This is a genomic window from Heliobacterium chlorum (assembly GCF_014502795.1).
GTDB lineage: Bacteria > Bacillota > Desulfitobacteriia > Heliobacteriales > Heliobacteriaceae > Heliobacterium > Heliobacterium chlorum.
The window spans coordinates 57,672-114,807 of sequence record NZ_JACVHF010000009.1 but is presented as its reverse complement, the minus strand read 5'-3'; the positions used below and the strand labels follow the sequence as shown (position 1 = coordinate 114,807).

Here is a 57,136-nt window from a genome sequence, read left to right as displayed (position 1 = left end):
ATAATAGTAAGGAATTTTAGTCCAATAAATTTTTTCTCCGTCAGGAGTGGTTACGTATCCTTGTTCAAGTCGTAAGTCAACCCGTTTCTTTCCTATCTGAACAGTATACGTCATAGCACCGCCTCCTTTTACTACAATTTATGTATCCTCTCACGAAAAGTTGCCTAAATAGAAGATAGGTTGGCCATTTGATAGCTTATTTGATAGCTCATCTTTAGAAAGCCCATCCACGGAAAGCGTATTATTTCGGAGAAACTAGACGATCCAGTTCTTCGGTGGTTATGCAGTTTGAGTTTGTGGCTTGGGGTAAACCTTCTCTATCTGGGGTGTTCCATTTACTAGAGTTTTCCGATTTGACGCGGATGAGTCCCGAAAAGTCTCTGTTTTTATCTTCCAGGATATTGAGATCAATCGTAAAAAAGCCTTCCGTCTGATTTTTGTTGATGTATTTGCCACCCATTTGCAATAAGTTCAGATAAAAGCTCTTATTCATTTCATTAGATAATTTTTGCAGTGCTTCCGAGACTTTTTCCGGCGACAGATCTTCTTTCTTTTCGATAGCGAAATTTTTGGTCGGGTCTCCGCTCATTGCTTTCACATATTGTTTCACTTTATCGGGGTTTTCTTTCACGATCTCGATCAAGGAAGAAAGGATGGGAATTAGATTCTCTTGTTTGATTTCCAGTCCGATCATCTGGTCGTCAAATTTTTTCACGATGCCGTCGGGCAATGAATCGATGAAGAGACGGTTCAACTCCTTCAACGCTTCGAGCGCTTTTGGGTCAGGTTGGGCATCTTTAAGTGCCTTTCCCATGTCATCCCACATACGGGATACTCCGGCGTCTGTTTTGTCGACTAGAATTACATATTTCTTAGTAGAAGGAATCTTGGAAAATTTATCTTTTACGACGGGGTCAAAGTAGCTGACGATTTTTTTTATCGAATCGAGATCGACAAGTACCTGATCTTTGGTAATAAAGAAATGAAGAGGCAGGTTGTACATATCGTTCTTAAATGCCAAAAGGAATTTGGCGTTGTGGTTCTTAAAATCCATAGATATATCGTAATCCAAAGTGGCTTTGTTTAATGCACTTAAGAAAAGATCGAGTTGAGGGTCACTTTTTTTCGTCTTTAATGCGAAGGTATCGATGTTGATTTTACCCTTTAATGATACGTCGTCTATCGTTGTATAGTCATATTGTTGATTTATATAGTTTTTATATTCCTCCTTCGCCGTGGATGCCCAGGTAGGGGTGACGATGCTGAATAGGAAAAAACAGAGAAAAAGCACAGAGATGATCTTTTTCCTCACGAAGATGGCTCCTTTCATGCATTTAAAATAAGTTTGATGGGACGGTGTGATTAGGGGGACGGAATGTCGATGACCCGCAATACAAATATTTCCAATCTGGTTTTGATAAATAACTCAAACCTATGTCGGAAAACCCTCCTTCCCAAAATGTTGAAGCAGAGTACCTCAGTCCTCGTATTCGCTAGGGACAATAGCATGGAGGTATCCTCTGCAATGATTATTCAACGCAGAGTCTCGATTTCCTCTTAATACAAATAAATACAACTATATGAAATTCATTAGAAATATGCATATATATAAAGCATTGTAACAAACAAATATTTCCTATTTTGTAGTTAATTTATATTAATATTAATGACTATTGTTTTTTTGCATTATCTATGAGATATTAAAAGAAACATTTGTCAAACCTATTCGGAGACCATTTTATTCTATGAAAGTTATGAGGGGTGGTACGGGTATGGTAAAGAAAATGTTCAATAGGAAGAGTTCGATAGTAATTATTCTTACATATATCACAAGCCTCGCATTCTTTCCGTCTATTGCTGTAGCTTATGGATTAAGCATGGATTGGGAGAAAGAAATCGGCGGAAAAATGGTCGAACGAGCGACGGCCGCTCTACCGATAGCTGAGGGCGGTTTTTTACTGGTTGGAGAAAAAGAGACAGAATATATGAAGGGAAACGGTAAAAAAGATGTCTTCGTTGTAAAAACAAATCCTTCCGGCGACAAGATGTGGGAGAAATACTATGGGGGATACGGAGATGACATTGGAACGTGTGTCAGTCCAACTTTAGACGGAGGATTCATTATCGGCGGTACGAGTCGTTCAAATTGGGAGGACCACCGAAATGCTTTTGTTATCAAAATATCATCGGATGGACTCTTGCAATGGAAGAGAGACTATCCCCCAGATGATCAAGAGGATAGCCAGAACTTAACGGACGATGAAATCATTTGTATACATGAAGTGAACGACGGCTACGTTGTTTTAGGCAACAAAAAAACAACCGACCACGATGGCGGAGATATTTTTGTCATTAAAACGAATTCTCAAGGGGGCGTCCTTTGGAGAAAAACGTTGTCCAGTAATGTTGATGAAAAGGCCATTGACTTACTGCTTATGCCTGATGGAGGGTATTTCATCGTAGGTAGCCAGTTCTCATCAGGCAATGGGTATGACGTTGTTCTCTACAAGATGAACCAGCAGGGTACGATGGAATGGTCAAAAAGTTTCGGCGGTATTGGTTGGGACATTCCATCGGCAGTGGTACAAACTAAAGAGGGTCATTACATAATTTCGGGTAAATCATCGTCAAGGAGTGATGGAGTTTTTGGTGGTTATTTGGCGAAGATCGATAGCGCCGGAAATCTATTGTGGCAACGGATTTTCGCACCGGACGAAGTAACCATGATTACCTCTGTCATTCCCAAGAAAGACGGAGGATTTCAAACGGCAGGTTGGATAGAATCAGAAGCTCGTTATGATCTGGTGATTATGGAAACAGATTCAACGGGCGCGATCCAATCGCGTGCTACAATGCATAACGACAAATGGTCGAGTCCCTTCCCCCTTTCGCCGACGGGGGATTCTTCATATGTTATCGCCGGTTATAGTGTCGAAAAGCCCGGTTGGAAGTACTGGATAGATAAAAATGAACAGGCCTATATAGCAAAAATATCTGTAAAGTAGGAAAGAATCGTCTGGAGCGATGAACAAACTAGTGCGACAAATAGGTATATAGATGAGCAAGGAGGTATCATGGACATCGGAATTCTTTTGGTTCTATTCATTCTGGGGACAGTCATTGGAAGTTTTCTGAATGTCGTCATATGTCGACTGCCGCAGAACCTGTCCTTGGTATCACCGCCGTCTCACTGCCCTCAATGTAAGGAAAGACTTCTGTGGCTTGACTTAATACCACTGTTTTCTTACGTGACCATTTCCGGACAGTGCCGGTATTGTAGGAAGCCTATCCCCATCCGATACTTTTGGGTGGAATTAGTCAATGGGATAGCCTATTTGACGATTGGCTATCAGATGAGTCTCACAGTGAGTGCAATAGCGTATATGGTTTTGTTTTCTATACTGCTAGTGGTGATTTTCATCGATCTGGACACCATGCTCATTCCCGATGAACTGATGCTTTTTGGTTTTGTTGCCGGAATTTTGTTAACGGCTGGCCAGTCTTGGACGACTTTTGTCAACGGTATAATGGGGCTGTTGACCGGAGGCGGTATTTTACTGGCGATTGCTATCCTTTCCAAGGGCGGCATGGGCGGAGGCGATATTAAACTAGCAGGGGTGATCGGTCTCTTTTTGGGAAAAACCCAAATACTGCTTGTACTGTTCCTCTCCTTTCTGATTGGCGCCTCCGTGGGGATTTACTTACTGATTACCAAAAGAAAAACCATGAAAGATATGATTCCTTTTGGACCTTCTTTAGCGGTTGCCGGCTATATAGCGATGTTTTGGGGACCTCCTTTGATATCCTGGTATTTAAGAATTTACTCCTAAGGTTTCGTTCACGCATTATCAAAGATACGATACATGTCAAAAAACTTCATTCTAACCGATATGAAATGGTGGATGAAATCATGAGACCTGAACGTACAAGAAACTTACTCGGTCACTGGTTGATTAAAGAAGGCATCATCACACCGGAGCAGTTGGATGAGGCATTAGAGAGTCAAGCCGTCCACAAAGGGGAAAAAGGTCCCCTAGGCAAAGCCTTAGTTAAAAAGGGTTACTGTACAGAGGAAGATATCGCTAAAGTAATTGCTCGTCGAGCAGGCGTACCCTATCTTTCCTTAGAAAAGCATCCGATAAATTTGGCGGCTTTAGCATCAATTCCGCCAGAAGCGATTCGACGCTATCGGGCTTTACCAGTTGATTTCAAAGAGGACAAGCTTCTCGTGGCCATGCAGAGGCCTGGAGACATCATGGCCATCGATGACCTGAGGGCTCTCTCCGGTTTCGATATCGTTCCCATAGTCATTCCTGATACAGAATTGGAAATGGCCTTAGAAAAATACAGTCGTAATGATGACTTCCGTTCTGTGGAGGAAGAGGAGGAAGCCGATTCATCGACGATCATGGTGGGGGAAGAGCAGGACGATGAGCGCCCGGCCGTTCAGCTAGCCAATGCCATAATCAGCCAAGGGATTAATGTTAAAGCGAGTGACATACATATTGAGCCCTATGAGAAACGTCTACGGGTTCGTTTTCGCATGGACGGGGTCTTACACGAAATGATGCAACCGCCCCTGCGCCTTCACGGTGCTCTTGTTTCCCGGATAAAAGTGATGGCGAATATGGACATCGCCGATAAACGGATTCCGCAAGATGGACGCATGTCTTTAAATATCAGTGGCAAATCCGTCGATGTGCGCGTAGCCTCCTTGCCGGGTGCTTACGGTGAGAGGCTGACGTTGCGTCTTTTGGACCGTTCAACTCGGCTCATGTCGTTGCATGAATTAGGGATGGATGCAGACATGCTGGCCCAGTTTGAGTCGTTGATTAAATCTCCCTACGGCTGCGTATTGGTAACGGGTCCCACAGGAAGTGGAAAAAGTACCACACTGTATGGAACCCTGGCGGCTGTCGATCGCCTGGAGAAAAACGTCATCACTATCGAAGATCCTGTGGAGTATGTATTTGATGGAATCAATCAAATCCAGATCAACCCTAAGGCGGGGTTGACCTTTGCATCGGGATTGCGATCGATTTTGCGCAGCGACCCGGACATCATCATGGTTGGAGAAATACGAGATAAAGAAACAGCCCAGACCGTAATTGAGTCGGCGCTGACAGGGCACCTTGTCTTTTCATCGCTGCATACAAATGACGCGGCAGGGGCGATCAGCCGGCTGACTGAGATGGGGATTGAACCATTTTTGACGACATCCTCCGTACTTTGTGTACTGGCACAGCGTTTGGCGCGACTGCTCTGTCCACACTGTAAACAGCCTTATGTCATATTCCGCAGGGAATTGAACATCACAGATTTTCCATGGGAGCCGGGGGAAGAGGAGGCGGTTGTTTACCGTGCCGCCGGATGCATCCGGTGCAATAATACAGGCTATCGCGGACGAGTTGGCATCTACGAGATGCTTATCATGAGTGAGGATATCCAACAGATGACCGTTCAAAGACGTTCAAGCCAAGATATCCGAAGACAGGCAGTCCAAGAAGGCATGCAGACACTGCGCTCTAATGGCTTGAAAAAAGTGAAAGCAGGAATCACTTCATTAGAAGAGATGATGAGGGTGATTGTATGAATCCCATTTTAGACATTCACGAAATTCTACGCCGGACAGTTGAGATGAACGGATCTGATTTGCATCTGACGGCGGGAGCAATACCGACCGTCCGGGTATTCGGCAATCTTATTGATATGGAAGGCATGCCTCGACTGATGCCGCAGGATATTGAAGATTTGATTCTTCCGATCCTGAGTCCGAGTCAACGGGAAAAGCTTGATCAGGATTTGGAATTGGATTTTTCCTATTCCTTGCCTAAGGTGAGCCGTTTTCGCGGCAACATCATGTGGCAGCGAGGATCACTGGCAGCAAATTTCCGAACCGTAGCCATGAACATTCCTCGTTTGTCAGACCTAAACTTACCTCCCGCCGTCGCGGAACTGGGGCGGCTGCCGCGAGGGTTAGTTCTAGTGACAGGGCCTACGGGGAGCGGAAAATCGACCACTTTAGCGGCTCTCATTGCACAGATCAATGAAGAAAACCGCTTGAATATTATCACGATCGAAGATCCCATTGAGTACCTTCACTCCCATAAAAAGTCCATCATCAAACAGCGTGAAGTCGGTGGGGATACGCACTCCTTTGCCAATGCGCTGCGGCACGCCCTGCGGCATGATCCGGACGTAATTCTAGTGGGAGAGATGCGAGATTTAGAGAGTATTCAAATCGCGATTACCGCGGCAGAGACGGGTCACTTGGTTTTTTCTACGCTCCACACCCAAACAGCCGCACTAGCGGTCAACCGGATCATCGACGTGTTTCCCAGCCACATGCGAAACCAGATTTGTCAGCAATTAGCCGGCTCTTTGCAAGGGATTGTAGCCCAACAGTTGATCCCCAAACGGGATGGAAAAGGCCGGGTGGCCGCCATAGAGATTTTATTGAGCACCGCCGCTGTTCGTAATCTCATTCGGGAAGGGAAGGAACATCAACTCTACTCGGTCATGCAGACAGGCCGTGCTGCAGGTATGCAAACGATGGACCAGGCACTGGCTGATTTATTTGCGAAAGGACTGATCACAAGGGAGGCCGCGTTGGAATACTGTGTCGATCAAGCGGAACTGGAGCGGGCGCTGCGGAAGTCATCCTTTGACTTTTAACCGTAACAGAGCGAAGCCTCGGCGGTCAATGGAGGTTCTTATCTGACGAGAAGGGGGTGAGTAACATGCCCTTATTTCAATATGAAGTACTTGACAGCGCAGGCACGATCAACAACGGCAAACTGGAAGCTGAAGATGAATTCGCTGCCGTTTCTCGGTTGCGAAAGATGGGATACACCATCATAGAGCTGGAAGAAAGCCGAAAACCCATCTTTCCAGGACTTCTGCAAATCGGTAAGAAAGTGAAAGTGGGAGAACTACTACTTTTTAGCCGGCAGTTAGCCGCAATGTTGGACGCTGGAATCCCGCTCACACGGTCCCTTTTCACCTTGAGCGCCCAAGCCGAAAACCCGCAATTCTCACAGGTGATCAATGAGGTCGCACGCAATGTGGAAGGCGGGATGAGCTTTTCCGAATCCTTGCGAGCGTATCCGGAAGTGTTTTCACCGATGTACGCAGATATGGTTCGAGCGGGAGAAACGGGCGGGGTTTTAGAGGAGATGCTCGGCCGTTTGGCTGTTCAGTTGGAGAAAGATAAAATTTTGCGTGACAGCCTGAAGTCCGCCATGCTGTATCCATCAGTGATCCTAGTCTTTGCAGTTGTCGTCGTACTTGCTATCTTACTTTTCGTTATTCCTATCTTTAAAGGTTTCTTCCCCAAGGATATCGTGCTTCCGTTGCCCACAAAGGTGATTTTCTCCTTGAGCGACTCCCTCCATGGGTATTGGTATTTATACATATTTACCGTAGCGGCGGTCCTGTTCGGTATCCAAAGTTATACATCCAGCGAAAGTGGAAAACGCTTGTGGGACCGGGTAAAGTTTCGCTTACCTGTCTTCGGCAACTTGCTGATGAAGGCGACGATCGCTCGATTCGCCCGGACATTGTCCACGCTTCTTGCAGGAGGGATTCCGGTTCTGCAAGCATTAGACGCAGCTGGCCCGGCCACAGGCAGCTATCAAGTTGCCAAGGCGGTTAAAGATGCATCTAGCAGCATCCAGGAAGGGAAGAGTATCGCCCGCCCGCTTCGAGAGAGTGGTTTTTTCCCGCCCATGGTGACAGATATGATCGCTGTCGGTGAAGAGACAGGTCAAATTTCTTCGCTATTAAACCGGCTCGCTGAGTTTTACGAAGAAGAAGTCGCCATCATGTCTAAGGGCTTAACGGCCATGTTGGAACCCATCTTAGTCATGGTCATTGGTGTTATCGTTGGCTCTATTATCCTCGCTGTGTATATGCCGATTTTCACCACGATTACTCAAGGAGCAAGATAACAGGGGGACTGACGTTGGATAGTGATAGACAACACAGCGCCCAAACCCTTGAACTTGAAGAAGCATTTAACCGTTATATCCATAAGTCAGATGAACGGAATTTACACCAAATCATGGAGTCAGGGCGGCGTTTAGTGTACCATTTCGCCAAACTATATGCGCACGAGCGAGTCACAGAAGATCTGCTTCAATGTGGTTACGAAGGATTGCTAAAAGCGGTTCACCGTTATGATCCACATAGAGAAGCCACCTTTTGCACTTATGCAAGTCACTGCATCATCGGTGAAATCCGGCATCATATTCGTAAAGAGGCAACATATTGTCGTCCCGTTTGGGCCGTAGAGTTGCAAAAGCAAATTGACAGAGTTATCGAGACCGCAATCACAGAAACAGGGGAGACTCCCACCCTTTCCGAAATTGCAGATAAACTAAACGTTCAGGAGGGGGGGATTCTAGAAGCCCAACGAGCCGGTTGGGTCCCCTTGGATGAATTGAACGTCCATAAAATTCGACATATCCACTATCGAAATTTTGAATTGCCGATAGAAGACAAAATTGCCCTATATCAAGTCTTAGAAATGCTTAGCGATCTCCAGCGAAAAGTGATTTATCTGCTCTTTTTTCGAGATATGACGCAAACAGAGGCTGCTGATCAATTGGGGATTAGTCAGAGGAAGGTATCACGAATTTTACAGAAAAGCCTCGCTGAAATAGCCAAACGTATGTCTGTGGGATGACCATTCTCCTGCTTGCTGGGAGCAAGTTGAAAGGGACGATGAACGATGCCGTTTTGGAAGACATCCGGTGCAGTCGGTGTAGATATGGATATGAGTGCTATTCGTGTAATCGCTCTCAAAGGGAAGTCTTCTAAGCCGGAACTCTTACATGTGGGACGCATCCCTATTCCCGAGGATGCAGTGCGCGAAGGTGTCGTTCAAGATGTTTCCATGGTGGCAGAAGTGCTTCACGACTATTGGGACGAGAATAAACTCCCTCGGGACAATGTTGTACTGGGGCTGGCGAACAATAGTTTACGGATTCGCATAGCTTCGTTTCCAAAGGTTCCTTTAGATAAGCTGGCAAAAATGATACGGTATCAGGCAGAAGACTTTTTCCCCATTCCTCTACAACAACTTGTTCTTGATTTCAGTGTTGTTGGCGAAACCACAGGTGAACGAGGCACTATGGTGAATGTCCTCTTGGTGGCCGCACGGCAAGAAGAATTAAATAAATCGATTCAGACGATGACCAATGCTGGACTGACTCCAGACATTGTGGATCCTTCACTATTTGCCTTGACACGATTGATTCCCCCGGAAGCGGGCTCTTATGTTTTAGTCGATATCGCTTATGGTGTGGCCGGTATTTTACTGGTGGACAACCATATTCCAAGAATTTGCCGTGTCATCCCCTATGGAATCATCACCTATGCCGAAGGCTTGGGGCGACCGTTGGAACAAGTCTTTGTAGCAACCAGTTCGTCGTCAAAAGCGGAACATACAGATAGGGGTAATGCAACGGCAGTCGACGATGAGTGGGCGCTGATATTAGCTAATGAACTACGCACCACAATTGGATATTACTCAAATCAGCCTGGCAGTGGTTCGATCAATAAGATCTATCTAAGCGGACCGGGCACACGAATCAGGGGCGTCAAGGAAGTCATCGCGGAAGATCTGGAACTACCCGTTGATGTACTATCACCTTTTCAGCAAATGAACCTGGATTCGACGATGTGGCTGACAGACCCTTCGGAGGAACGTGAATTTGCGGCTGCCTTCGGACTCGCCCTCCGGGGATTGGAGGGTTAAGCGGTGAAAAATATACGTATCAACCTACTACCGCCGGAAGTTGTGGAGCTGCAGAAGAAAAAACAAGAAAGAACCAAACTTCTTATCGTTGTAGGGGCTCTTTGCCTTCTGGTTATTACGGCTTTCGGAACCCTATTTGCGCTGACAAAGATAAATCAGTCAGAAACAAATCGTCTTCGCGTAGAACGAAAGGACTGGGAACAGCGCGTAAAATTATATGAACCCTACGCGAAAGCTCTTGAAGACATAAAGGCAAACCAACGCATAGCCAATCAAGCGGTCGGAACTCCCGCGGATTGGGCTGAAATGTTAAAGAGTATAGGTGTCAATATTCCAGAAGATGTCTGGCTTACCGATTTGACTGCTACCTTTAAGCCTAGTTCCCCGGTGAATAATTCAGGTGATAAGGGACAGAACAACGGCAACATCATTAACAATGCAGTAAACGGTGTGATGAATGCCACAAACGGCACAAATTCAAGTAATGAATCTAGTGAAAACCAAATGATCATTCATGGCGTTGCCTTTAGCTATTATGCTGTTGCCGATTGGCTTGAAGCGATTCGACAGGTAAAAGGATTGAGCGACGTACGAAGCCAATACGCCGCCGATGAAAACGCCCAGCAACCAAGTCAAGTCCGCTTTGAAATCCGAGCGACGATCATTCCGAAAACCCTACCTGAACCACCAAAACCGAAGGTGGTGAATTGAACAATGGCTAAAAAGAGCATTTTTTATGCGAATCGAAAGCTTGTCATTACACTTGGGCCTCTCGCAGTGATGGCCATGGTATATTTGCTCGTTTATCAATACGGCTCTTGGCAGAGTTCGATAGAAGAGAAAAGACAAGAGCAAGAAGCACTGACGTTATCGAAGCAAAGTGTCGCTGAATTAATCCAGAGCAAGGAACAGATGGAGCAACACAAGGCTGATCAAATTCGGTATGTACGGATGATACCCAAAGAGCCCAAGGAAGACGATCTGGTTCGTGACATTCAAGATGTAGTGTTCAATTCCGGCATGGTTTTAAAAGAGGTACGCTTTGGAAGTCGAATAAAAAAAGAAGGTTACTCGGAAATACCGCTCCACATCGTTTGCGAAGGCAAATATCTAGGAACCGTTGAGCTTATAGCTAAGCTAACGTCTATGCAACGAGCCTTTCGGATTGACACTGTAAATATCAATAAGGCGTCCCCCGACGATTCTTTGCTTAAGGTAGAATTGACGACAGCGGCATTTTTTATATCCAAATAATAATTAGATGGAGATTTGAAAAGAGGGCGGCAAGATGGCGCTGGAAAAACCAGATTGGCTAAAAAATCTTCCGAAGAACCTACCTGAAATCCGCCAATACATTAATGACCCCAAGAACCGTACGGTTGTCTTGGGAGCTTGCGGTGTAATTATCCTACTGATGGCAGTGTTGTTTTACAGAACCCATTCCATGAAAAGCGGGAAGGAAACACCAGAGGGTTTGACGGAACAGGAACGGCAAAATGCGAAGACCCTGGACTTTTTGCCGGAAAAAGAACGAACGATAGATGCTTCTTCTGAGAACGGTGACGATGAAAAACGCCCTCGTGATCCTTTTGCCAGTGCGATGGTCCTCAAAGGAGTGATCGTCGGCGGGGGTGGAAGCAACCAGGCGATCATTGAAATAAATAAAACTGTTTTTGTGGTTTCGCCTGGGACTAAGATCGGAGACACATGGACGGTAGAAGATATATGGCAAGACGGTGTCCTGTTACAAAGCGCAAATAAAGAGTTGAAACTGAACTTTACCGGTCGTCAGATTTCCGCAGTTGAGCATAAGGAGAGCTCTTCCGCGAATGATGGAAAAAGTCAAACAGATAAAAATTCAACAGCGGGGAAGTCAGATAAGAGCGCTTCTGGCAATGAAAAGACTCAAGGAGGGGACCGCTGATGAAGCAAAAGAAATGGGCTACCCTCACATCGCTGTTGCTAGCGGGTAGCATTGTCTGCGCTGCAAGCCTTCCTTCTCCGGCACGAAGTTCCGAGATTCCGCTCAGCTCTTTTGATTCGACGGCCATCATCACGATGGATATTCGAGGAGCAGACCTACGGGATGTGCTTTCCGCCTTGGCCCTAAAGATGGGTGTAAACATCGTACTGGTGGACAGCACGCCGACAGTTGTAAATATTAATTTAAAGAATGTACCAGTGAAAAAGGCTTTTGAACAGATTATGCAATCCTACGGCCTTAACTACATTCAGAACGAGGATACAATGGTCGTAGGAAAACCAGAAACCTTGCAAACGGGTTTCTTTACCGAAATGATATTAACGCGGATCGATACATATTTCGTCACCAGTGATAAAATCGTAGCGCTGATTGGTCAACTTGGAATCCCCGTAAAGGCTTTCTCAGTCGATTCACAGCCAAAAAAGATTTGGCTGCAGGGTACAGTGCAGGGGCTCAAAAAAGCAAAAGAGCTAATCGACAGTATCGATATTGAAGGGCAAACATCATTTAATTTAGAATATCGTACGTTGACCCTCAACCAAATTCCGCCACAGCGGGCTGTTGATTTGTTGGACAAGATAGGGATTTCGCTGAAACACTATGTCATCTTGGACAATCGAATCTTAGTCTTTGACAGCAATTTCTTCGGTCAATGGGAACAGATTGAAAGTGTACTCAAGCAATTTGATGTGCAAAGCGGAAAAGAGTATAAGACCTTTGTTTATCAATTGCGAAATATCGTAGCTAGAGATGCGAAAAAACGGTTAGAACAGGTTGGAATCAAAGATGTCAAGGCAGTGGTCCCCAATAGTGAACAGTTTGCCCGGGACATCATCATCGTCTGCCCGCCATATGCCGAAACAGAGGTTCGCAGTCTTCTTTCAGGAATGGATGTTTCCTTAACCAAAGTAAAGGCTCCAGTAGCCTATTCCAACTCTTCCCAGACCCTCAATGAAGCGCGGGACTTGGCTAGTGAGATGTCGGGAGTGCCTATCGGCAGTTTCCATATTTCCGATAACATCAAGCCTCAGTCGGATGCGGAGAACAGCAAATATATTTTATGGGTGGAGGAGACACCTGATCGGATTCAGTTAATTAAGGACTTGATTGAAGATGTGGTGGATAAGAAAGACAGTGGAGAAGAAAAAAAATAAGGCAAGGTGTCTATATTTAGCGAACGATGGTATAACTTTAAAGAACAGATATAGATAAAGAAGGTTACTATTTCTTTTGGAAGGAGGTGGATATATGTTTAACGTAGTTAATAAAGCGTTAAAGAACAGAAAAGGTTTCACTCTGGTAGAATTGATGGTAGTTGTGGCGATAATCGGAATTTTGGTAGCGGTTGCGGTTCCAATGTTCAATAGCACAACTACCGGAGCATCTCAACAGGCTCATGATGCGAACTTACGTACCTTAGACGGTGCAATAGATCAGTACAGAGCAGCTGTAGGAGCATGGCCCTCACAACTATCGGATCTAAATACCTATGTAAAAGGGGCCTCGACTTTGGTAATTCCAAGTGGGATTAGCGTTACCGGGGCAGGATCAGCAAACTATACTTTTACAGCTGGCACTAACGGAGCTAGACCTACAATAGGTCCAGCCGGTGGTTGGACTGGACACTATGTTCCACAATCTTAGGAATCTCTTTTGTTACTTAACGACAGATGAAATAATAGCCGGTTCATCGGACAATAAACCCGTTGGACCGGCTATTTCATTAAAATTGATCTCGGTGTATTATAATTTAATAACAACTGATTAATCGGGTCCATTCTATACGTTGGTTTTTTACAAAATTTCACGAAATTAGACTTTGATTAATTGTAATGTAATGCATTATTAAAACAAATTCTTGGTTAACGTACGAAGGAAGCTTAATTATATAGAAAAGTTTGAGTATGTAAAGAAAATAACAAAATTAATGTAACAAACATATTGCTGCTTATATTAATAATAGATTTACAAGGGATTCTTTTTACGATAAGGGGGTAATTAAAGTGCCCATTAACGACCAAAAAGGAGCAGTAATACCACTTGCATTAATGGTCGCCCTCCTAATATCCCTTTTAGGAACAGCTTTATGGACATATGGTACAACGGATCTTAAAGAAGTGGTCGCAGATGATAACATTAAACAGGCTTATTACATTGCACGCTCCGGTGCAGATGCTGTAGCTGATTATATTCTTAAAAATCCAGATAATCTAACGGAACAAGCATTAAAAGATTACATAAATTCACTGAAGAATATTAGTTCGGAAAAAACATATATGGGAAACGGATTTTTTACGGTTAAAGTTAATCGAGATGTATCTACAGGTGTTATTCAAGTCGAATCTATTGGCACTGTAGATACAACTAGTCAAACTGTAACATTAACCCTTGAAGAAAAGACGACAGCTCCGGTCACAGTTACAGTTTCTTCGGGGACATCACCATTTGACAAAGCTACCTTCTCAAAAGGGTCGATATATCTTTCTGGAGGAGCCGTCATCCAAGGGGATGTCGGTTCAGATTCCACAGTGGTTAAAAGCATCAGTTTAGATGGCGGCGCTAAAATTATAGGAACGTTAGTCACACCCGGTGGAAATCAAAATGTGGTTAGCTATCCAAGCTGGGGTTATCCACTAACATACTTTGTGAGTGGCGGAGTCACCGATTTGGGAACTACCCGTACCTACACATTGCCCAGTTATCCTACATTTCCGGTTCTTCCAGCGCCAACGGATGATATTCCTGTAGTGAATAACGGAAGCTTAACTCTTCCTCAGAGTAAAACTAAAAACACTCCTTATATTAGTAACTATACAATATCACAAGATGGTCAGTATTCTAGCATCACTATTGATAATGATTCAACTCTAACAGTAGATGTCGGAAATACTATTAGAAAGATTCGTACAAGCTCACTCATCATTCCGTATGGACATATTAATCTAATAGGTACCGGGAAATTGGAGCTATATGTAGATAATGTATTTGTTTTTGGTGGTGGAAGTATCAATAATGGAGGGGATCCGTCCAAACTAACATTATTTTATGGGGGAACTAACTCGTTAACATTAGCTGGCGATACCTCATTATATGGTTCTTTGTATGCTAACACGGCTAACATTACGCTAACCGCAGGTAACTCTATTAAGGGTAACATAATCACAGGTGGTTCTTCTGTGCAGTTAAGCGGCGGCACTATGACATATACTCAGGCATTATTTGCACCTAATGCAACGGTTAATTTCACTCAAGGCGCAGTTTTTAAGGGTGCCATTGTATGCACAAAACTAACTGCTGATGGAGGCACAACTATAATTTATGATAATTCGTTCAGCTATTTCCCAATCGATACTTCTTATATTGTAAGTGGCGGTGGAACCGATTCTATCACTTCTACTTCTAGTCCAATGACCTATTACCGAAAGTTGTTGTGGAAATAAGTGTAGTGCCTATAAACCGGAGGTGGAGTTATTGAAAAAAAACGTCCTTTCAAACGATGGTTTTACCTTAATTGAGGTTTTAGTGGGCATTACACTTTTGGTAATTGTAGTAGCGGCGATGGTCCCTCTTTTTGGAACTGGTACGAATAGCATTATCCAGGCAGGGATGATGGGCAATAATCAATCTCAATACCAGCAAAGTATCGAGAATAATCTTGCGGCAACCCCTGTAGGTATGACGGACAGTTTAACCATTCGGTTTGCAAATATTACACGAAATATAACCGTACATGGGACAACTCAACAACCCGTAGGAAGCTCATGGAAAGTATTTATTCCGAATGAGTTTGGAATACTGCTGCCGGACAATGGAATACCAAGTGCTTCAAAGGGGCAGGCTTACAACTTTACATTCCAAGTAAAAGGAGGAACAACTCCCTACCATTTTGAGATTACTGCAGGATCCTTACCGAATGGTCTTAGTCTGAACACGACCACAGGTGCTATAACTGGCACACCTATGAGCAGTGTTATCTCGACGTTCACCCTGAAGGTTACTGATAGTACGAGTACTCCGCTGGTACGTACAAGGCAGTTTCAAATCCCTGTTCGCTAATACACTTTATTTGGTGGGGAGGAGTGATTGGATTATAAAACGTCTTTTTCTAAACCGTCGAGGGTTTACGATTACTGAGCTTCTCATTGTTTTAGCTCTTTTATCGGTTGTTCTTACTTTTGGTTATAACGCTTTCGGATTTATGAACACCTCTTTTGTTTACGGGGAAAGTCGATCTAACGTTCAACGAGAAATTCAAACGGCTTCTAACAAAATCACAAGCGAATTGAGAAATGCAGTTCGTGTTAGCAATACTGCTTTTGGTGATGAAAACCAATATTATCATATCTGGACGGATTCGTCGAAAAGCTTACGATTGGAAACGCTTACCAGAACGGGTGCGATAACAGCTAGTACTAATTTATGCAATCAAGACGTAACTGCTTTTAGTTGTGCTATATCAAAAGACCAGGCATACAAGCTTACCTTTACATTACAAGGGAAAGACGACAACATGGCTAACGTATACAGCCTTTCTTCTTGTGTAATGTTAAACAATGTCACTCAAGGGACAACGCTAAGCAACGAGATTTTTTACACAAAGCCATAGTAAACCTGCTAAAAGAAAAACAGGGAAGGCACTGATTTTCATTGGGATACGGCCCTATCGAAGATGAGATATACAAGTGGAAAAAATCACCTCCGTAGAAGCATGGTATCTGACGCTGCAAAAAACAAATCTGACGGCTAGTGATGGGGAAGATCCCGATTCCGTACAGGTAGACTCTATTCCCAGAGCGTTCTTGAAGGATCTAGTTCAGGAAGTGAGTCGGTCCATAGACTTCTATAAACTGCAATCACGGGATAGTCACTTTACTCGACTCATCTTGGCAGGCAGTTTCGCCGGGATTCAGGGGATAACCGATTATCTATTGGAAGAGTTTTCCATGGTCGTCGCCGATGGAGACCTGCTTCATTCGATAGGAGATAGAGTCGAGAAAGCGGCTCTTCCTCTCGTCGGTCCTGATACGGAAGTGGCAATTGGCTTAGCCTTGCGAGACCTCTCGAATTAAATCGTGCCCGCTAATCCGATCCCAAGGGGAACTGCTTTCGGTTATACTTAATAATGCACACCCTTTCTGGGGTACCGCAATTTTTCTTCACGGAATCGACGAAAGGAACAGCATGACCAGTATTATCAAAGCAAAGAACCTGTACAAACGCTATGGCGATTTCACTGCCGTCAACGGCATCGACTTCTGCATTGACGAAGGCGAATGTTTCGGCTTTCTCGGTCCCAATGGCGCGGGAAAGAGTACAACCATGCGCATGCTCTATGGATTATCTCGGGTCGACGCAGGAGAACTGACGATCTTAGGAGAAAAAATCAGCCTCACTCCCCCGGCCATCAAAGCGCAACTCGGCATCGTCCCCCAAGAAGACAACCTAGATCCGGATTTAACCGTGATGGAAAATCTTCTGGCTCATGCTCGTTTTTACGGCATCCCCTCTAGCGAGGCAGAGGCGAAATCCAAAGAACTGCTTGAATTTATGGGTCTGGATGTCAAATCAGATGATGATGTAGAAAGCTTGTCAGGCGGTCTCAAACGACGATTGGTGATCGCCCGTGCACTCATCAACGAGCCTAAAATCGTCATCCTTGACGAACCGACGACAGGCCTTGACCCGGCAGCCCGTCACCTAGTTTGGCAAAAGCTTCGTCAGCTTAAAGAGCGGGGTATCAGCCTTCTGCTCACGACCCACTACATGGAGGAAGCTAGTCAACTCTGTGACCGCCTTGTCATCATCAACCAGGGAAAGATCCTGGCCGAAGGCTCCCCAGACTGGCTGGTTCAGACCTTGATTCCGCCGGAAGTCATCCAGGTGAACCTGCCTTCCACCAGCCTACCGACTGGGTTAGTAGAGCGAGTGAAAGAATTAAAGGCTCACCCCGTTATCCTCCCGGAAATGACCTTTCTATTCACGCCCGCCGGAGACCAACTGTGGGAACAACTTTCCTCATTGGGACTTAACCCGCGCTCTTGTATCCACCGGCCCAGCAACCTGGAAGATGTCTATCTCACTCTGACAGGAGGGAATCTGGGCCAATGACCATAAACGTTTGGCGCGTCTTTCGGCGTCACCTAAATGTGCTCAAAAAAACCTGGTTAAACAACCTAATGTTCAATTTTATTGAACCTTTCTTGTACCTGCTCGCTATGGGCTTTGGTCTCGGGAACTTGGTTCAGGAAGTGGACGGCATCAGCTACCTTCAGTTCATCGGCCTCGGCATGATCGCTTCGTCTGCCATGTGGGCAGCCACTTTTGAAGCTACCTATGGTAGCTTCGTCCGACTTCACTATCAGAAGACCTATCATGCCATGCTGGCTACACCGGCCACAGTGGCAGACATCGTCTTGGGCGACTTGCTCTTCGCCGCGTTGAAAAGCTTGATTTTCGGAACGGTTATTCTTTTTGTCGTAACGGCCATAGGGCTTGTTCACTCCGTCTGGGCTTTGCTCATCTTTCCTTTTATGCTGATCCATGGCTTCTTTTTTGCCACCGTGGCCCTCACCTTTACCAGTTGGTGCAAGCACATCGACTATTTCAACTATTACATCACCCTTTTTTCCACCCCCCTGTTCCTTTTCTCAGGGATTTTCTTTCCGCTGAATACCCTTCCGGCTTGGGCCCAATGGTTGGCTTGGCTCAATCCGCTCTTTCATAGCGTCGAAGTGGTCCGTAGCCTGGGCTTAGGGCGACTCGAACCGTTCCTCTTGGTTCATGTGATCATACTGATCGCTTTGTCCATCCTCTTGGCGTGGTTACCAATCCGGATGATGGAAAAACGGCTTATTCAATAATGACTTCAATTATAATCCTGAAGTCATAAGATCCAGATGAACTAAAAAAGATGGATAACCAAAAAATTCATAGAGAATCTTGACCAGAAAGCGATCTTTCAGTATCATTTATTTTGACAAAGGTTTTACACCATATCCCTGGTAAAGAAATCTCAAGGGTGAGATCAAACCAACCTTTTGGTTGACTGCTCGCCATTGAGATTTTTTGTTTATGCCAAATTGCGTTCGTAGTGTCAGTGAAACAGTGCTAGAGAGGAAGTGAGTCCGGAATGAACATTCAAACCCGCATGCAAGTATCGATCATGCTGGTGGTGTTGCTCGTTTTTTCGATGGTCATCGGTCTTAGCGTGTTCAAAACGCGGGAGATTGTGATGGCGGACGCCCAGGAAAATGCAGCGCTCCTGGCCAAGGAGCAAGGGAGTATGGTCAAGTCCCAGTTGGAGAAACCACTCCTGATCACCCGGACATTGGCCGACTCGCTGGCTGGAATGAAAAAAACAGGTTTTTCTGACCGGGAACGGGCGAACGCGATGCTTCGGGAAGTCCTCATAAACACCCCGGGCATTGTGGCTGTATGGACCTGTTGGGAACCGAATGCCTTTGACGACCAAGATGCGAAGTTTATCAACCAACCCGGCCATGACCAGTCGGGACGTTATGTACCCTATTTTTCCCGGCTTAATGGAAAGATTAACTTAGAGCCCTTGGTGGAATATGAGACCCCAGGGCCGGGTGATTACTATCTCTTGGCCAAAAAAAGCGGTAAAGAACAAATCATCGAGCCGTACGACTATCCGGTCGATGGAAAAACCGTCTTCATCACCTCTCTAGTCAGTCCCATCATCATCGACGGAAAATTCGCCGGGGTTACGGGAATTGATATGGCATTAGGGAACATCCAGGAAGATATCTCTCAAATTAAGCTTTATCAGTCTGGCGGGTTAGAACTCCTTTCCAACGGCGGAATTTTTGTCACCCATAAAGACCCTGCGAACATAGGAAAACGGATTCAAGAGAGCAGCGAACCGGACGGTGCCGGTGTATATCAGTTCATCAAGAGTGGGCAGATGTATTCCAAAAGCGCTTTTTCATCGCTTAGGAACGAAGAAATCTATCGGGTCAGCGTGCCCGTCCAGGTGGGGACTACGGAAACCCCTTGGTCGTTGAGCACTCTGGTTCCTGTAGATGAGATCTTTGCCCAATCAAAACAGTTGATGATGTTGCAGGTCATGGCCGGTATCGGAGGAATGGTACTGCTGGCTGCCGTCATATGGGTCATCGCTCGGCAGATCAGTAAGCCCATCAGAATCGCCGCCGCCCGCCTTGTTCGAGCCGCTGAAAACGACTTTTCGACGGATGTACGGCCTGAGTTCCTCAACCGCAAAGATGAAATCGGTCAAATGGCACGGGCGATGGACCAGATGAACCAGAACATGCGCCAGACGATCGGGCAAATTACAGAAGAGGCCCATAGGATCCTCACATCGGGGCAAGAATTGTCAGCGGCTTCCCAGTCCGTTTCTGCGAACATGCAAGAAGTGACTGCTTCGACGGAGGAGATAACCGCCGGCATCGAAAACGTTTCGGCTACTTCGGAAGAGGTGACCGCAGCGGCGGAAGAGATGGCCAGTTCCCTGGCTCAATTGAACCGAGAAGCAGAAAAATCTTTTCAAAAGGCCAGGGAAGTTGGGGACAGAGCGCTTGAACTTCTCGAAAACGCCGACCAAGCCCAAAAATCGGCCCGGGAACTGTCCAGCAGCATTAACAACCACATGAAAGAGGCCATCGCAGAAGCTCAAGTGGTAGAAAAGATCGCTACACTGGCCGATTCTATTGCCGGAATCGCTTCCCAAACGAATTTGCTGGCATTAAACGCTGCGATCGAGGCAGCCCGTGCCGGCGATCAGGGGAGAGGCTTCGCCGTCGTCGCTGAAGAGGTGCGTAAATTGGCTGCCGACTCAGCCGAGACGGTAGGAAACATTCAAGCGGTCATCGCTCAGGTGCGACATGCCATTGACTCACTGGTGACCAACGCAAATGCGATGCTTCGGTTCATCAATGAGAAGGTGGGTCAAGACTATGACCTATTCGCCCGTGTGGGTCATCACTATAAAGATGATGCAGATTTATTCTTAGCTGTCGCTCGAGAGACGGGCGAACTGAGCCGCCATGTTCTCCATATGGTCGATGAAGTCACCAAAGCTTTCGATACGGTCTCCAGTATGGTCTCCCAATCGACCATCGGTGCCACTGGGATCGCGAAAGAGATCGACTTGGCTGGCCGATCCCTGACCAAAATTGCTGAATCGGCCTCCGCTCAGTTGGCTTTGGCCGAACGAATGAACGGTATGGTCAGCAAGTTTAAACTGGAGTAATGGCGTAAAAACCTGCGAAACAAACCGAAAACCAGATTTTATGACGTAGTTATTCGATACCTAGTTATTGAATTTGAAGCAAGTACTTGTGAGAGAGTAAAAAAGAGAGTGCACGTCCAAGGCAAATTTGGGCGTCCACTCTCTTCTTATTTTGAAAAAAATTACTTCCCCATGCAACAAGTGCAGTGACAAGCACACTTGAAATCTTTGACGAATATAATGCCAGCGCATCCGGTGATTAAAAGGGGTGAGAAAATGGCCGTCATCAGAGCGCCGGAGAATGAGGTTAGATTATTGGCTCAGCTGATGCGTGCCGAAGCTGAAGGCGAAGGTGACTTGGGCATGCTCATGGTCGGCAATGTGGGCGTAAACCGGGTATTGTCGAATTGCTTGGACTTTCGAGATATTCGGAACCTCACCCAGATGATATACCAGTCGCCGGGCGGCTTCGAAGCCGTGGAAAAGCCCTATTTCTATCAACGTGCTCGGGAACAGGACATACGATTAGCCCGACGTGTGATCGGCGGAGAGAGGACATGGCCGGCCAGCAACGCGTTATGGTTTTTTCGTCCCGAGGGGGAGTGTCCCGGCGAGTGGTTTAACCAAAGAAATACGGGGCGCTATAAAGCCCATTGTTTCTTTTCGCCGACAGGGGAAGATTGCCCGCGAGTCTACTGATATGATGAGAAAGGGAGTGGCCTAATGGTAGATAAAGAACGCCCCAACGATGAACTGGTTCAAGAGGTAAGCACCGCCTGCAATTCACAGGTGTCCGCCAGCAACAGTCCTTGCGGTTGTGGACCCGATCGCAGACAACCGATGGAAACTCAGCGACCCTATACGCCACCAATGGCCTATGAATCGCCGGTCCAATACGAATCACCGACAGAGTGCAGTCCGCGAAGACCTCTCGTGTCTCCCATAGCCCGTATGCCCGAAATGCCTTATGAATGCCCCATGGCAGGAATGCCTCATATGCCATATGAATCCCCCATGTCCTATGGTCCCTGTGGGCATCCAGAGAGCTATATGTCGGAGATGCATTCCTACGACTTCTCCTACCCCTATACAGCTCATCAAGTATGCCCGCAGCAGCCGATGGAACAGGTGCCGATGATGCCTATGCCGTCGATGCCAGGACCGATGGATATGACGCCGGTAGTCCCCGGACAGCCGATGACACCAGCACCTGCTCCGGTACCATCCCCTATCACAGGACCGGAAACACAAGTACCTACCGTTCCGGCCCCGCCTAGTGGTGGTAGAATTCCCGGTATGACCCAACCGGGGATGGGCGAAATGCCGGGTATGCTCCCTGCCGAACAATCCTACATCGAAAACATCCTGCGCTTGAACAGAGGTCGTGTAGCCACCGTCTATATGACCTTTGAGAATAACGAGCAATGGAACGCAAAAATCTTCCGTGGAGTGATCGAAGCGGCCGGTCGGGATCACCTCATCCTCAGCGATCCCCGAACAGGCCGGCGGTACCTGCTAAAGATGATCAATGTCGATTATGTCACTTTTGACGAGCCTATCGCTTACTCTTACCCCTTTAACGGTCGTGTACCCTTGGACACAACGTCTCCACGGTAGATCTAGATAAAGTGAGTCTGCTGGACTGTATAATCCGGTGGGCTCTTTTTCTTTTTCAAGGAAGAAAAAAGGAAAAAGGCTCGTCAAGGGCGAAGAAAAACGGGTAGAATATGACAGCACATATCATCCACAGATCACCCGGAAGGGGGAAAAATCGTGCAAGCAAAAGAAAGACTCATCGTTGCTTTGGACGTGGACACCCGAGAAGAAGCGATAGAAATCGTCCGGGCCGTAGGCGATTCCTGCGGTCTGTTTAAAGTAGGGATGCAACTGCACAACAACGCCGGATTTTCCGTGACCGAGGAAATCATGGCGATGGGCTATCCGGTCTTTCTCGACCTAAAATTTCATGACATTCCCAACACCGTCGGTAAGGCAGCCTCAGTCGTTAGTCGCCGGGGCGTCAACATGTTTACCGTTCACGCTTCTGGCGGGGCGGACATGTTGCGTAAGGCGGTTCAGGGGGCCAATTGTTCGGGGAATTCCCCCGTTGTCCTGGCTGTAACGGTGCTCACTTCGGTCTCCCAACAAGTGCTCAATGAGGAAATCGGACTGGCCGGCCCCGTAGAAGACCATGTGGTTCGTTTTGCCCGGTTGGCTCAACAAGCTGGTGTCACTGGTGTCGTAGCCTCCCCTCGCGAGATCGAACCGATCCGTCACTCTTGCGGGAACGACTTCGTCATTGTCACCCCAGGTGTCCGTCCGGTCTGGGCAGGTGGGGATGACCAAGCTCGTGTCATGACACCGGCAGAAGCGATGGCAGCGGGTGCCTCTTACCTGGTGGTGGGTAGACCGATCACAGCCGCACCGGATCAGGCGGCAGCGGCGCGGCGGATCGTGGAAGAGATGGCCGAGGGCCTGGCGGCAAGGTCTCGGTAACAAATGAGCAGCAGCAGCGATAATTAGAAAGGAAGTTGCTATCCATGGCATCGATGACGAACGAACAAGTCTTAGACATATTTCGCAAAAGTGACGCGCTCTTAGAAGGACATTTTCGCCTCACTTCAGGCCGGCACAGCAACCGCTATGTACAATGCGCTCAAGTTCTTCAATATCCTGCGTACACGGAGCAACTGGCCGCGTTCTTGGCGGAGCGAGTTCGTGAAGCCGTAGGCACGCCTGATTTGGTCGTTGGACCGGCGATGGGCGGTATCCTTGTGGCCTATGAAGTGGGACGAGCCCTCGGCGTCCGCTCGATTTTCACGGAACGGGAGAACGGCGCCATGACTTTGCGGCGGAGCTTCACCGTTAAACCTGGGGAAAAGGTTGTCGTCTGTGAAGACGTCGTCACCACCGGCGGTTCTGTGAAAGAAGTGATGGAAGTGGTCCGCAAGGCTGGCGGTGAAGTTCTCGCTGTCGCTTCCCTCATCGACCGCTCCAATGGTGCTGTAGATTTTGGTGTCCCCTTCCAAAGCGCCCTGTCTATGGAGGTCATCTCCTGGGAACCGGAAGCGTGCCCTTTATGTAAAGAAGGAATTCCCGCCATTAAACCGGGAAGCCGCACCTAGCTTTGCCTCCGAGGCAGTTCTAGCTTATAATAAAAGTGTCGGTGATCCGGAAGGGGGATCATGGTGAGGTTATTAAAGCCGGCTCAGCGGGTGGAAGCCGTTCATGAACTGAACGTCAGCGAATTGACCGCTCGGGGCATCAAGGGGATCATCATCGACTTGGACAACACCTTGACCGAGTGGAATGAATATCATCTTTGCCCGAAAGTGAACCAGTGGCTTTCTGACTTGGAAGTTCAAGGCATAAAAGTTTGCATCCTGTCCAATAACAAGGAAAAGCGTGTGCAACCCTTCGCCGCCGGATGCCGGATACCCTACTACATCTCCGGCGCTCGCAAGCCGCGGCGCAAAGGTTTTATTCGAGCGATGCAGATCATGGGGACAACACCGGAAAACACGATCGTGATCGGCGATCAAATCTTCACCGATGTCCTCGGCGGCAACCGTTCGGGCATCCATACGGTTCTCGTCAACCCGATCAGCCGACGGGAGTTTTTCGGAACTCGTATGGTTCGCCGTATCGAGCGGATGGTCTTGCGCGAAAAGAAACCTCGTTCAGAACGAAAAAAGTTTTTTATGTTTAAAAGGAGGGAGGGTCAGCCATAACCGGTTGACCCTCTTCTCTTCCTATTTGTGCTCGTTTTTGTAAGCCAGAACGATGATTTCCCCATTGCCGCCCAGTTGGTTGTTGAGTTGTTTTTCTGCTTGGGAGAGGGTATTCATCTGTTCGGAACTTAGATCGGCGAAAGGCAGTTTTTTATCTTCCATCGAGGAAAACCTCCTTTACAGGCTAATCTTACAGCTAAAAACTAGTATTCCCCGTTACTTTGCATTCCAACCTTAAGGCGAGTAAAAATTGAGGTGAATCGGATGAATGTTGTTCCGACCGGGACGATCGACGGAGCCACAGAATGGGTAGCTTTGCTTGGCTATCCTGTAAAACATTCCTTTTCCCCGGCTATGCACAACGCTGCCTTTTCCCACCTGGCGATGAACTGGCGCTACGGAGCTTTTGCTGTCCCCCCGGAAAAATTGGGAGAAGCGATTCGCGGTTTGGCGGCTCTTGGCTTTCGCGGTGCTAACGTCACTGTTCCCCATAAAGAAGCGGTCATGGAACATCTTGACGCCATCGATCCGGTGGCACAGCGCCTGGGTGCTGTCAATACGATTGTCTTCACAGAAGAGGGAAAAAGAATCGGTTACAACACGGACGGCATCGGATTTATGCGGGGACTTGCTGAAGAGGGCGTCACTGTCACTGGCAAATCGGCCGTCGTCCTCGGTGCGGGCGGAGCGGCACGGGCCGTCATTTTCGCCTTAGTCGATGCTGGCCTTCGTCGTCTCACCGTCGTGAATCGTTCCACTGAAAAAGCAGAGGCCCTTTTGAATGTCGTCGAAGCGTCCATCGGCAACATTTCCGGTGGGGGAGTCCCTTCGCAGAGTATAGACTTCAATGTCTGCCCTTGGGAGGCCGAAGAACTGCAACGTCACCTCAAAGAAGCGGACCTGCTGATCAACGCCACCTCATTAGGGATGGTGAAGGGCGGCCGGATTGAGCCTTATTCCATCACGATAGAGAAGTGGCTCACGGGAAGTCCCTTTATCGCCGACCTCGTTTACAACCCTGTGGACACAATATTGCTTAAAGCCGGTCGGGAGCGAGGTCTGCAAGGCCAAAATGGGTTACCCATGCTCCTGTATCAAGGGGTGCGGGCTTTCGAACTTTGGACGGGCCGAGAAGCGCCGGCAGAAGTGATGCAGCAGGTACTAAAAGCGAAAATGACGTAACGATAGGACTTCAACGGTAGACGATTTAAGTGTAAGCAGAGGAAAAGGTCAGGGATGCAGGAATTTTTCGTCTAGACGTGGAATTAGGCGAAGATTGACAGTTTATGCGTATCAAAGTTGACCATAATTTACCGCACCGGAGAAAGGATATAGAGAAGATGACAGTATTGCGGTACCTTACAGCCGGTGAATCGCACGGCCCGGCCTTGACGGTGATCATGGAGGGAATGGTAGCCGGACTGCCCATCGAGGCCGACGATATCGATAAAGAACTGGCCAGACGGCAAAAAGGTCATGGTCGCGGTGGGCGAATGACGATCGAGAAAGACCATGTGGCTATCCAATCGGGACTGCGCGGTGGTCTTACCTTGGGCAGCCCCATTTGCCTGCAGGTGGAAAACCGGGATTGGAAAAACTGGACGAAGATCATGGCCCCCCATATTCATGCTACCCTGAATGAACGGCGCGTCAGCTACCCCCGACCGGGTCATGCTGACCTTCCCGGCGCCATCAAATACAACCACCGGGACATGCGAAATATTTTAGAACGATCCAGCGCCCGTGAAACGGCGGCAAAAGTAGCTGCCGGGGCCGTAGCCCGTCGGTTTCTGGCTGAGTTGGGTATTCAAGTCTGTTCCCACGTTTTATCCATCGGTGGCGTCTACAGCGCCGGACTGAAAATGTGCAGCGAACGAACAGACAGCGAATGGTTGACCATCGCCGAACGGGCCGAAAATTCACCGGTTCGCTGTGCTGACAGCGAGGCTGAAGCGCTGATGATGGTAGCCATCGACCGAGCCAAGGAAAAAGGCGACAGCCTTGGCGGCGTCATCGAACTGGCTGTCACCGGGTTGCCCTATGGCATTGGCAGTCACGTTCACGGTGATCGGCGGCTGGACGGACGGATCGCTGGTGACATGATGTCGATTCAAGCCATCAAAGGCGTCGAAATCGGCATCGGTTTCCGGTCCGCTGATCTGCCCGGTTCGAAAGTACACGACGAAATCGTCTACCGGGACGGCGAGGGATACCGGCACAGCACGAACCGGGCCGGCGGCATCGAGGGAGGCATCACCAACAGCGAACCTCTCGTCGTACGCATCGCCATGAAGCCGATTCCAACTCTGTACAGCCCCTTAAAAACTGTCGATATTGACACCCATCAGGCTGTGGAAGCGACGGTGGAACGTTCCGACGTCTGTGCCGTGCCGGCAGCGGCCGTCGTTGCCGAAGCTGTACTGGCCTTGACGATCGCCGACAGCCTCCTAGAGACGACGGGCGGAGACACGCTCGAACAGGTCAAAACCCGTGTAGCCGCTATGCGAGAGCAGGCCGAACGCTTTTAAGGCGGGGAAAAATATGAACGACAACAGGGAAAAAAAACATAATATCGTCCTCATTGGCTTCATGGGAACGGGAAAATCCACCGTAGGCAAGAAACTGGCTGCTCGGCTCCGCTATGCTTACTTGGATACGGACGCAGAGGTCGAGCGGGTGACCGGGCTGACGATCCCCCAGATCTTCGATCGCTTCGGTGAGGTGCGCTTTCGCTCGGAAGAGTCCCTCGTAGCCCAGAAAGTAGCGGCCATGGAGCGGGCTATCGTCTCCACGGGCGGCGGGATCGTCTTGAATCGGGCGAACATAGACGCCTTAGGCTCGACAGGGATACTCATCCGGCTCAGCGCCCGCCCGGAAGTGATCTGGTCCCGTGTAGCCCGGCGAACCCATCGACCTTTGATCAAAAAAGACATTTCCCCAGAAGACATCGAAGGCATGATGGCCGTCCGCGAGCCCTACTACGGCTGCGCCGATTTGGATGTGGATACATCGGAACGGACCGTACCGGAGATCGTAGAATACATCCTGGACTTCCTGAACCGGCGGGAAGGCGAGGACTGGCGTCCCCTGCCGGAAGAGACCGAGGAGGGAAAGGTAATTGACGAAAGCTCCTACGACAGAAAACCCGCCGATAGCGCGGACGACCGTGATGGTCGAACTGGATGACCGTACGTACCCCATCGAAATCGGCCCCGGCATGATCGACCAGGCCGGCGAGCTGCTGGCCGGGCGGCTTTCCGGGAAAAAGATATTGATCGTGACGAACGAAGTGGTCAATCGACTCTGGGGAGAAAAACTGCGCCGCTCGTTAATCGCCGCCGGATATACGGTGGCAACGGCAGAGATGGCCGACGGTGAAGAATATAAAAACCTGGAAACCTTATCGAAACTGTATGATGCTTGTGTAGAGGCCAAGCTGAACCGTTCATCAGCCATTGTGGCTTTAGGCGGAGGCATCGCTGGTGATGTGGCCGGGTATCTGGCAGCGACCTACATGCGGGGGATCGATTTTGTTCAGGTACCGACAACCCTTCTTGCCCAAGTAGACTCCAGCGTCGGCGGCAAAGTGGCTGTAAACCACCGGCACGGGAAAAACATGATCGGCGCCTTCTACCAACCGAAAATCGTCATCATCGACACGAACACCTTGTCCACCCTTCCGAAACGGGAAGTGGCCGCCGGTTACGGCGAAGTATTGAAAACGGCCATCCTAGGAGATAAGGATCTCTTTGCCTACCTTGAGAAAGAGGCTCAGGCCGTCGTCAATCAGGAGGCCGATGCACTGCGCCATGTCATCGCTGCCTGCTGCCGAGTTAAGGCGAAAGTGGTAGCCGCTGATGAGCGGGAGTTAGGCCTCCGGGCGATCTTAAACTTAGGCCATACTTTCGGCCATGCCATAGAAACGTTGACGGAATATAAAGGTTACAAGCATGGCGAGGCGGTGGCAGTTGGTCTCATCGGTGCCTGCAAACTGGCTGAGAAAGTGACCGGCCTTTCGCCGGATACGACGGAGAGAGTGAGAAAGCTCGTCGAGGCAGCGGGACTGCCGACAAGGTTCCCTGATTTTGCGGCGGAGAAGTGGAAAGAAGCCTTGATGATGGACAAGAAAAACACCGACTCCGGCGTGGTCTTTGTGGTACCCACTTCGATCGGTGAGTATTGCATTACCTCGGAGGTTTCGCTCTCACTTGCCTTGGAGACGATTGAGATCCTGACAACTTGAAATCGATATAAATTGAAATAGCCTGCCAGAGAGCAGGCTATTTTTTTGTGAAATTTTTTGACCATTGGCGATGACCTAACGGATTAGGAACGCTGTATTTCCCAAAAAAACTTTTGTCGAATATTTACAAATATGTACTTTGAAGTTAATATTTAATCGAAGAAGGAAGATGACGGCCCCTGTTATTTTCAGACGTTAGGAGGGAGTGTCGATGCAGCGGTCTTTTTTTCGTAGAGCGCCTCGAATGAACTCGCAGGGATTTACTCTCGTCGAACTGCTCCTGGTATTAGCCATCATCAGTATTTTATTTGCGGTTATCGTCCCAAGGCTGGGTCAAGCTACTGAAAAAGCAAAGCTGTCGGGAGTCAAAAATGACTTTCGCGCCTTTGAAACTGCTTTAAGGCAGTATTACATGGAAAAAAGCAAGTTTCCTTCTACAGACGAGGAAAAAGATACATCATCCCTTTTGGTTACGGGGAAGTACATCGATAAGTCACCCGTCAGCACGCTCGATCCTTGGGAACATAAATACACCTATGAAGGAGAGGCAGGCAAGGTAAAAATCACTTCTTATGGCCCGAACGGAACGACCGGTACTTCAGATACGGATGATATTACGATGACGATCGCAAAGAACGCAAACGGTTTGCTTGAGACCACCTATACGAATTTGCCTTGATCGCCATGTACAGAATCATGAAACGTCCAAAGCAAATACTCGGTTTAGACATGGGGCGAACGGGGATTCGTCTGGTCGAGCTAACCTACCGGGAGAATCGTTGCGAAATCACGAGAGCGATTCAAAAAACAGTTCCACCAGAAGTGCGAGGAGAGGAAAAGCGAAGACTGGAGATAGATAGGGCACTCTTGCAGGAATGTTTTCTAGAGAACGATGGGAAGGGTAAGCGGGTCGTCGTCAGTTTTCGGTCTGATCATCTTCTACTCCGTCATATACGAATGCCGAACATTGCCGAGCAGGAGTTGCGCTCGGCCTTACGGTGGGAAGTTGAGAAATACTTACCGCAACCGGTGACAGATTATGTCTATGATTATGTGATCGCAAGCAGCGGGAATAGATCGGAAAAAACGGTACCCTTAGTGCTCATCGCTTTACCGAAAAAGGAAGTACTGACCGTTTATGACGTTTTGACCGAGTTAGGTTTTCAGGTGCAAGCCGTGGAAACATCTTGTACAGCATTAGGTAGACTTCTAAACCACCTGATAGAGACGGATGCACAGAGCTATAGTTTTCTGGATATCGGATACAAGGGTACCTTGGTGGGAATCATTAAGGAATCAAAAATTCGCTTCCTTCGGTATTTGTCGATAGGGACCATCCATTGGGCAGATAGTCCGGAAGAAGCGATAAATACTTTCGTGAAAAATGTAAATTCCATCATCCAATCGTACATAAGTCAATCTCATGATTATTCTTTTAACCGCCTCTATTTAAACGGCTCGCCGGCAATCACCGAATACATCCAAGACTGCCTATCGAGGGCTGTTCCTTTTCCCTCCATCCCCTTGAGATTATCGAAGCTGACTTTGCCGGTCCGACCAAATGGGATAGACCGGTTAACCTCCGATATGTCGATCGCCCTAGGTTTAGCCATGCGTGAAATGAAACATTCGTAGCCCATTGGGGATAAGAAATCAGAAGGATGAACGCTTCCTTTCGGAAAACATGCCGAAAGGAAGCGTATTTTTTTAGGAAAGATAAAAAATTACCAGAAATTAGAGGATTTCTAGAAAGTGCGTAGAAGAAAGAAAAATGTAATAAAATTCCAGGTAATATAGGAGAGGTGGGTGAATTATGTCGTTTGTCACTCCGCTTACTCGCATGCGGTTACCGGTGGACATCATCAAGGGTGAGATAAAAGAACCCCAATTTTCAAGGGAAAACTTCTGGAATCGAACCGTCACGCAGCTTTCAGAGAGGACCGATGAAATCGCGACTGAAGCAGTAGAAGAGCCTGTCGTACATACGGTAAATAGCATTTTCGATCAGGCCCTGAGTGAGGGAGCTACGGACATTCATATTGACGCACAAGAAGAAGCGATTCGGATTCGCTTCCGCACAGACGGTCTTCTACGAGAAGTTCTCCAACTCCCCGTGACCATGCATGCCTCTGTAATTTCTCGGATTAAAGTCATGGCAGGTTTAGATATCGCCAAAAAGAAGATTCCTCAAGATGGGCGGATTCAATATGTCAGGAAAGACAAGGCTGTCGATTTGCGTGTTTCTACCCTCCCTACCTTATACGGCGAGAAATGCACCATTCGTTTGTTAGATAAACATCAAATGCAGCTCGGTTTGGAAGATCTAGGCTTTTGCAGAGAAGCGATGGCCCAGTACCGTACCTTAACTCATAACACCGGTGGGATGATCCTTCTAACCGGTCCTACCGGAGCAGGGAAAACAACGACCCTTTATGCTACGGTGAAATCTCTCAATCGGGGAGAAAAGAACATTGTCACTATCGAAGATCCCGTCGAATACGTCCTCCCCGGCGTTAATCAGGTGCAGGTATGTCCGAAAGCGGGATTGGACTTTGCCAGTGGATTGCGGTCTATCTTACGTCAAGATCCCGACATCATTTTAATCGGTGAAATTCGAGATCGAGAGACTGCCCGCATCGCAGTCCAAGCGGCCATAACAGGACATCTCGTCTTCTCTACGTTGCATACAGGTGATGCCGCGGAAGCGATCGGCAGGCTGCTGGATATGGGTGTAGAGCCTTTTCAGGTGGCATCGGCAGTCAAGGGTGTCGTCGCACAACGTCTGGTGAGGAAAATATGCTCCCGCTGTAAGACCGAATACATACCGGCAAAAGGTTCCGAGGAAGAAGAGTTTCTTTGTAAGGAATTCGGTATCAAGGCGACCCTTTCGAAGGGTAAAGGCTGTAGTAGCTGCAATAACACGGGCTATCGAGGACGCACGATTATCCAGGAGGTTATGCCTGTCAACTCTGGATTGCGAGAATTGATCATGGCGAAAGCAAATATGGAAGAGATCCGCAAGACCGCTATTGACCAGGGGATGGAGAACCTACAGATAGCCGCGATTCGCAAAATCCTTGCCGGAGAGACGACGGTAGAGGAATACATACGCGTAGCCTACATGTCAAAGGACTAGAATCCTCGGGGGGAGATGGTATGCCTGCATATGCCTATCGGATATGGGATGCGAAGGGGCTCTTTTTCGAGGGGATCATCGAAGCGGAGACTACGCGGGATGCCGCCATCATCCTACAGAAACAGGGCTTTTATGTCGTCAGAATCACGAAATCACAAAGGATTAGCCAGCTATGGCAGTGGTTGTCCAATAAATTTAGTGGGAAACAAAAAATCACCTCAAAACAGATGGCTTTCTTTTGTCGACAGTTATCAACACTTATCGATGGGGGTGTCCCTCTTTATAGCGGGTTGATTCTGTTGGCCAATCAGGGTAACCATCCGTTGTTTCAACAGACATTGTTTCAGGTGGCGCAAAAGATACATGAGGGAATAAGTCTATCGGCAGCCATGAAAGGACATCCAAAGTTTTTTCCAGAGCTTTTTGTACATATGGTCGAAGCCGGAGAAGTCGGTGGCGTTCTAGACGGCGTTCTATCGAGACTGGCGGCCTATTATGACAAAGAATCTGAGACGGAACGGAAAGTCCGGATGGCTATGCTATATCCCCTGTTGGTCTTCGTGCTTGCCTTGGCTTCGATTCTTTTTTTCCTTCTCTTCTCACTCCCTACCTTCGCAAAAGTCCTAATGAGTCTCGGGATCCCCTTGCCGAAAATGACCAAGTTGACCTTGGCCACTGTGGAGATGGTGAAGAAATACGGCTTCCTGTGGGGGATGCTCCCCGTTGCTTCCTTTATCGCCCTTAGGAAGGCCTCTAAAAATCCTAGATGGGAAGTTGAGACGGAAAAGCTTATTCTCGGTCTTCCCCTGATTGGTGAATTGCGCCGGCAAACGGTAGTCGCTCGTATGAGCCGGATGTTGAGCATGCTTTTATCGAATGGGATGCATCTTATGCAATCGTTGCACATCGTCCGGCAAGTCTCCGGAAATCCACTGATGGCGCAAGCGGTGCAATTCATCGAAGAGGGGATACGAAAAGGACAGACAATGACGGAAATGATGCAGATTTCCGGACTGTTTCCGCCTCTTTTGCTCCAGATGGTTTTTGTCGGGGAAGAGAGCGGTAATATGGACGGATTGTTGGCGAAAGCGGCCGATTACTACGAGACGGAAGTCGATTACAATACGGGGCGAACGATGGCACTCTTAGAACCGCTGTTGTTAATTTTTCTAGCGACCGTTGTCGGTTTTTTAGCTGTCTCCATGTTATTGCCTATGTTCGAAGCCATCAGCAAGATTTGATGGGGGGACCCTTTGATGGTCACTTTAACCTTCCCATGAAGCGAAAATGGATGAACGAACAAGGTTTCACCTTGCTGGAACTGCTTCTCGTTTTGACCATACTATCTGTGCTTTTTCTCGTCCTTACGCCCAAAATCAGCGCAGCGCCGAACCGGGCCAAGATGTCTGCCGCTTTAAATGATCTTCGGACGGTAGAGTTGGCGGTGCGCTCCTATTTTGTCGATAAAGGAGTCTTGCCTTCGGCGGCAGATTTGAAAAACAGCAAACTGCTGGACAAGGATTTGGAAGGCACCTATCCAGCTCCGACGACGCCATGGCTCGATCCCTGGGGGAAGCCTTATTCCTACGAACCTGCCTCACCGAGACCCTCCATCACTACCGTGAAAATCACTTCTCAAAGTATAGACGGTAACATTGGTAACGACGATCTTCAAATGACGATCACGGTTCTCGACGGAAGGCTGGTTACTACGACGCAGGGGTTCTAACTGGAAGAACCGAATCTGAGGTGGGTGGAATCGATGAATGAAATCAATCTTTTGCCATTGGAACTTCGCTTAGAACGAAAATCTTTTCTACGACAGCTACTTCTGAGAATTCTAGCAGTTTTATTGTTGCCTTGTTTGGTCTACGGTCTCTCTGAATACGGATTATTCTTCTTGCAAAGACAAGTGAGCGCAATGGAGCAAAAGATAGCTGATTTACAAGGACAGATTCACGATGAACCGGTTGGGGGAATGGACCAAGAGTCGCAACGAGAAGCAGCCCGGTTGGCTACTGTGCTGGGGAAGGAGAGGTGGGAGATCACCGATTTGCTTCAACGGATCGGGGCGATGGCTTCGGAGAAGATCACCTTCGAAGCTGTCGAGGCATGCGACCTAGCGAAAAGCGGATCTTTGTCCATAAGCGGGAAAAGCGTTGACATGAAGGCGGTAGGCGAATTTATGGACAGCCTCAACCAAATCGGACAGATCGCCGAAGTATCCTTGGAAGACAGTTATCTGTTAAAAGCTGATTCGGAGGTAGAAGAACCACAGGAGGTCCATTTCAACATCTGGTGTCAGTTGTCTAAATAACTGACTGGAGAAGATAACGAAAATACAAAGACGGTGGCCTAAATGGTAGAAGTTATTTCTTGGTGGCAAAATCGTACAGCCAGGGAAAAGAGTCTTTTTAAGGTGATGATGACACTCCTGCTCAGTGCTTTTCTCTATATGCAAGTTTTGGAACCTCGCTGGGGACGGTACCAAAAGTTATCTCACCAACTGGAAGCGGCCCAATCGCAGTTTCGAGAACTTCAGCAGCAAGGGGAGGTTCTCGCAGAACAACGGCGCAATCAAGAAGAACGATCGATCGAGTGGAACAAACGGATCAGTCAGCTACCTGCCGACAGTCAGCACGGAGGACTAGTCAGCAAGTTTGGAGAAGCGGCGTTAAACAACGAAGTACGTATCTTTCGAATCACTCCGGACAAAAGGGCTGAACCGGAAAAGGGACAACAAAAAAATGTTCCGATTGACGAAGGGCAGAGTAAAAACCTGTTACCTGTCAACGAAGCAAACGCCGGCGAAACCAATGGGAACGATGGGAGTATCAGGGAAAGGCAGTATCTCATCGTCGTAGAAGGAACTTATGGTGGAATTATGGGCTTTTTACAAGAGATAGAACAAAAAAACCGCAGCCTTTCTCTGCGATCCTGTTTGATAAAAAAGGAAGAAGGAGACTATCGAGTTACTGGCGTCGGCACAAAGAACGAAAGGTCTCAAGCTGACAGACATGATGACAGACTGGAAAACATAATCCAGGAAGCCATTCCGAACAAAGAGAAAGATGAACCACAACCAGAACAAGAGCCGAAACCGGACGAGCTAAAAGGGGAACGACTGGTGGCGGCGATTGAAATCGCCTATTACACGTACCGAAACGGTCAGGCCAATCCTATGGTAAAAGCTCCTGTAGATCCCACAGATGGAGAGGCACCCAAACAAAGCCGCAGGAACCCCTTTACCTCCATTTAGCACCATAGCAGAAATTGCTCGTGGAGAGGTACTTTTCGTGAAACGTAAGCGAAGTAACCCACAGAATGGATTCGCCCTGATCGAAGTCCTGATTGCGGTAACTCTTCTTACGATCGTTCTCGTGCCCCTATTCGGCACTGTCGTTGCCGCAGAACGGTTAGAACGGCGAAGTGAAAAAGCGACTCAGGCGTTGCTGCTCGCCCAGGAGATATTAGAACGTAAAATCGCCCAGTTAAAGGTTGAATGGACAAATACAAACAATGACGTTCCGACAGGAATTGACGTACCGACGGGGTTCGGTGCCCGGATAACAATAGAAGACGCTGCGGAATTGGCCCCTTTTACTGTAAAGGAGGTGTCAGTAAGAATATGGATCCCCGACGTAACGGATCCATACGAACTGACTACGATGGTTGCCCGCCGAAAGACACCTTGACCGACCGCCCGCCGGCACCGTTTCACCGCCGAGGCGGAACCCTTATGTACGTTATTTTTCTCATCACAGCTCTGGGACTGATAGCCGCAACGATGGCACAGATGACGATGCACTCTATGACAGCCACTGGGGATCAAATCAAGATGGAACAGACCATCTACGGCGCTGAGGCCGGTGTCGAAGCGTCCATCGCCGCTATCGAAGATTTTTTGCAAAGATCAGAAGAGGTAGATAATCATGTCCTCGTGACCTACCTGCAGGACAAAATACCATCTCTAAAAGTCGCAAAAATTCAGGTCACTATGACGTATGATACAAGTTCTCTGAAATCAAATCGTGTCTATATCCGCGCCAAGGCGAACCAGGAGGAATGCGAGTACGTTCACTTCGTCGTAGTCACTTGGGAACAAAGCAGCGATGGAGCCTTTTACATATCATCGATTGACCATGCCACCGTATACGGCGACGATGGGACTTCTTGAGGTGAAAAGGATGGGGCCGAAATCAAGCAGTTCCTCTATGGTTCAAAAAGTCCGTAACCACAATGGTTTTACGTTACTTGAGATGACCACAGTCCTATGTATCCTAGGCATCGTGATGGCGATAACCGGTCCCATCCTGTCCAAATGGTATAACCTTTTCTTGTTAAACTCTGCTGCCCGGCAAGTACAGATGGACATCCTTGAGACGCGGGATCAAACCGTGAAAGAGCGCCGTCATTACGGGTTAACCTTTTACAGCAACGATAGGTCCTACGAAATCTTTTCACTCGATGACGGAAGGAAACGGGTCAGGGTTCTTCCGGAGGGAATCCAAATCAAACTGACCACGCTCCCGATTTATTCGGAACGGCCGAATACATTAGTGTTTGCGCTAGATGGAAGGTCCGGAAGACCGCCTATGGGAGGTACCGTCATGCTGACAAGCGATACGAATCAGCAGCGTTTCATCATTGTTTCCCGTAACGGTCGTGTCCGCATCGATACGGTGTTACCGTCCGGCGGCGTTGACTCATGAGAAGAGTGCTGAAGGTGGTTCAGACTTCAGCCGGGATGACCTTAGTGGAATTGATGCTGGTGATGGCGATTTTCGGAATCGTGAGTACTATGGGAATCGGATTATTAAACTCAGCCATGGTTCATCTCACTGAACAAACACAAGGAATGGAGGGAAACAGCAGCATTCAGTGGGCCCTCCACTGGCTTAGTCGTGATTTACGCTTCGGAAAAAATATACGCATCATCAACGAAAATCGAGTGGAATGTGACGTCATGGTTCGGGATGAATATGGAGTAAATAGCTGGAAAGCGATTGCATACTATCTAAACCCTGACGGAACGCTGCAAAGAAAAGAGAATCTCGATGTAAAGCCTCTCGCCTCCGGTATCGAACAATTTAAAATATCCCTTCGCTCTACGGCTAACTCTGCCGTCAAACCCGTTCAAATCCGGATAAAACAGGCAGGGCACAGAAGGAACTCCCAGCCCTTCGTCGAATTTCAAACAGAAATAATTCCTCGTGGTAACATTCCCTGAGAAAAATTGCATTCTATAAGGATGGGGGAGGGGCACCTATGTTGCATAACTTGATGGAAGACGTAGTTCTAAGCGTACTGGATGAACTGCTGCCGCAACATCCCGAAGTCTGTTCCTGTGACCAATGCCGGCTCGATATCATTGCGGCGGCGCTCAATCGCCTCCCAGCCCGTTATGTAGTGACCTCAAAAGGGGAAGTCTATTCTAAAGTGAACGTTTTGATCAGCCAGTTCCGTGTAGATGTTATCAGCGCGATCGCCAACGGGATGATGGTCGTGGCGAAAAACCCTCGCCACAGCAGCCCAAAGCCCCGAATGGAAGAACCGGTTTACGTGGAATAAATCCTGGGCTGCATTAAAGGGAAAGCGTCAAATTAGGATGGTGGAAAGCTTGAATCTTCGGCCCTCGAAGGAGGACCTTCGTGATGTGCTGCAGGCAGCCTTGCAACAGGGCGGCGACTTTGCAGACATCTTTATCGAAAAGAAAATGATGAGCGGCATTGGCTGTGAAGACAACAAGATTGAGCGTCTTACCACCGGTGTCGATATCGGAGCGGGCATCCGCGTGATCGCCGGTGAAGCAACAGCCTACGCTTATACGAATGACGTCAGTAAAGAAGGACTGCTGCATGCCGCAGAGGTGGCGAGCCACGCGGCCAAAGGCGGCGGGGCAGTGCAGCCCATCGACCTGCGAGAAGTACTCTCGCCGGTGGAAATCAATGTGGAATTGCGGCCTGACCAGGTGTCTATCGAAGACAAGGTTGAAAAAGTGCTCGCCGCCAACAAACATGCTCGTTCCCTCGATGAACGCATCAAGCAGGTTACCGTCGGCTATGGCGACATCGTTCAGGAGGTTCAGATCGCCAACTCTGACGGCGATTATGTGGAAGACGAACGGATCCGTTCCCGCTTTGTCGTTCACGCCGTAGCTGCTGACGGCCCGGTTATTCAGACAGGTTACGAAGCTTTAGGTGGTGTCCGGGGCTTTGAGATCTTCCAGGAAAAGACACCGGAGGAACTTGCCAAAAATGCGGTTGACCGGGCGCTCCTCATGCTCACGGCCAAACCAGCCCCGTCGGGGCGCATGGCCGTCGTCATGTCCGGTGAAGCTGGTGGCACCATGGTGCACGAAGCATGCGGGCACGGCCTCGAGGCAGACCTGGTGCAAAAAGGTCTTTCTGTGTATGCAGGTAAGCTGGGCGAAGAGGTAGCCTCTCCCTTGGTGACGGTCATCGACGATGGGACGATCTCTGGGAAATATGGTACGATTCGCTTTGATGATGAAGGTGTTCCCGGTCAGCGGAATGTCCTTATCGATAAAGGCCGGTTGACCAGTTTCATGTACGATCGCTTCACCGCCCGCAAGGAGGGCCGCACCTCTACGGGCAATGGCCGTCGCGAGTCTTACCAGCATAAGCCGGTTCCGCGCATGACGAACACTTTGATTGCTGCCGGAGATGAGGACCCGGAAAAAATCATCAAAGACACCAAGCATGGCCTTTTTGTCAAAAAGATGGGTGGCGGCCAAGTCAATACGACGAACGGCGATTTTGTCTTTGATGTAGCCGAAGGGTACATCATCGAAAATGGAGAAATCAAGCACGCTGTTCGAGGTGCTACGCTCACTGGGAACGGACCGGAAGTGCTCCAGCAGATCGACCGTGTCGGCGACGACTTAGGCTTTGCGATCGGCACTTGCGGGAAAGAGGGCCAAGGCGTACCGGTCTCCGATGCGCAGCCGACCTTGCGCATCGCTTCCCTTGTCGTCGGCGGCACCGCCGGCGGCAGCGGCAATGATGCGGAAGCATCCGGACAGGCCGGCGAACTGCGTCGGATTTCAGTACAGGAATTGCTGCATGGCGGAGAAGGACGGATCCGCCGGCTATAAGAAAAACGATGACACAGTTTAAAATTATCACTAGGAAATTTTTAGCGACGTATAGGGCCATGCTCAAAAGAGGGTATGGCCTTTTTCAGGAAACGGCCGATGGACGACAGGAGGTGTCGGGGTGTTCGCAATGGGTGAACTCGCCCGTCAAATGGTGGAACGAGCCCAGTCGAAAGGGGCTCAATTATCTGAGGCATATGGCCTTGATTCCAAAGATCTGACGATTGAAGTATCTAAGGGCGTTGTCGAAACGATGAAACTGGCTGAAGACCGGGGCATCGGCATTCGCGTCTTCAAAGCCGGTAAGATGGGTTATGCCTATACATCGGACTTAACCGAGGCGGCCATCGAGGCCACCGTCGACCGGGCTCTGGCCAATGCCGCCTTTACCGGGGAAGATCCTTTCTGGCGCTTGCCAGCCAAAGTGGACCAGTATCCCCAAGTGGATACCTATGATCCGGCTATCGCTCAAGTGAGTGTCGAGCGTAAGATCGAACTGGCCAAAGAGATCGAAGCGACGGCCCGGGCCACAGACCCTCGCGTTAAGATCACCGAGCGATCGTCCTACCAAGATGCCGAGTACAACGTCACCGTCGTAAACTCGCAAGGGATCGACGCCACCTACCGGGGGGCCTACTTCGGCGCCTATGCTTACCTGGTGGCTGAGGAAAAGGGCGACAATCAGACCGGCTTTGCGCTCTCTTACGGGCTCCATTTTGATGACATCGACCCCAAGAAGATTGGCCGTGAAGCTGCTCAAAAAGCGGTCCGCATGCTCGGAGCAAAGTCAGTGCCTTCTCGCCGGGTGCCTGTCGTCTTCGACCCTTATGTGACGACACAGATCCTGGGCATCTTGGCCCCCGCCCTCACTGCGGAAGCCGTTCAGAAGGGCAAGTCTCTCTTTGCCGGCAAAGTAGGCCAAAATATTGCCTCGGGCAAAGTAACCCTGGTTGACGACGGCCGTCTGCCCGGGCGGATTCAGTCGGCTCCCTTTGACGGCGAAGGGGTGCCGACCTCCCGGACGATCCTCATCGAACAGGGCCAACTCAACGGGTTTCTCTATAACACCTATACGGCTGCCAAAGACGGTGCAGCTTCCACCGGCAACGGAAGCCGCGGTTCCTTCCGGGGCACGCCTGACGTAGGAACGACGAATTTTTACCTGGAGGCAGGCGACGTAGCTCCCGATAACTTGATCGGTCAAATCTCCTCCGGGCTCTACGTGACAGAAGTGATGGGCATGCACACGGCCAACCCGATCTCAGGCGATTTTTCTGTCGGGGCGGCTGGAATACTCATCGAAAAAGGACGTCTCACGACGCCCGTTCGAGGTGTCGCCATCGCCGGCAATCTGTTAGAGTGGCTTCACCGGATTGACGGCATCGGCAACGACCTGACATTCTTCATCGGCAAGGGTGCACCGACGGTTCGGATTAAAGAAATGGCCATCAGCGGGAATTAGAACCTGTTCCCATGGGGCCTTTTGTGGTAAAATGCTGAAGGAAATGGGGGATATCACCTGAACGCGCGTATTCTTCTGCTCAATGGGCCTAATTTGAATTTGCTCGGTCGCAGGGAACCCCATCTCTACGGAGCAACCACTTTGGTGCAAATTGAAGAGATGGTGCAAACTCTCGGTCAAGCCTGGGGTTGGGAAGTGGAATGCTTCCAATCGAATCATGAAGGGGCTCTCATCGACCGCATCCATGATGCTTTTGGGCAAGTGGATCTGATTATTTTTAATCCCGGTGCTTATACCCATACCTCGATCGCCCTAAGGGATGCCTTGACAGGCGTGGCGATTCCGGTGATAGAAATACATCTCAGCAATATTCATGGACGGGAAGAGTTCCGGCATCGTTCCCTAATCGCGCCGATCGCTGTGGGGCAAATCTGCGGTTTTGGCGCCGACGGGTACCGTTTGGCTATGGAAGCTGCCCGCTATTATCTCCAGAGGAGGTCCGCTGTTTGAGTCGAGTCGACGGCCTGCGTGCCGCTTGGGATGACGGCATTGACGCCTATCTGATCCAGCAGCCGGAAAACCGCCGTTACCTCTCTGGGTTTACCGGTTCCGCCGGATTTCTCATCGTTTCCCCAGAAAAAAAGTGGATTGTCACCGATTTTCGTTATTGGGAACAGGCACGATTACAGAGCCCTGATTGGACCCTCCATCAACAGCAGGGGGCTTGGACAGAGGCGCTGAAGGAATTGGCAGTGGAGCAGCGGTGGAGAACCATCGCCATCGAAGCTGCCTACGTGACCGTTGAACAGAAGGAAAAGCTGGAAAAAGTCTTTCCCACTGTCGACTGGGTTTGTCAATCAGGCAAGATCGAACAGCTTCGGATCCGTAAAGACTCGGCAGAACAGGACGCTATCGCCCGATCGGCTACGCTCGCTGATCGAGGATTTGAACACATTCTCGGGGTCATGCGTCCCGGCATGACCGAGAGGGAAGTAGCTTTAGAGCTGGAGTTTTTTATGCGCCGGCAAGGTGCGCAAGGAACATCTTTTGAGTTTATTGTCGCATCAGGGGAACGGTCGGCCTTACCGCACGGGGTGGCCTCGGAAAAGGTCATCGAAAAAGGTGAGTTGATCACCCTCGATTTCGGTTGTATTCTGGATGGGTATTGTTCTGACATGACTCGAACGGTCCTTTTTGGTCAGCCTACGACAGAACAGCAACGGGTCTACGATACAGTGCTCGAAGCCCAGGAAAAAGCGCTGGCTGCCATCGCCGCCGGGAAAAGCGGTCGTGAACTGGACCGCCTGGCACGACAAGTGATCGAGCAGGCCGGCTACGGCGATCACTTCGGCCACGGCTTGGGTCATGGCGTTGGTCTCGTCGTCCATGAAAACCCTCGACTGTCACCTTCTTCCTCAGATATTTTAGAAGCGGGACAGGCTGTGACTGTCGAACCGGGCATCTATGTCCCTGGCTGGGGAGGCGTCCGCATTGAAGACTTAGTCATCGTGACGGACGGCGGTTGCCGGAATTTAACGTCGTCACCGAAGGAATTATGTGTCCTTTAGTCGTGAATGTCTGCTTCTCCAATGCGTCGCCGCGTTGAAAGCAGCTTTTCATATCAAAAAGATTTCATTAACGGGAAGGGGTTCTTTCGTCCATGATTTCCTCCAACGATTTCCGGACCGGTACGACGATTGAACTGGACGGCGATGCATTTCAAGTCATCGAGTTCCAGCACGTCAAACCGGGCAAAGGCGCTGCCTTTGTGCGCACAAAACTGAAAAACATCAAAACCGGTGGAGTCGTCGAGCGCACCTTCCGTGCGGGCGAAAAAGTGCCCAAAGCCCGCTTGGAGCGCCGCCAAATGCAGTACCTCTACAATGACGGCGAAGCCTACACCTTCATGGATGTGGAGAACTTCGAACAGATCGCCCTGCAACAGGAACAGATCGAAGAACAACTCCGCTTTCTGAAAGAGAACATGAACGTCCATGTACTTACCTGGAATGGCAACCTGATGGGTGTGGAACTGCCCAATACGGTAGAACTGAAAGTGGCTGCTACCGAACCGGGTGTACGTGGCGACACCGCTACCGGCGGCAGCAAACCGGCTACCTTGGAAACGGGTGCCATCGTTCAGGTTCCCTTCTTCATCAACGAAGGTGAAACGCTGATCATCGATACCCGCAACGGCGCATACGTATCTCGTGCCTAAATTAAATCCCTCCTGGGGATACTAAAGTAAGCCCGTTTGGGCATACCGAAAGATCCCAAAAGGAGGGATTTTGCTTTGCAAGAGCTCCGAGAACGCCTTTCGTACATTCAAGGACTGGCCGAAGGGTTAAATGTGGGAGCCAATTCCCGGGAAGGGCGGCTGCTGACGGAAATGCTCAGCCTGATGGGAGACATGACCGACAGCATCGGCCAGCTGAAGGAAGACCAGGATCGACTCGAAGAGATCATCGACAGCATGGATGATGACCTGTTGCAACTGGAGCAGGATGTCTATGAGGACGACTGTGACTGCGACATCGATGAAGATGAGGATTTGGTCGAAATCGAGTGCCCTTCTTGCCAAGAGCGGGTCTACTTCGATGCGGACTTGCTTGATGATGAAGATTATCTAGAAGTCAGTTGTCCCAACTGTGATCAGGTAGTCTTTATCCAAGAAGGGGACGAAGCCGACTTTGAGCATGAGTCTGCTGCTGGAGACCGCTGTGAATGTGAGTCGCAGGGTGCGCAGTGGCAAGAGTCGCCCCATTAATCCGCTCAAAGAACAACATCGCTCCAGAACACTGATTGAAGTGATTGTTGCTTCTGGTCAAAGGTTCAACGCATATACTCTTATATAACCACTGAGGGACGGTCCCGCTGGATAAGCAGGGGCCGTCCCTTTTTGCATAATCCTGGAACGAAGACATATGTTTGTTATAGATAGAGGGGGGACAAGGATGCGATGGGTTCAGGCAAAGGGGCTGCTTAGTGACGATAGGGTGCCGAAAGAAACTATCCCCAACCGGTCCGAACAGAAATGGCTCGACCAGTTGCTGCCTTACTTTCCGCCGTCGCTCCGTCCTCTTTTAGATGAAACCTATAGCAATTTCCCCGACTTGTTCAGTGAAACGTCGGAGATCCGCCTTCGAGCCGGCCGCCCGCTGGCACTCTGCGGTTATCGTGGAGACCGGCTCCTGCGAACTGTCACCGATGAAGAACTCCTACAGACCGTACACCTGATCGCTCAGTGTTCCTTATACGCCTTTGAAGAGGAATTCCGTCAGGGCTTTCTCACTCTCCCCGGGGGTCATCGGGTCGGCTTAGCCGGTCGTACCGTGCTAGACGGTGGGAAGGTAAAAACCATCCATCCTGTCTCGTCATTAAACATCCGTATCGCCCGTCAATTCCCAGGGGCGGCTGATTGGCTTTTGCCTCGAATAGTACCGGTGGGAGAGGGACTTTTCTTTTCCACCTTGATCATTTCGCCGCCAGGCGGAGGGAAAACAACGCTCCTGCGCGATCTCGTCCGCCAGATTAGCAGCGGCCGGCCTGATCTGGGACTGGCCGGTGTCACTGTGGGTCTCGTTGACGAGCGATCGGAAATCGCTGCTTGTTACCGGGGAAGCCCCCAAAACGATGTAGGTCCCCGGACAGATGTCCTCGACGGCTGCCCCAAGTCAGAAGGACTCCAGCGAATGCTCCGTTCCATGGGTCCCCAGGTGCTTGCCACCGATGAGATCGGGAGAATGGAAGATGTTCGTGCCGTCGAAGAAGCGATTCACAGCGGAGTCGCCCTGTTCGCTACTGCTCACGGTCAAAACCTTGAAGACATCGTCCGGCGTCCAGGCTTAGCGGAAATGCTGCGGATGAACGCCTTTCAACGTTTCGTAGTGCTCAGCCGCAGGCGGGGGCCGGGTACCGTAGAAGGCATATTTGATGAAAACAGAAATGCCGTCGAAGAAGGAGGTCGGCTATGTTAAAACTCTTCGGCTCTACCTTGATCCTCGGCGCCTGTGCTGGGACTGGATGGATGCGATCCAGGGACTTGCGGAACCGGCCTCGCCTATTAGCTGGGCTCCAAGCATCGCTTGGTGTGCTAGCCACAGAGATCGCCTATGGTGCTACTCCGTTGCCCGAAGCAATGATACAGGTCAGTCGTTGCTCTTCAAGGCCGGCTAACGGGCTTTTTGCGGTCGCTGGACAACGACTCCGGGAGGCCCAAGGCCGTTCAGCCGCTGAAATCTGGAGAAGCTGTCTCGACGAGTGGTTGCCGGGCACCTCTTTGGAAAAGAGCGATGGCGAAGAGTTGGGAAGACTCGCCTTGGGATTAGGAACGGCACCGCGGGATGATCAACTGGCTCGCATCCATGAAGTAAAAAACCGGCTTGCCCTCCAGGAGAGAGATGCCCGAGAGCTGGTCGAGCGGATGGGTAAAGTCTGGTCTTACGGCGGGGCTCTCATCGGTTCAGTCATTGTATTGGTGATTTGGTGATATGGAGGACGAAAAAGGATGAATATGTTACAGATTTTTCAGATCGCCGGGATCGGTATCGTTGTGGCTATCTTCTATTCCATTTTGAAGGAAGCGAAACGGGAGGAACTGGCCCAACTCCTAGCCATCAGCGGAGTGGCTCTCGTCACGCTCATGGTCCTCCGTCTCATCAGCGATTTGTTCAATGAAGTTCGGTCAGTCTTTTCCTTGTACTGAGCGATGGTGAGGAGTTGAGTCCATGGAGATTCTCCAAGTCGTAGGTGTCGGCATCATCGCCACGGTCCTCCTGGTTATCGTACGTAAACAGAGGCCGGAGTTAGCTGTACAACTGAGCATTGCCGCTGGTGTCATCCTCTTTTTGTTCGTACTGACGAAGATTTCTGCCGTCATTCAGGTGTTGGAAGACCTGGCCAACAAAGCCCAGATCAACCGTTACTATCTGACGACACTGCTCAAGATCGTCGGTGTCGCCTATATCGCCGAATTTGGCGCCCAGATTTGCCGTGACGCCGGTGAATCGACCATTGCTACCAAAGTGGAATTGGCCGCCAAAATCCTCGTCATGGTGCTCGCTTTGCCCATCATCATGGCTCTCATGGATTCGCTATTGACCTTGTTGCCTGGTGGTGGGCCTTCATGACGAAGAGAAAACAGTACTGTTCGAGGCTACTTCTGGTGTTCCTCTTCTCTTTCATGCTTCTTTTTCCAATCGTCGATAGGGCCTGCGCAGAAGGGGAGCCAAGGAGGGCTGGTGAAAGCGCCCTAACCCAAAGCCAGGTACAAGAGACATCGACGACTGCTTCTCTATCGGCTTCCCTACCGGCTATAGAACCTTCGACGGTTGATCTGTCGGAACTGCGCAGGGTCTTAGAGGAACTGGAAAGAGACAAGGGCCGATTTTTACCTTCTCTAAATCCGGAGACCCTCTTTGACGACATTCGCAGTGGAAAGCTGAGCTTATCGGTCAGTGAAGTATTTCAAGGCCTATTAGCGTACCTGTTTCAAGAAGTACTCGTCAATGGTGTGCTGCTCGGGGAACTGATCGTTTTGGCCGTCGTCGTCGCCATCTTGACCCATTTGCAAGCGTCTTTTGAATCAGGTTCCGTATCCAAGGTGGCTTTTGCCGTCGGTTACATGGTCCTTATCACGATCGGTGTCCACAGCTTCTACACAGCCGTTCAGACAGGACGAGGTGCCATCGATGATATGGTGCGGTTCATGCAGGTGATTTTGCCGATCTTGTTGACGCTGCTGACGGCCATGGGTGGACTCGCCTCAGGCGCGCTCTTTCATCCGGTCATCTTCGGTACCATCACCTTGATCAGTACATTGATCAAGAACTGGATCTTTCCGCTCATTTTTTTTGCGGCTGCTTTAGGGATCCTCAACCATGTCTCCCCGCAGTTTAAGGTCAAAAATCTGCATGGGCTCGTTAAAGACGGCTATAAGCTGGTGATGGGGCTTTTTATCACGGTCTTCCTCGGTGTCATCAGCATCTATGGCGCCGTCGGCGCCGTCGCTGACGGACTGACCTTGCGGACGGCTAAGTATGCGACGGATGCGTTGTTGCCGGTCGTAGGCGGTTTAGTTGCTGACAGCTTTGAAGTGGTGATCAGTTCATCCATGTTGTTGAAAAACGGTATTGGACTGATCGGTGTCGTCGTCATTGCCGTCTTATCTGTCCTGCCCTCTTTAAAGATTTTAGCCCTCGTGCTGATCTACCGGCTTGCAGGGGCCTTGCTTCAACCAGCCGGCAACAGCCCTGTCGCCGACAGCCTCGAGACGATCGGCAGCAGCTTGACCCTTGTCTTCGGCGCTGTCGCTTCCGTCGGATTGATGTTTTTTTTAGCGCTCACCATCGTCGTCGGTACCGGCAACTTGACGGTCATGCTCAGGTAAGGGAGGAAAAAGGGTGGACATCCTCCGCGATATCATCCAACAGGTGATCCTCATCATTATCGTCGGTCTCATCTTGGACATGCTTCTACCGAATGGACGGATGCAATCGCTCATCCGGCTAGTTGTCGGCATCTTTATCATGGTAGCCGTCCTCAATCCCGTCATGAGTTGGGTGACCCGGAGCGATTGGGCTCAGACCTTGGGCCGGGGGCTGCCTGAAGAGGAACTGGCTGTAAATGGAACCAGTTACGACGACATCCGCCGTCAAGGGGAACGACTGCGGGAACAGAGCTTGTCTCAAGCGAAGGAAGAAGCTAAAGTCCGGCTCGAACGGCAGGTGGAAGCCCTGGCCGGACTCAAAGCAGGCGTACATAAGGCGACAGCGCAGGTGGAATGGGAGGCGAAAGCGGGTGAAAAGGCCGGCATTGGGCAGATCACGGTCACTCTGCAGACAGACGGCGGCGGGGGCAACGCTGACGAAGCAGTGGCGCCCGTCATGGTTGATCCCGTCAAGATTGACAAGGCGGAACAGAACGGAACGGCAACAGGTGAGCCAGTGCCCCATGACAGTAAGCGCCAGGAGACGGCTCAGGAAATCGCCCGTACCCTATCTGGACTATACGGAGTTCCCGCAGAACGGGTTCGAGTTCAGTGGGAGTAAAAACTTTTCGGCAGGAAAGGGGATGAATCGGTGATGGAATTGTTAAAACAACCGAAAGATAAAGTGATGGCCGCACTAGCGGTAGCATTGTTTTTTGGCATCGCATTGATGTCGATGGATGACGGGAAAAGCTTATGGTCCGAAAAGAAAGCGGCGCCAACGACGGCGTCTACATCAACAGAGGGGCTGCAAGTTAACCGCGGCTCTGAATTGGCGGCCCAAGAAAAAATCCTCGGTGACCGGGTGGCATCCGCTCTTTCTAAAATCTCTGGAGTAGGCACGACCGAGGTGGTCGTCAGCTTATCTCAGGGGACGCAGTCTGAATACGCCATCAACACGAATGCCAATGACAAGAAGGTCGAAGAGAAAGACAAACAAGGGGGCACAAGGGTAACGACGGATAAGACGGACACTCGTTCTGTCGTTGTGATGAAGGAGGGCGGCGCCGTCAAGGAGCAGCCTGTGGTGGTCCGGGAGATGCGTTATCAAGTGGCTGGCGTGTTGGTCGTAGCGGAAGGAGCAAAAGATCCAAACATCAAGCAGAATGTCGCCCGTGCTGTTTGCACCCTGCTCGATATCCCTCCCCATAAGGTGAGCGTCTTTCCCAAGGAGGATATCAAATGAAGATAAGGATCATTAAAAAACCCTCTTGGATGACAGGTGCCCCTTTGGAAAAAACGGGTACAATGGTGGCCGTGATAACCGGTGTTTTCGCACTGGTTATCACCGCTTTTGGTGTGTACCGATTTGGGGATATCGTTTTCACCAGGGCCTTAGATCAGACCGAACTATCCCTTTCATCCTCAAGCGGTCCGGCATTGCCGCCGGTCATCATCGAGAACAACGCCGGCAGCCGATCAAACAACCTTGGAAACAATTCCAACCCACCCTCGATCTCTCTACCGAGGCTCAGTCAAGGGGGGAGCGGACAAGCCAAGGCAGGGAATAATTTCTTTGCCGACTACCGAATGGAGCGGGAGCGTACCCGGGGCCAGCAGATAGAGCTGTTGCGTGAAATCGTCAACAACGAGCAGTCATCCGGTGAAACGAGAAAAGAAGCTCAGAAAAAGTTGATCGATCTGACGACGCTCATGAACAAGGAGATGGAGGCTGAGAAACTGATCGTAGCTAAGGGGTATAAGGACGCCGTAGTCATCGTTCAGCCGGATTCGGTCTCTGTCGTCGTGGCTGCGAAAGAACTGACGACGGAAGAAAGGACAGGCCTTACGGAAGCGGTTGCCAAAACGATCGGGATCAAGTCAAATAACATCGTCGTCATGACGAAAGAATAAGTCCTTCGAAAAATTGTCAGATATTCTGTATACAATGTATGGATGACTTGCGTCTTATTCTTGGGCACAATATAATGTAATCTAGGTGTCTAGCATACAGCTTGCTAGAACGTAAATAACTCAGGAGTTGTCGCTCCAACAACGGCCTGAGTTTATCTTTTGCCTATACGCGGCGAAACAGCGCGGTTGCTGGCTGTTCCCACAGAAATAAGCCGCTTGAGAGAGACGGAGGGATAGCGACATGCAGGAACCACGTAGGGTTAAAATTACGGAGACCACACTGCGGGACGGACATCAAAGTCTCTGGGCGACCCGTATGCGCTTAGAAGATATGCTACCTATCGTCGAAAAGATGGACAAAGTCGGATACCATTCTGTCGAGGTATGGGGTGGCGCTACTTTTGACGTGTGCATGCGCTACCTAAATGAAGATCCCTGGGAACGGCTGCGTATCTTAAAGCGCTATTTCCGGCGGACCCCATTGCAGATGCTGCTGCGTGGGCAATCTCTCGTCGGTTACACCCATTACCCCGATGACGTTGTCGATGCCTTCGTCCATAAAGCGGTAGAAAACGGTATCGATATCATCCGCGTTTTCGATGCCTTAAATGATATACGTAACATGGAAGCGCCGATGCGCAGCGCGAAACAAGCCGGTGCTCATGTACAGGCGGCGATCGTATACACTATCAGCCCTGTACATACCATGGAGCATTATGTAGAGACGGCACAGAAACTTGCTGAAATGGGCGCTGACTCCCTCTGTATTAAAGATATGGCCGGTTTGCTCCTTCCCTTTAAATCACGGGAACTGGTCACCATGATCAAAGAGAAAGTCGACCTGCCCCTACAATTGCACACCCACTACATCGGCGGTATGGCCGTCGGTGCCCTCTTAAAAGGTGTAGAGGCGGGAGCCGATGTGATCGACGCGGCCGCACTGCCGCTGGCCTTCGGTGCATCGCAACCTCCCATTGAAACGCTGGTACGGGCATTTTCCGATACGCCTTACGACCCAGGTTTGGATATTCACAGAATATTTGAGATAACACAATATTTCGAGGACCTCCGCAAACGCCTCGGGTATTCCCGCGGGGTCACCGGTTTAAATGATATGCTGGTCTTTGATCATCAAGTGCCTGGCGGCATGATCAGCAACCTGATCTCCCAGTTGGAAGAGCAAAAAGCTCGCCACCGACTCGACGAAGTACTTAACGAAATGCCGAAAGTGCGGGCCGACTTGGGCTATCCTCCGCTAGTCACACCGACGAGCCAGATTGTGGGCACACAAGCCGTGTTGAACGTCCTCACCGGGGAACGCTATAAACTTGTGCCCGGTGAAGTTAAAGCATATGTAAAAGGCTTGTACGGTCAGCCGCCGGCTCCCATTCGGCAGGACGTGATGACCAAAATTCTCAAAGGCGACGAACCGATTCAAGGGCGTCCTGCAGACATTCTACCGCCGAGCATGGATCGGTGCCGCCGGGAACTGGGTCCCCTAGCCCACAGCGAAGAAGATGTGCTGTCTTATGCGCTCTTCCCGCAAGTGGCCTTGAAATTTTTTGACTACCGCAAAAATCCCCAGGCCCATGTGGTCGCACCTACGGTTAAAACCCAAGAAGAGAGAAGGGAAGCACCGTCGGAAGGGGTTCGTAAAACTATTGTCCCAAATGGGAATGCGAAGAAGGAGGAGCTAACGGTGAAAGTTCAAGAAGTAAAAGAACTGATTCAAGTCATGAATGGAACCGATATCTCGGAAGTGCAGTTGGAGACTGAGGGAGTCAAAGTATTGATCCGCAAAGGTTCCGCTCAGAGCGTCGTCGTAGCTCCAGCCCCTGCGCCGGCACCGGCCCCTGTCGTCGTATCCGCTCCTGCTGCTGCAACGGCAGCACCGGCTGCTGAACAGCCCGCCCCTAAAGCGGCTGCGAACGATCCGGCCAGCAACCCCAATCTGGTTGCCATCACCTCCCCCATGGTCGGTACCTTCTATCGTGCCCCAGCTCCCGATGCCCGTCCCTATGTGGAAAAAGGCAGCAAAGTGGACACCGGGTCCACCGTTTGCATCATCGAAGCGATGAAGCTGATGAATGAGATCGAAGCCGAAGTCAAAGGCACTATCGTCGAAATCTGTGTAGAAAATGCCCAACCCGTGGAATACGGTCAGACCCTGTTCCTCGTGGAAAAAGCCTAGGGGGGCGCTTATGGGACACCACACCCTATTTAAAAAGATTCTTATCGCCAACCGCGGCGAAATCGCCGTTCGGATTATCCGTGCCTGTAAAGAACTAGGCATCGGTACGGTTGCCGTATACTCGGAAGCGGACAAAGACGCCCTCCATGTCAAATTGGCTGACGAAGCCTATTGTGTGGGACCGGCGCCGTCGAACCGCAGCTATTTGAACATCCCAAACATCATCAGCGCCGCTGCTGTATCCGGTGCCGATGCGATTCACCCTGGTTTTGGCTTCCTTTCGGAAAACGCTTATTTCGCGGAAATCTGCGAAACTTGCAAGATCAAATTCATCGGTCCCAACTCCAAGGCCATTGAATCGATGGGTGCTAAGGCTGTGGCTCGGGAGACTATGATCAAGGCCGGTGTTCGCGTCGTTCCCGGTTCTGACTCCATCGTCACCTCTGACGAAGAAGCGGAACGGATCGCTGAAGAGATCGGTTACCCTGTCATGATCAAGGCTTCTGCCGGCGGCGGCGGACGGGGCATGCGGATCGCCCATACGGAGAAAGATCTGCTCAATGCCCTGCATACCGCTCAAACGGAAGCGGAAGCGGCCTTTGCCAACAAAGCCGTCTACATTGAAAAATATGTGGAAGAGCCCCGCCACATCGAGTTTCAGATCGTGGCCGACCAATTCGGCAACACGGTCTATTTGGGAGAACGGGACTGCTCTGTGCAGCGCCGGAACCAAAAACTGCTCGAAGAAGCACCTTCTCCTGCCCTTTCGCCGGAACTGCGCAAAGAGATGGGCGAACAAGCCGTCCTTGCGGCTAAATCGGTCAACTATTGCAATGCCGGCACCGTCGAGTTCCTCCTCGACAAGCACGGTCAGTACTATTTCATTGAAATGAACACCCGTATCCAGGTCGAACACCCTGTCACAGAACTGATCACCGGTATCGACCTGATCAAAGAACAGATCCGTATCGCCGCCGGCGAACCTCTCGGTTACACCCAAGAGGACATTAAAATCGATGGACATGCTATCGAATGCCGCATCAACGCGGAAGATCCGAACAAAAACTTTATGCCTAGCCCCGGTTTAATCAAGACATACCGTCCTCCCGGTGGTCTCGGTGTTCGTCTCGACAGCGCCGCTTATGCGGGTTACTCCATCCCGCCCTATTACGATTCCATGATAGGCAAGTTGATCGTTTGGGGACGGGATCGCCAAGAAGCGATCGCCCGGATGCAAAGAGCCCTCGACGAGTTCGTCATCGAAGGTGTGAAGACGACGATTCCCTTTCAGCAGAGGGTTCTTGAAAACGCCTTCTTCCAAAAGGGTGAAGTCTATACCAACTTCATCCAACGCCGGATGATGGGAGAATAGGGAAGACGTTCTGATTGTCCTGTTACGTACATCCCCCCGGCTCTCATTGCGAAGAGCCGGGGGTTTATTCATCCCCGCCCCGTTTTATGTCAAGCTTTGAAGAAACAATATCCCCCATCTGGTATAGAATGGCGCACTTTGGTACAATAATACTGATGGACACTCTCCATCGGAAACCATATGCCTAGGGGGTGCCCGTGTACATGGATCATGTCCATACGAAACAAGAAATCGGTCACGTCCGTATCTCTAACGAAGTCGTGGCCACCATCGCCGGATTGGCCGCTACGGAAGTCGCAGGGGTCACCGCCATGAGCGGCGGCATTGGCGGCGGAATCGCTGAAATTTTAGGCCGCAAAAACTTGACGAAGGGCGTCAAAGTTGAAGTAGGCGAAAAAGAAGCCGCTATTGATTTGAACATTGTCGTCGATTTCGGCAGCCGTATTCCCGAAGTGGCCAAACGGGTGCAGGAAAACGTAAAGCGCTCCATTGAGAGCATGACCGGGTTGGCTGTCGTGGAAGTCAACGTGCATATCCAGGGAGTACATTTCCCCACCCAGGAGCCGAAAGAGGACGATCGAGTAAAATAGTCCAGGCCCCCCTGAGAACAGATCTTAGGGGGGTTTTTGCCCGTTTTATCCCTTCACCGGGGCAACCTATGGGGGAGGTATGTGGGTTGGAGACATCTAACCGTCTGTTATTGCTCACTGTCCTTTTACTGCCGCTTTTGGCTGCTTTCTATCTGATCTGGGCTGTCTTTCTCGGCGGTGCGGGCGTAGAACCATTGACACCGCTACTGGCCGCTTGGGAGAGAGGCCCTTTGCGCTGGACCTTGGGGTTTGGGGCGATCCTTTATCTCCTAGCCCTCGGAAAGTACCTTTATTCCTGGCCTCGCCGATACCAGAACCGGATGATTCTCCTTTCTTCTCCACTGGGGAAGGTCGAAATCACCCGTTCAGCTGTCGAATCGTTGATTCGTGGCGCTGCGAAAGGGATCGTCGGAATTCGAGGATTGAGAGTCCACCTGCAAACGGTCCAAGGAAGTCTCGCTGTAACCCTTTTGGTAGCCTCGGACTTGGATGTGGGCTTGGCCGGGTTGGGTGACAAATTGCAACAAGCAGTACAAGAATCATTAAAACTGGCAGACATCGACTGTAATGATGTTCAAGTGACGATTGAACGAGTCGAAGCGGAAAAAAGGGCCAGAGTCCGTTGAATATATTCGAGGAGGCGAGAATTTGAGCAGGCGCCTGGGGCGGGAAACTGCCTTACAAACGTTGTTTCAAGTTGATGTAGGACGGGTGGAGCCCGATTTTGCCCTAAAATACACCTGCAAAGAGTTTGGCGTAGACGAACAGACGGCAGAATTTGCCCGGCGACTCGTCGAAGGTGCCATGGCAAACCGGGAAGCCATCGATGAGATTGTCCGTCGATTGGCCAAGGAATGGAACTTAGAACGTATGGCGAACGTAGACCGCAACCTACTGCGCATTGCCATCTTTGAGATGCTCTATCAGGAAGATGTTCCTTTAAACGTAGCCATCAACGAAGCGATTGAATTGGCCAAACACTTTTCCGGGGAAGAATCGGCGAAGTTTGTCAACGGGATCTTAGGCCAGCTCGCCCGAGAACTCCGGGAAAGCGGTCATAAGAAAGAGGTGTAACCGCTGTCTAGTCTGTTGCGCGGTATCCTTGGGCTTGACACCAGTTGCTACACCACATCGTTAGCTTTTGTCGATGAAACAGGGCAGCTTCGAGCCCAGCGTCGGCGGTTATTGCCGGTGAAACCGGGAGAAAGGGGTCTCCGACAGGGGGACGCCTTTTTTTTACATGGCCAGCAGCTTCCCGAACTAATGGAAGACCTTTTTGCCGAGTTGTATAGAGGTGGTCAAGAGGTTCGCTTGGAAGCAGTCTCCGTGTCGACTCGGCCTCGCCCGGAAGAAGGCTCTTATCTGCCTGTATTCCGGGCAGGAGAGGCAGTAGGGCGTTCTCTAGCCGCTTCGATGAATATCCCCTTCTTTGCGACGTCCCATCAAGAAGGCCACCTAATGGCAGGTCTCTTTTCGTTGGAAAACAGAAACATAAGAAAAGGTTTAATGGAAAGGAACTTTTTAGCGGTGCACCTGTCCGGCGGCACGACAGAACTGCTTCGAGTACAGCCTTGTACAGAGAAGTCGGCTTTTGAAATCCATAAAATGGGAGGGACCAGGGATCTTCATGCGGGACAACTGGTAGATCGGGTCGGTGTTGCCTTAGGACTCCCCTTCCCTTCCGGTCCTCACCTGGAGAGGCTGGCCGCTCAATGTGACGGCCCCGGAGAGACCTTTCCTGCCTCCGTCAAAAAGTACGCCGTCAGCTTTTCTGGTGCCGAAGCGCAGGCGCTGCGCCTGATTGATAAATACACCTGTCAGTCTGGCAACAATCGGAATGAAGAGAATCCAATGTCCAATCAAAGGGGCGTTGAAGATAAGGTAGATTTGGAAACGAATGGGCAAGGTGAAAGGATACTGCCGATGGGACCGGCGATCGCCCGGGGGATCGAGCGGTGCCTGGCATCGACCTTGGAGAAAGTGCTACGACAAGCGATCGAAGAAACAGGGATACAGGATGTGCTCATCGTTGGCGGGGTAGCGGCGAACCGGTTTTTGCGACAGCGCATACAAGAACGGCTGGAACATCGTGCCGTAGGGGGGAAGTTGTACTTTGCTACACCGGAACTGTCCGGTGACAACGCTGTCGGTGTAGCCGCACTGGGGTGCCATTTTCTGAAAAATCCCAACCGTTCCCGTTGACCACAGAAATAGCAAATGGTAGACTGAAAATTGCGTTGGTCAAGACCTGTAAATTGTCACAGTGGTACCGCCGACGGGCGGTATTTTTCTTTCTGATGCGATTTTACTGTCTGCCGATATGTATACGGGATTCACGATACGAATTAGTCCCGGTTTAGCGATCTGTACAGGCTCTTGGATAAAAGGGAGCCAGTTTTTCATTACAGAGACCAATGTCCTGCCATTCGTACTTCGCAAAAAAAGGATCCTGTTTTCCGACCCCGAATTAATTTATCTTGTATCTTTTTTGCAACATGAAACAAACCGCTCATGGGTATGTGGCAGCAGACAAAATAAAATTATAAGGGAGGCAGAGGCGAATGTACCCCATCGTGCGGAAAGAGATTTTTTCTCCGACAGTTAAGCTTTTTGATATAAAAGCACCCCTCGTCGCCGCAAAGGCCCAGGCTGGACAGTTTTTTATACTCCGAGCCGACGAAAAAGGGGAACGAATTCCCCTCACCATCGCCGATTTTGATCGGGAAGAGGGAACGATTACAGCCATATTTCAGGAGATGGGAGCCGGTACCAAGAGGCTCGGTCAACTGGAAGTGGGCGACAATATATTGGATGTGGTGGGACCGCTGGGCGTGCCCTCAGAAATCGAGCGTTTTGACGGACCGGTAGCGATTGTCGGCGGCGGTGTAGGCATTGCACCTATCTATCCGATCGCCAAGGCCTTAAAAGCAGCCGGAAACGAGGTATTCGCTATCATCGGCGCCCGGAACAAGGAACTGCTTTTCTGGGAAGAGAAGATGGCATCTGTCAGTAGTAAACTCATCGTCTGTACTGATGACGGTTCGTACGGACGCAAAGGTTTTGTCACGGACGCGCTGAAAGATGTCTATGAAGCGAACTCGAATTTGAATCATGTTTGGGCCATCGGACCGATGCCGATGATGCGAGCCATCACCAATGTGACCCGTCCATGGGGCGTAAAGACGATTGTCAGCATGAACCCGCTGATGATGGACGGCACGGGCATGTGCGGCGCATGCCGGGTTCAAGTGGGCAATGAGACCAAGTTTGCTTGTGTCGACGGCCCTGAGTTCGACGGACACATGGTTGACTTCGACTTAGCCATGAAACGGCTGTCTATCTATAAAGACGAGGAAAAACGCGCCCTAGCCGCGCTGGAACATCAACATCAAGGAGGTGGATGCGGATGTCATTAAAGCAAAGAGCTGACCGTCAAGGGATGCCCTGCCAGGATCCGCAAGTCCGCCGCCATAATTTCCAAGAGGTAGCTCTGGGATATACAAAGGAACAGGCGATGGAGGAAGCGGGCCGCTGCCTTCAATGTAAAAAACCGAAATGTCGTGAAGGCTGCCCTGTAGAAGTGCTGATTCCTGATTTTATCCAGGCTGTGGCTGATGGGGATTTCGCCCAGGCGGCAGTTCTGTTGAAAGAGAAAAACGCTCTTCCGGCCATCTGTGGTCGCGTATGTCCCCAGGAGAGCCAGTGCGAAGCCAAGTGCATCGTCGGCATTAAGTCAGAACCGGTGGCCATCGGACGCCTCGAACGGTTTGTGGCCGATTGGGAAATGCGTCAAGGCGCGACGCTCCCGGAGCAGGCTCCGAGAAAAGGGAAAAAGGTGGCTGTCGTCGGCGCCGGCCCGGCCGGATTAACTTGTGCCGCTGATTTGGCCAAGTTGGGCTATGATGTGACTATTTTTGAAGCGCTGCACACCGCCGGCGGTGTGCTGATGTATGGCATTCCTGAATTTCGACTGCCCAAGGACATTGTGGAGCAGG

At 49.9% G+C, this 57,136-nt stretch carries 64 protein-coding genes (1 of these 64 running past the window's edge); 62 read left to right on the top strand and 2 right to left on the bottom strand.

Annotation, left to right across the window (positions count from 1 at the left end; genetic code table 11):
* Positions 1-241: 241 nt before the first annotated feature.
* Positions 242-1,312 (bottom strand): hypothetical protein, encoded by a 1,071-nt coding sequence (locus H1S01_RS10590; protein WP_188040378.1) that lies wholly within the window; start codon positions 1,310-1,312, stop codon positions 242-244.
* A gap of 460 nt (positions 1,313-1,772) precedes the next feature.
* Here H1S01_RS10590 and H1S01_RS10585 point away from each other — a divergent pair, with 460 nt between their 5' ends.
* The 24 genes from H1S01_RS10585 (at position 1,773) to H1S01_RS10470 (ending at position 24,689) form a co-directional block, all read left to right on the top strand.
* Positions 1,773-3,005: a hypothetical protein gene (locus H1S01_RS10585; protein WP_188040376.1), complete on the top strand. Its 1,233-nt coding sequence runs from the start codon at positions 1,773-1,775 to the stop codon at positions 3,003-3,005.
* A gap of 69 nt (positions 3,006-3,074) precedes the next feature.
* Positions 3,075-3,830, top strand: coding sequence for a prepilin peptidase (locus H1S01_RS10580; protein WP_188040374.1), 756 nt, complete (start codon positions 3,075-3,077; stop codon positions 3,828-3,830).
* Between the two features lie 80 nt (positions 3,831-3,910).
* Positions 3,911-5,593 carry a GspE/PulE family protein gene (locus H1S01_RS10575; RefSeq protein ID WP_188040372.1) on the top strand — a complete coding sequence of 561 codons (1,683 nt, stop codon included), beginning with the start codon at positions 3,911-3,913 and terminating at the stop codon, positions 5,591-5,593.
* On the top strand, positions 5,590-6,675 hold the full coding sequence (locus H1S01_RS10570; RefSeq protein ID WP_188040370.1) for a type IV pilus twitching motility protein PilT: 1,086 nt from the start codon (positions 5,590-5,592) through the stop codon (positions 6,673-6,675). Before H1S01_RS10575 ends, H1S01_RS10570 begins: the two co-directional genes overlap by 4 nt.
* Before the next feature lie 65 nt (positions 6,676-6,740).
* Positions 6,741-7,949, top strand: coding sequence for a type II secretion system F family protein (locus tag H1S01_RS10565; RefSeq protein WP_188040368.1), 1,209 nt, complete (start codon positions 6,741-6,743; stop codon positions 7,947-7,949).
* Between the two features lie 14 nt (positions 7,950-7,963).
* Positions 7,964-8,686 (top strand): sigma-70 family RNA polymerase sigma factor, encoded by a 723-nt coding sequence (locus H1S01_RS10560; protein ID WP_243237202.1) that lies wholly within the window; start codon positions 7,964-7,966, stop codon positions 8,684-8,686.
* Between the two features lie 45 nt (positions 8,687-8,731).
* Positions 8,732-9,760: a type IV pilus assembly protein PilM gene (pilM, locus tag H1S01_RS10555; protein WP_188040366.1), complete on the top strand. Its 1,029-nt coding sequence runs from the start codon at positions 8,732-8,734 to the stop codon at positions 9,758-9,760.
* Positions 9,761-9,763: 3 nt separating this feature from the next.
* Positions 9,764-10,471, top strand: coding sequence for a PilN domain-containing protein (locus H1S01_RS22325; RefSeq protein ID WP_188040364.1), 708 nt, complete (start codon positions 9,764-9,766; stop codon positions 10,469-10,471).
* Between the two features lie 3 nt (positions 10,472-10,474).
* A complete protein-coding gene (locus H1S01_RS10545) occupies positions 10,475-11,014 on the top strand; it encodes a type IV pilus inner membrane component PilO (protein WP_188040362.1) in 540 nt (179 codons plus the stop codon).
* Positions 11,015-11,048: 34 nt separating this feature from the next.
* Complete coding sequence (locus tag H1S01_RS10540) at positions 11,049-11,684, top strand: hypothetical protein (protein WP_188040360.1); 636 nt, start codon at positions 11,049-11,051, stop codon at positions 11,682-11,684.
* The gene (locus H1S01_RS10535; RefSeq protein ID WP_188040358.1) at positions 11,684-12,898 is read left to right on the top strand and encodes an STN domain-containing protein; all 1,215 of its coding nucleotides are present in this window, start codon (positions 11,684-11,686) and stop codon (positions 12,896-12,898) included. The genes H1S01_RS10540 and H1S01_RS10535 overlap by 1 nt, the downstream gene beginning before the upstream one ends.
* Before the next feature lie 94 nt (positions 12,899-12,992).
* On the top strand, positions 12,993-13,388 hold the full coding sequence (locus H1S01_RS10530; RefSeq protein WP_188040356.1) for a type II secretion system protein: 396 nt from the start codon (positions 12,993-12,995) through the stop codon (positions 13,386-13,388).
* A gap of 359 nt (positions 13,389-13,747) precedes the next feature.
* Complete coding sequence (locus H1S01_RS10525; protein ID WP_188040354.1) at positions 13,748-15,184, top strand: DUF7305 domain-containing protein; 1,437 nt, start codon at positions 13,748-13,750, stop codon at positions 15,182-15,184.
* Positions 15,185-15,215: 31 nt separating this feature from the next.
* The gene (locus tag H1S01_RS10520; protein ID WP_188040352.1) at positions 15,216-15,800 is read left to right on the top strand and encodes a putative Ig domain-containing protein; all 585 of its coding nucleotides are present in this window, start codon (positions 15,216-15,218) and stop codon (positions 15,798-15,800) included.
* A gap of 13 nt (positions 15,801-15,813) precedes the next feature.
* Positions 15,814-16,350: a PilW family protein gene (locus H1S01_RS22535; protein ID WP_188040350.1), complete on the top strand. Its 537-nt coding sequence runs from the start codon at positions 15,814-15,816 to the stop codon at positions 16,348-16,350.
* Positions 16,351-16,426: 76 nt separating this feature from the next.
* Positions 16,427-16,813 (top strand): pilus assembly protein PilM, encoded by a 387-nt coding sequence (pilM, locus tag H1S01_RS10510; RefSeq protein ID WP_188040348.1) that lies wholly within the window; start codon positions 16,427-16,429, stop codon positions 16,811-16,813.
* Between the two features lie 112 nt (positions 16,814-16,925).
* The gene (locus H1S01_RS10505; RefSeq protein ID WP_188040346.1) at positions 16,926-17,852 is read left to right on the top strand and encodes an ABC transporter ATP-binding protein; all 927 of its coding nucleotides are present in this window, start codon (positions 16,926-16,928) and stop codon (positions 17,850-17,852) included.
* The gene (locus H1S01_RS10500; protein ID WP_188040344.1) at positions 17,849-18,604 is read left to right on the top strand and encodes an ABC transporter permease; all 756 of its coding nucleotides are present in this window, start codon (positions 17,849-17,851) and stop codon (positions 18,602-18,604) included. The genes H1S01_RS10505 and H1S01_RS10500 overlap by 4 nt, the downstream gene beginning before the upstream one ends.
* Positions 18,605-18,873: 269 nt before the next feature.
* Positions 18,874-20,979, top strand: a complete 2,106-nt coding sequence (locus tag H1S01_RS10495; protein WP_188040342.1) for a methyl-accepting chemotaxis protein — start codon at positions 18,874-18,876, stop codon at positions 20,977-20,979.
* Positions 20,980-21,234: 255 nt separating this feature from the next.
* Positions 21,235-21,657 carry a cell wall hydrolase gene (locus tag H1S01_RS10490; RefSeq protein ID WP_188040340.1) on the top strand — a complete coding sequence of 141 codons (423 nt, stop codon included), beginning with the start codon at positions 21,235-21,237 and terminating at the stop codon, positions 21,655-21,657.
* A gap of 24 nt (positions 21,658-21,681) precedes the next feature.
* Entirely contained in the window at positions 21,682-22,575 is an 894-nt protein-coding gene (gerQ, locus tag H1S01_RS21470; RefSeq protein ID WP_243237201.1) for a spore coat protein GerQ, read from the top strand.
* Positions 22,576-22,731: 156 nt separating this feature from the next.
* Entirely contained in the window at positions 22,732-23,454 is a 723-nt protein-coding gene (pyrF, locus tag H1S01_RS10480; protein WP_188040338.1) for an orotidine-5'-phosphate decarboxylase, read from the top strand.
* Between the two features lie 53 nt (positions 23,455-23,507).
* Positions 23,508-24,083: an orotate phosphoribosyltransferase gene (gene pyrE, locus H1S01_RS10475; protein WP_188040432.1), complete on the top strand. Its 576-nt coding sequence runs from the start codon at positions 23,508-23,510 to the stop codon at positions 24,081-24,083.
* Between the two features lie 63 nt (positions 24,084-24,146).
* A complete protein-coding gene (locus H1S01_RS10470) occupies positions 24,147-24,689 on the top strand; it encodes a YqeG family HAD IIIA-type phosphatase (RefSeq protein WP_188040336.1) in 543 nt (180 codons plus the stop codon).
* A 21-nt stretch (positions 24,690-24,710) separates the two neighbouring features.
* On the opposite strand, the gene H1S01_RS10465 is transcribed toward H1S01_RS10470, so the two are convergent.
* Positions 24,711-24,851 carry a hypothetical protein gene (locus H1S01_RS10465; protein ID WP_188040334.1) on the bottom strand — a complete coding sequence of 47 codons (141 nt, stop codon included), beginning with the start codon at positions 24,849-24,851 and terminating at the stop codon, positions 24,711-24,713.
* Between the two features lie 102 nt (positions 24,852-24,953).
* Between H1S01_RS10465 and H1S01_RS10460 the strand changes: the two genes are divergently transcribed.
* The 38 genes from H1S01_RS10460 to gltA all read left to right on the top strand — a co-directional run.
* The gene (locus tag H1S01_RS10460; protein ID WP_188040332.1) at positions 24,954-25,871 is read left to right on the top strand and encodes a shikimate dehydrogenase; all 918 of its coding nucleotides are present in this window, start codon (positions 24,954-24,956) and stop codon (positions 25,869-25,871) included.
* A gap of 158 nt (positions 25,872-26,029) precedes the next feature.
* Positions 26,030-27,217, top strand: coding sequence for a chorismate synthase (gene aroC, locus H1S01_RS10455; RefSeq protein ID WP_279286981.1), 1,188 nt, complete (start codon positions 26,030-26,032; stop codon positions 27,215-27,217).
* Positions 27,218-27,230: 13 nt separating this feature from the next.
* A complete protein-coding gene (locus tag H1S01_RS10450; RefSeq protein ID WP_188040330.1) occupies positions 27,231-27,875 on the top strand; it encodes a shikimate kinase in 645 nt (214 codons plus the stop codon).
* Entirely contained in the window at positions 27,808-28,932 is a 1,125-nt protein-coding gene (aroB, locus tag H1S01_RS10445) for a 3-dehydroquinate synthase (RefSeq protein ID WP_243237200.1), read from the top strand. Before H1S01_RS10450 ends, aroB begins: the two co-directional genes overlap by 68 nt.
* A 211-nt stretch (positions 28,933-29,143) precedes the next feature.
* Positions 29,144-29,611 (top strand): type II secretion system protein, encoded by a 468-nt coding sequence (locus H1S01_RS10440; protein WP_188040426.1) that lies wholly within the window; start codon positions 29,144-29,146, stop codon positions 29,609-29,611.
* Between the two features lie 17 nt (positions 29,612-29,628).
* Positions 29,629-30,567 carry a type IV pilus biogenesis protein PilM gene (gene pilM / locus H1S01_RS10435; protein ID WP_188040328.1) on the top strand — a complete coding sequence of 313 codons (939 nt, stop codon included), beginning with the start codon at positions 29,629-29,631 and terminating at the stop codon, positions 30,565-30,567.
* Positions 30,568-30,745: 178 nt separating this feature from the next.
* A complete protein-coding gene (locus tag H1S01_RS10430) occupies positions 30,746-32,068 on the top strand; it encodes a GspE/PulE family protein (RefSeq protein WP_243237199.1) in 1,323 nt (440 codons plus the stop codon).
* 20 nt (positions 32,069-32,088) lie between these two features.
* Complete coding sequence (locus H1S01_RS10425; RefSeq protein ID WP_188040326.1) at positions 32,089-33,309, top strand: type II secretion system F family protein; 1,221 nt, start codon at positions 32,089-32,091, stop codon at positions 33,307-33,309.
* Positions 33,310-33,359: 50 nt separating this feature from the next.
* Positions 33,360-33,797, top strand: coding sequence for a type II secretion system protein GspG (locus H1S01_RS10420; protein ID WP_188040324.1), 438 nt, complete (start codon positions 33,360-33,362; stop codon positions 33,795-33,797).
* Positions 33,798-33,830: 33 nt separating this feature from the next.
* Positions 33,831-34,385, top strand: coding sequence for a hypothetical protein (locus H1S01_RS10415; RefSeq protein WP_188040322.1), 555 nt, complete (start codon positions 33,831-33,833; stop codon positions 34,383-34,385).
* Between the two features lie 42 nt (positions 34,386-34,427).
* A complete protein-coding gene (gene gspM / locus H1S01_RS10410) occupies positions 34,428-35,327 on the top strand; it encodes a type II secretion system protein GspM (RefSeq protein ID WP_188040320.1) in 900 nt (299 codons plus the stop codon).
* Positions 35,328-35,364: 37 nt separating this feature from the next.
* On the top strand, positions 35,365-35,763 hold the full coding sequence (locus tag H1S01_RS10405; RefSeq protein WP_188040318.1) for a type IV pilus modification PilV family protein: 399 nt from the start codon (positions 35,365-35,367) through the stop codon (positions 35,761-35,763).
* Entirely contained in the window at positions 35,697-36,245 is a 549-nt protein-coding gene (locus H1S01_RS10400; RefSeq protein WP_188040316.1) for a pilus assembly PilX N-terminal domain-containing protein, read from the top strand. The genes H1S01_RS10405 and H1S01_RS10400 overlap by 67 nt, the downstream gene beginning before the upstream one ends.
* Before the next feature lie 10 nt (positions 36,246-36,255).
* Positions 36,256-36,780, top strand: a complete 525-nt coding sequence (locus tag H1S01_RS10395; RefSeq protein WP_188040314.1) for a GspH/FimT family pseudopilin — start codon at positions 36,256-36,258, stop codon at positions 36,778-36,780.
* On the top strand, positions 36,777-37,298 hold the full coding sequence (locus tag H1S01_RS10390; RefSeq protein ID WP_188040312.1) for a PulJ/GspJ family protein: 522 nt from the start codon (positions 36,777-36,779) through the stop codon (positions 37,296-37,298). Before H1S01_RS10395 ends, H1S01_RS10390 begins: the two co-directional genes overlap by 4 nt.
* A gap of 38 nt (positions 37,299-37,336) precedes the next feature.
* Positions 37,337-37,639, top strand: a complete 303-nt coding sequence (locus H1S01_RS10385) for a late competence development ComFB family protein (RefSeq protein WP_188040310.1) — start codon at positions 37,337-37,339, stop codon at positions 37,637-37,639.
* A gap of 49 nt (positions 37,640-37,688) precedes the next feature.
* A complete protein-coding gene (locus H1S01_RS10380; protein ID WP_243237198.1) occupies positions 37,689-39,185 on the top strand; it encodes a TldD/PmbA family protein in 1,497 nt (498 codons plus the stop codon).
* 130 nt (positions 39,186-39,315) lie between these two features.
* A complete protein-coding gene (locus H1S01_RS10375) occupies positions 39,316-40,647 on the top strand; it encodes a TldD/PmbA family protein (RefSeq protein ID WP_188040421.1) in 1,332 nt (443 codons plus the stop codon).
* Positions 40,648-40,704: 57 nt separating this feature from the next.
* Entirely contained in the window at positions 40,705-41,157 is a 453-nt protein-coding gene (aroQ, locus tag H1S01_RS10370) for a type II 3-dehydroquinate dehydratase (RefSeq protein ID WP_188040419.1), read from the top strand.
* Positions 41,154-42,215, top strand: coding sequence for a M24 family metallopeptidase (locus H1S01_RS10365; protein ID WP_188040306.1), 1,062 nt, complete (start codon positions 41,154-41,156; stop codon positions 42,213-42,215). Before aroQ ends, H1S01_RS10365 begins: the two co-directional genes overlap by 4 nt.
* A 92-nt stretch (positions 42,216-42,307) precedes the next feature.
* A complete protein-coding gene (efp, locus tag H1S01_RS10360; RefSeq protein WP_155476446.1) occupies positions 42,308-42,865 on the top strand; it encodes an elongation factor P in 558 nt (185 codons plus the stop codon).
* Between the two features lie 75 nt (positions 42,866-42,940).
* Entirely contained in the window at positions 42,941-43,414 is a 474-nt protein-coding gene (locus H1S01_RS10355; RefSeq protein ID WP_188040304.1) for a CD1247 N-terminal domain-containing protein, read from the top strand.
* Between the two features lie 187 nt (positions 43,415-43,601).
* Complete coding sequence (gene spoIIIAA, locus H1S01_RS10350) at positions 43,602-44,624, top strand: stage III sporulation protein AA (protein WP_188040302.1); 1,023 nt, start codon at positions 43,602-43,604, stop codon at positions 44,622-44,624.
* Complete coding sequence (locus tag H1S01_RS10345) at positions 44,618-45,136, top strand: stage III sporulation protein AB (protein WP_188040300.1); 519 nt, start codon at positions 44,618-44,620, stop codon at positions 45,134-45,136. Before spoIIIAA ends, H1S01_RS10345 begins: the two co-directional genes overlap by 7 nt.
* Before the next feature lie 18 nt (positions 45,137-45,154).
* Positions 45,155-45,352 carry a stage III sporulation protein AC gene (spoIIIAC, locus tag H1S01_RS10340; protein WP_188040298.1) on the top strand — a complete coding sequence of 66 codons (198 nt, stop codon included), beginning with the start codon at positions 45,155-45,157 and terminating at the stop codon, positions 45,350-45,352.
* 22 nt (positions 45,353-45,374) lie between these two features.
* The gene (gene spoIIIAD / locus H1S01_RS10335) at positions 45,375-45,776 is read left to right on the top strand and encodes a stage III sporulation protein AD (RefSeq protein WP_188040296.1); all 402 of its coding nucleotides are present in this window, start codon (positions 45,375-45,377) and stop codon (positions 45,774-45,776) included.
* Positions 45,773-47,035: a stage III sporulation protein AE gene (spoIIIAE, locus tag H1S01_RS10330; protein ID WP_243237197.1), complete on the top strand. Its 1,263-nt coding sequence runs from the start codon at positions 45,773-45,775 to the stop codon at positions 47,033-47,035. Before spoIIIAD ends, spoIIIAE begins: the two co-directional genes overlap by 4 nt.
* A gap of 13 nt (positions 47,036-47,048) precedes the next feature.
* Complete coding sequence (locus H1S01_RS10325; RefSeq protein ID WP_188040293.1) at positions 47,049-47,696, top strand: stage III sporulation protein AF; 648 nt, start codon at positions 47,049-47,051, stop codon at positions 47,694-47,696.
* A gap of 30 nt (positions 47,697-47,726) precedes the next feature.
* Positions 47,727-48,320, top strand: a complete 594-nt coding sequence (locus tag H1S01_RS10320) for a hypothetical protein (RefSeq protein ID WP_188040290.1) — start codon at positions 47,727-47,729, stop codon at positions 48,318-48,320.
* A complete protein-coding gene (locus tag H1S01_RS10315) occupies positions 48,317-48,988 on the top strand; it encodes a SpoIIIAH-like family protein (RefSeq protein WP_188040287.1) in 672 nt (223 codons plus the stop codon). Before H1S01_RS10320 ends, H1S01_RS10315 begins: the two co-directional genes overlap by 4 nt.
* A gap of 241 nt (positions 48,989-49,229) precedes the next feature.
* The gene (gene accB, locus H1S01_RS10310; RefSeq protein WP_188040285.1) at positions 49,230-51,179 is read left to right on the top strand and encodes an acetyl-CoA carboxylase biotin carboxyl carrier protein; all 1,950 of its coding nucleotides are present in this window, start codon (positions 49,230-49,232) and stop codon (positions 51,177-51,179) included.
* A gap of 10 nt (positions 51,180-51,189) precedes the next feature.
* Entirely contained in the window at positions 51,190-52,551 is a 1,362-nt protein-coding gene (accC, locus tag H1S01_RS10305; protein ID WP_188040283.1) for an acetyl-CoA carboxylase biotin carboxylase subunit, read from the top strand.
* A gap of 203 nt (positions 52,552-52,754) precedes the next feature.
* Complete coding sequence (locus H1S01_RS10300; protein WP_188040281.1) at positions 52,755-53,141, top strand: Asp23/Gls24 family envelope stress response protein; 387 nt, start codon at positions 52,755-52,757, stop codon at positions 53,139-53,141.
* Between the two features lie 86 nt (positions 53,142-53,227).
* On the top strand, positions 53,228-53,767 hold the full coding sequence (amaP, locus tag H1S01_RS10295) for an alkaline shock response membrane anchor protein AmaP (protein ID WP_188040279.1): 540 nt from the start codon (positions 53,228-53,230) through the stop codon (positions 53,765-53,767).
* Positions 53,768-53,789: 22 nt separating this feature from the next.
* Positions 53,790-54,215, top strand: coding sequence for a transcription antitermination factor NusB (gene nusB, locus H1S01_RS10290; protein ID WP_188040277.1), 426 nt, complete (start codon positions 53,790-53,792; stop codon positions 54,213-54,215).
* A gap of 15 nt (positions 54,216-54,230) precedes the next feature.
* A complete protein-coding gene (locus tag H1S01_RS10285) occupies positions 54,231-55,343 on the top strand; it encodes a tRNA (adenosine(37)-N6)-threonylcarbamoyltransferase complex transferase subunit TsaD (RefSeq protein ID WP_188040265.1) in 1,113 nt (370 codons plus the stop codon).
* A gap of 359 nt (positions 55,344-55,702) precedes the next feature.
* On the top strand, positions 55,703-56,557 hold the full coding sequence (locus H1S01_RS10280; RefSeq protein ID WP_188040263.1) for a sulfide/dihydroorotate dehydrogenase-like FAD/NAD-binding protein: 855 nt from the start codon (positions 55,703-55,705) through the stop codon (positions 56,555-56,557).
* A protein-coding gene (gene gltA / locus H1S01_RS10275; protein ID WP_188040261.1) for an NADPH-dependent glutamate synthase crosses the window boundary here: on the top strand, positions 56,548-57,136 show its start. It continues 821 nt past the right edge of the window; 589 of the gene's 1,410 nt are visible here — the first part of the coding sequence; the start codon lies at positions 56,548-56,550; the stop codon falls past the right edge of the window. The genes H1S01_RS10280 and gltA overlap by 10 nt, the downstream gene beginning before the upstream one ends.

Excerpts from the sequence above, each read along its gene's own strand:
- H1S01_RS10585 (WP_188040376.1), top strand. The coding sequence starts at position 1,773 with ATGGTAAAGAAAATGTTCAATAGGAAGAGTTCGATAGTAATTATTCTT.
- H1S01_RS10580 (WP_188040374.1), top strand. The coding sequence starts at position 3,075 with ATGGACATCGGAATTCTTTTGGTTCTATTCATTCTGGGGACAGTCATT.
- H1S01_RS10575 (WP_188040372.1), top strand. The coding sequence starts at position 3,911 with ATGAGACCTGAACGTACAAGAAACTTACTCGGTCACTGGTTGATTAAA.
- H1S01_RS10570 (WP_188040370.1), top strand. The coding sequence starts at position 5,590 with ATGAATCCCATTTTAGACATTCACGAAATTCTACGCCGGACAGTTGAG.
- H1S01_RS10565 (WP_188040368.1), top strand. The coding sequence starts at position 6,741 with ATGCCCTTATTTCAATATGAAGTACTTGACAGCGCAGGCACGATCAAC.
- pilM (WP_188040366.1), top strand. The coding sequence starts at position 8,732 with ATGCCGTTTTGGAAGACATCCGGTGCAGTCGGTGTAGATATGGATATG.
- H1S01_RS10545 (WP_188040362.1), top strand. The coding sequence starts at position 10,475 with ATGGCTAAAAAGAGCATTTTTTATGCGAATCGAAAGCTTGTCATTACA.
- H1S01_RS10540 (WP_188040360.1), top strand. The coding sequence starts at position 11,049 with ATGGCGCTGGAAAAACCAGATTGGCTAAAAAATCTTCCGAAGAACCTA.
- H1S01_RS10535 (WP_188040358.1), top strand. The coding sequence starts at position 11,684 with ATGAAGCAAAAGAAATGGGCTACCCTCACATCGCTGTTGCTAGCGGGT.
- H1S01_RS10530 (WP_188040356.1), top strand. The coding sequence starts at position 12,993 with ATGTTTAACGTAGTTAATAAAGCGTTAAAGAACAGAAAAGGTTTCACT.
- H1S01_RS10505 (WP_188040346.1), top strand. The coding sequence starts at position 16,926 with ATGACCAGTATTATCAAAGCAAAGAACCTGTACAAACGCTATGGCGAT.
- H1S01_RS10500 (WP_188040344.1), top strand. The coding sequence starts at position 17,849 with ATGACCATAAACGTTTGGCGCGTCTTTCGGCGTCACCTAAATGTGCTC.
- H1S01_RS10495 (WP_188040342.1), top strand. The coding sequence starts at position 18,874 with ATGAACATTCAAACCCGCATGCAAGTATCGATCATGCTGGTGGTGTTG.
- H1S01_RS10490 (WP_188040340.1), top strand. The coding sequence starts at position 21,235 with ATGGCCGTCATCAGAGCGCCGGAGAATGAGGTTAGATTATTGGCTCAG.
- gerQ (WP_243237201.1), top strand. The coding sequence starts at position 21,682 with ATGGTAGATAAAGAACGCCCCAACGATGAACTGGTTCAAGAGGTAAGC.
- pyrE (WP_188040432.1), top strand. The coding sequence starts at position 23,508 with ATGACGAACGAACAAGTCTTAGACATATTTCGCAAAAGTGACGCGCTC.
- H1S01_RS10465 (WP_188040334.1), bottom strand. The coding sequence starts at position 24,851 with ATGGAAGATAAAAAACTGCCTTTCGCCGATCTAAGTTCCGAACAGATG.
- H1S01_RS10460 (WP_188040332.1), top strand. The coding sequence starts at position 24,954 with ATGAATGTTGTTCCGACCGGGACGATCGACGGAGCCACAGAATGGGTA.
- aroC (WP_279286981.1), top strand. The coding sequence starts at position 26,030 with ATGACAGTATTGCGGTACCTTACAGCCGGTGAATCGCACGGCCCGGCC.
- H1S01_RS10450 (WP_188040330.1), top strand. The coding sequence starts at position 27,231 with ATGAACGACAACAGGGAAAAAAAACATAATATCGTCCTCATTGGCTTC.
- H1S01_RS10440 (WP_188040426.1), top strand. The coding sequence starts at position 29,144 with ATGCAGCGGTCTTTTTTTCGTAGAGCGCCTCGAATGAACTCGCAGGGA.
- pilM (WP_188040328.1), top strand. The coding sequence starts at position 29,629 with ATGAAACGTCCAAAGCAAATACTCGGTTTAGACATGGGGCGAACGGGG.
- H1S01_RS10430 (WP_243237199.1), top strand. The coding sequence starts at position 30,746 with ATGTCGTTTGTCACTCCGCTTACTCGCATGCGGTTACCGGTGGACATC.
- H1S01_RS10425 (WP_188040326.1), top strand. The coding sequence starts at position 32,089 with ATGCCTGCATATGCCTATCGGATATGGGATGCGAAGGGGCTCTTTTTC.
- H1S01_RS10420 (WP_188040324.1), top strand. The coding sequence starts at position 33,360 with ATGAACGAACAAGGTTTCACCTTGCTGGAACTGCTTCTCGTTTTGACC.
- H1S01_RS10415 (WP_188040322.1), top strand. The coding sequence starts at position 33,831 with ATGAATGAAATCAATCTTTTGCCATTGGAACTTCGCTTAGAACGAAAA.
- gspM (WP_188040320.1), top strand. The coding sequence starts at position 34,428 with ATGGTAGAAGTTATTTCTTGGTGGCAAAATCGTACAGCCAGGGAAAAG.
- H1S01_RS10400 (WP_188040316.1), top strand. The coding sequence starts at position 35,697 with ATGGATCCCCGACGTAACGGATCCATACGAACTGACTACGATGGTTGC.
- H1S01_RS10395 (WP_188040314.1), top strand. The coding sequence starts at position 36,256 with ATGGGGCCGAAATCAAGCAGTTCCTCTATGGTTCAAAAAGTCCGTAAC.
- H1S01_RS10390 (WP_188040312.1), top strand. The coding sequence starts at position 36,777 with ATGAGAAGAGTGCTGAAGGTGGTTCAGACTTCAGCCGGGATGACCTTA.
- H1S01_RS10385 (WP_188040310.1), top strand. The coding sequence starts at position 37,337 with ATGTTGCATAACTTGATGGAAGACGTAGTTCTAAGCGTACTGGATGAA.
- H1S01_RS10375 (WP_188040421.1), top strand. The coding sequence starts at position 39,316 with ATGGGTGAACTCGCCCGTCAAATGGTGGAACGAGCCCAGTCGAAAGGG.
- efp (WP_155476446.1), top strand. The coding sequence starts at position 42,308 with ATGATTTCCTCCAACGATTTCCGGACCGGTACGACGATTGAACTGGAC.
- spoIIIAA (WP_188040302.1), top strand. The coding sequence starts at position 43,602 with ATGCGATGGGTTCAGGCAAAGGGGCTGCTTAGTGACGATAGGGTGCCG.
- H1S01_RS10345 (WP_188040300.1), top strand. The coding sequence starts at position 44,618 with ATGTTAAAACTCTTCGGCTCTACCTTGATCCTCGGCGCCTGTGCTGGG.
- spoIIIAC (WP_188040298.1), top strand. The coding sequence starts at position 45,155 with ATGAATATGTTACAGATTTTTCAGATCGCCGGGATCGGTATCGTTGTG.
- spoIIIAD (WP_188040296.1), top strand. The coding sequence starts at position 45,375 with ATGGAGATTCTCCAAGTCGTAGGTGTCGGCATCATCGCCACGGTCCTC.
- spoIIIAE (WP_243237197.1), top strand. The coding sequence starts at position 45,773 with ATGACGAAGAGAAAACAGTACTGTTCGAGGCTACTTCTGGTGTTCCTC.
- H1S01_RS10315 (WP_188040287.1), top strand. The coding sequence starts at position 48,317 with ATGAAGATAAGGATCATTAAAAAACCCTCTTGGATGACAGGTGCCCCT.
- accB (WP_188040285.1), top strand. The coding sequence starts at position 49,230 with ATGCAGGAACCACGTAGGGTTAAAATTACGGAGACCACACTGCGGGAC.
- accC (WP_188040283.1), top strand. The coding sequence starts at position 51,190 with ATGGGACACCACACCCTATTTAAAAAGATTCTTATCGCCAACCGCGGC.
- H1S01_RS10300 (WP_188040281.1), top strand. The coding sequence starts at position 52,755 with ATGGATCATGTCCATACGAAACAAGAAATCGGTCACGTCCGTATCTCT.
- H1S01_RS10280 (WP_188040263.1), top strand. The coding sequence starts at position 55,703 with ATGTACCCCATCGTGCGGAAAGAGATTTTTTCTCCGACAGTTAAGCTT.